The following is a 57,671-nucleotide window of genomic DNA, read 5'->3' as shown; positions in this document are numbered from 1 at the left end:
CCGCCCCGTGCTCGACGCCGAGGCGCTCGGGCGGCCCCTCGCCGCCTTCGTCGAGATCACGCCGCTCGATCCGGCCCAGCCCGACAACGCCCCCGAACTCCTGTCGCATCTGACCGCCATCGAGGCGTGCCACTCCATCGCGGGCGAGGCGGCGTACATGCTCTTCGTGCGCGTGCCCACGCCGCGCGATCTCGAGACGCTCATCCGCGACATCCGGGCGGCAGCCCAGGTCAACACCCGCACCACGGTGGTGCTGCAGACCTTCTTCGAGGCGCGCCCGATCGAGCCCGCCGCCTTCCCGGCGTGAGCGCGGCCGAGATACATCGCGAGACGGATGCCCAGCCCACCCGCGGCGCGTAGCGTGGCCGCGATGTTCACTCCGCGCCCGCTGCAGCGATACCAACTGGTCACCGACCTCGGCATCGCCCTCGTCTTCGGCCTGCTCGCCATCGCCACAGAACTCGCGGGCGGGTCGGGCGCCACCGCCGGCGTCGACCTGGCCCTCGAGACGCTCGGCGGGATGCTGGTGGCCGTGGCCCTGACCGTGGCCGTGGCGCTGCGCCGCCTGCAACCGGCCCTGGCGCTGATCTTCGCCTGGGCGGGGGCGCTGCTGCAGATGGGTTTCGGTCGACAGCCGTCGCCCAGCGACGTCGCCATCTTCGCGGTGCTCTACGCCACCGCGGCCTACGGGACGCGCCGCGTGTTCTGGGGCGGCTTCGCCTCGGCGATCGCCGGGGCGATCATCGTGCCGCTGTACCTCGTCGGTCGCGGGGTGACGGCGCCGCTCACCGCGAACGAGTGGTTCGCGGTCGCCGCGTTGCTGCTGGCATCCGGGTTCGCGCTCATGCTGGCGTGGGTGTCGGGGGCGCTGGTGCGCACGGCCATGCGCGCGACCGCCAACAGCAGGGCGCAGCGGGCGGCCGAGGCCGAGACGATCGCCGAGCAGCAGCGGGTGCGCATCGCCCGCGACATGCACGACGTCGTCGCCCACTCGCTCGCCGTCGTCATCGCGCAGGCCGACGGTGCGCGCTACGCTGCCGCGACCGACCCGCAGGCCACGACGGCGGCGCTCTCGACGATCTCGTCGACGGCACGCGCCGCCCTCGGAGACGTGCGCCTGCTGCTCACGCAGCTGCGCCACAGCCAGGCCGAGGGGCCGCAGCCCACCCTCGCCGACATCGAGACGCTGTACACCCGCATGCGCGCGGCGGGCCTCGTGGTCACCGCCGAGGTCGATCCCTCCCCGCCCGGCGAGCCGCCCGCCGCCATCCAGCTCGCGGTCTACCGCATCATGCAGGAAGCCCTCACGAACGCCCTGCGGCACGGCGTCGACCCACGTGTCCGCGTGCACCTGGCGTGGTGGCCCGACCGGGTGGAGCTGTCGATCCGCAATGCCCGTGCCACGGCATCCGTCGCCCCGGCCGCGCCGGGCGGTCACGGCCTCATCGGCATGCGCGAGCGCGCGCAGTTGGTCGGCGGCCGACTCACGGCCGAACCCGAGTACGGCGAGTTCGTCGTGCGGGCGATCCTGCCGATCGGGCGCCCGGTGTGAGCCCCGCCCCCGCCCCCGCCGGACTCGATCGGCGCAGGGGATGCCGCACCCTCGCTCGACCAGAAGAGGAACCGCCCGCATGACCGCTCCCATCCGCATCGTCCTCGTCGACGACCAGGTCCTGTTCCGTGCGGGCATCCGCATGGTGATCGACTCGCAGCCCGATCTCGAGGTGGTGGGCGAGGCCTCCGACGGGCGCGAGGGTATCGACGTGGTGCGGGCGACCCGGCCCGACCTCGTGCTCATGGACGTGCGCATGCCGGTCATGGACGGCCTGACCGCCACGGCGGAGATCCTGAGCGAACCCGCGCCCCCGCGCGTCGTCGTGCTGACCACCTTCGACCTCGACGAGGCCGCCGCGCGGGCCATCCAACGCGGAGCGAGCGGGTTCCTGCTGAAGGACTCGGAGCCCGAGTTCCTGCTCTCGGCGGTGCGCACCGTGCACGCCGGCTCCGCCGTGATCGCCGCCGAGGCGACGCGGACGCTGTTCGCGCACATCGCCGAAGGCGGCGCCGAGCCGGTGCCCGCGAGCTACGCGAGCCTCACCGACCGCGAGCGCGAGATCTTCGCGCTCGCCGCGGCGGGCCTGAGCAACGCCGAGATCGCAGAGCGCGAGTTCCTGTCGGAGGCGACGGTGAAGACGCACATCAGCCGCGTGCTCACCAAGCTCGCCCTGCGTGACCGCGTGCAGCTGGTGGTCTTCGCGTTCCGCCACGGCCTGGCCTGACCCGCGCCCCGCGTCGACTCCGCGCCTGCCTGCACCCCACGCCGGCGCGAAGCGGTCAGGGCGTCGAGGGGGATGCCTCGGGGTCGTGGGCCCAGGTCGGGGCGAGCGCGCGGATGCGTGCCGCGCGCCACTGCCACGTCGCCCACAGTCCCGGCCAGAGCGCCGGGGCGGCGGCGCCGCCGATGGTCAGTCGCTCGCGCCAGAGGGTGCGGCCCGCCTCGCCCGGGGCGGCCGAGACCGCCATCTGGTGGTCCCAGACATCGAGGCTCGCCAGCGGGCCGGTCAACGGGACCCCCCAGTCCCGGAACACCCGCACACGGCCGTTGTCGTCGCGGGTCTCACGATCGGCGACCGAGATCAGCTGCCGGCCGACGGGAAAGATGCCGGCGACGCTCATCTGCACCGGAACGTCGTCCCCCGACTCGAACGAGGTGGGCATCGTGCCGAGCGCGTCGACCTCGAGCAGGGGGCCGTACAGCTCCGCGACGGCGCGCGGGGAGTGCAGCGCCCGCCACGCGGCATCCGGGTCGCAGTCGATGACGAACTTCAGCAGAATGCGCATGTCACCGATCGTGCCCGACGTGGCCGTCTTCGCCGGTACCGCTTGACGAACACGCGGTGACGCTCCACCGTTCTAGGCTCGGAGGATGCCGAAACACCCCGCCCTCTCGCAGTCCGACTACCAGGTGCGGCTGGAGTGGGGTGGCGCGGGCCTCTCCCGCCTGGCCGACGCCCACGTCGTGGTCCTCGTGCAGACCCTCGGCCTGTCGGCGCGCGCCCTGGCGGCGGCCGAAGCCGGGGCGCCCTTCGACGCCCTCGACGATGCGGCCGCGGCCCTCGTCCGCGCCTCGGCCGCGACCGGGGCGCACGTCGTGGTGGGAGGTCTGCGCAACGCTGCCGCCGTCGCCGCGCACGTGCTCGAGGTGCAGCGCACGCGCGGCGAGCGCACGAGCATCTCGATCGTCGCGGCGGGGTACCCCGACGGCACGGATGCCGAGGGACTCCGCTTCGCCGTCGACGACCTGCTGGGCGCCGGGGCCGTCGTCGCCGCTCTGGGCGACCTCGGTATCGACCACGCCTCGCCCGACGCCGCCGTCGCCGGCGAGGGCTTCCGCGCTCTCGGCGGGGCCGTGCGCCACCTGCTCACGGCCAGCGGCACGGGGCGTCGGCTCGCCGCCGACGGGCAGCGCGAGCAGGTGTTGGCCGCGGCCGCGCGCGACGCCGCATCGGTCGTGCCGGTGCTGCGCGACGGAGCGTTCGTCGCCCCCTGACGCGCGCTCAGCGCGGCGTGGAGGCGGCCAGGCGCACCGCGGGCGAGATCTCGCGCCGCACCCACGACAGGGCGAAGCGCGGGTCGAAAGTGGGCGCGCACTTCGCGCACGAGGTGGGACGCGTGGCCTTGCGATGCCGGTAGGCGACGTGGCCGGCGGGGCAGGTGCCGACCCACGGCGCGAGCTCGGTGGCCGTCTCACCCGCGTGCGTCGTTCCGCCGACGTACCCCAGCTCGCGCGCGGTGCGTTTCCACGCCGCGCCGTGGCCGGCCCGGGCTCCCGCGAGCGCGTGCGCCACCTCGTGCAGCAGCGTCTGGTGGTTCGTGTCGTCGTCGTAACGCGCGGTGAGGTAGCGCGAGACGCTGATGCGCTTGCGGCCGTAGTCGCACAGACCCGCGCGGCGCTTGGCGTTGTCGAACGCGAACGTCCACGACGCGTCGAGGTGCAGGGCGATCAACGCCTCGGCCCAGACGCGTACGCGGTGCAGATCGGACATGACGGGAAGCCTAGGCGGGGCCTACGACACTCAGCTCGCGACGACCTCGCGCGTGCGTCGACGCTCGGCGGCGTCGATCGCCAGCAGGGTCGACTCGAGCTGCGCATCGGTGGCGCCGGCGTTCTGGCGCAGGAAGAGAGCCTGCTTGAAGTCGCGACGCGCGGCGTCGTAGTCGCCCTCGTCGTAGTGCACCTTGCCGCGGTGCTGCAGGGCGAAGGCGGCGATGCTGGCCCACCCCTGGCCCTCGGCCTCGTCGGCGCACATGGTGAGTTCCTGCTCGGCGGCGGCGAACGCCCCGCGGCACTGCAGGATCGTGGCATGCAGGATGCGGGCGCGCAGCAGGTCGCGGCGAGTGCCGGCCATGCGGGCGACGCGCACCGACTGGTCCGAGATGACGAGCGCCTCGTCGAAGCGGTCGAGCACCTTCAGCAGCCACACGCGTTCGAGCAGGGCATGGAGGCTGCGCTGCGAACCGATCTCCTCGAGTCGTTCCGCGCACTCGCGAGAGTCGGTGACCTCGCGCAACGTGTCGGGGTCGTACCCGTGGATGTAGCTCACCGTCGCTCCTCTCGGTCGGGCAGGAGTTCCAGTTTGCGTGGCAGGCGCGCTCAGAACGCCCGCGCCACGCGGTCGGGGCGCGAACACGCCGCCGTCACCGTTCGAAGATCGACGCCGAGGGCTTGGGCGACGGCGTCGCGTCGGCATCGGTGGACGCCCGCGCCCCGCGCATGAACTCCTCGATCTCGGCCCCCTGGGCCACTTTCGCCGGATGGGGACCGGCCGCCATGAGACGCGGGAGCCATTCGACGGGCAGGGGAGCGGCAGAGGCGGCGACGACGAGATTGCCGAAGCGGCGGCCCTTCAGCACCTGCACCTCGGCGAGCACGATCACCTCGGGCAGCACCGCGCGGATCGTGGCGACCTGTCGTCGGGCGAAGGCGAGGCCGGGGCCGTCCGACACGTTGACGAGCAGGACGCCGTCGGGGGCGAGCAGACGCGCGGCGTCACGGTAGAACTCCACCGTGGTCAGGTGCGCCGGGGTCTGCGCGCCCGAGTACACGTCGCTCACGAGCAGATCGACGGCGCCGGTGAGCCCGGCGGGGAGCTTGGCGAGTCCGGCGCGCGCGTCGCCGATGCGCACGCGGATCGCGGCGCCGCGGGGAAGGGGGAGGTTCTCGCGCACGAGATCCCAGAGCGCCGGCTCCAGTTCGATCACCTGCTGGCGGGAGCCGGGGCGGGTGCTCTCGACGTAGCGGGGGAGGGTGAGGGCCCCCGCGCCCAGGTGCACCGCGGTCAGCGGCTGTCCCGGCATCCGCAGGCGGTCGATGACCGCTCCCATGCGCGCGACGTATTCGAAGTGCAGGTGGGTGGGATCGTCGAGGTCGACGTGCGACTGGGGGGTCGCGTCGACGACCAGCTCCCATCCCGAGACGAAGCCCGACGGCGACACCCGCGCGGTCGATCCGTCCGACAGTCGCGCCGTGGGGGCGTCGTCGGGTTCGATGCGCATGCGTGCCATCCCTCCACGCTAGCCGGGCCCCGTCGCGCGAGATGCCGAACCCCGACGCACGCATTGGCCGCGAAGCGACGACTCTCGGCTCCTCGCGCTGCCCGAGGCGGGCAGGGTGCGCACCGCGGCGGCGGGGGGATGGGCGGAATGCGCCATCGGTGGCCTGCGAGGGCATCAGGATGCCGGATTCTCGAAACACGATCGATACACGCGGGCAATGGGCACGACGCCGCCCGCCCTGTACGGTCGGGGGAACACAGCAAGCGGAGCGCGGCACGATGACGTGACAGCGCCGTCGTTCTCCTCCCTTTCCCCCCGGAAGGTGTACCGAAAATGCTCAGTTCTCTTCGACGACGTCTGCTCGTCGGCGGCGCCACCGTCGCCATCGGCGCGCTCGCCCTGTCGGGCTGCACGAGTCAGCGCGACGACGACGGCGGCGGCGACGCCGGCGGTGACGTCGACTCCACATTCGTGTTCGGCGCCTCGGGCGATCCGTCCAGCCTCGACCCCGCCTTCGCCAGTGACGGAGAGTCGTTCCGCATCTCGCGGCAGATCTTCGAGGGCCTCGTCGGCGTGGAGTCGGGCACCGCCGACCCCGCCCCCATGCTCGCCGAGAGCTGGGAGCAGTCGGACGACGGCCTGTCGTACACCTTCACGCTCAAAGAGGGCGTGACCTTCCACGACGGCACCGAGTTCAACGCCGACGCCGTCTGCTTCAACTTCGATCGCCAGAACAACTTCACCGGCATCGCGCAGTCCGAGAGCCTGTCCTACTACTGGGGCAAGATCATGCGCGGATACGCCGACACCGGCACCTCGATCTACGGCGGCTGCGAGGTGGGAAGCCCCACCGAGGTCACCATCACGCTGACCGAACCGTTCGCCGGTTTCATCCCCGCGCTGTCGCTACCCGCGTTCGCGATGCAGAGCCCCACCGCGCTGCAGGAGTACCAGGCCGACGAGGTGGGCGGAACCTCCGAGGCGCCGACCCTCAGCGAGTACGCCCAGGGCCACCCCACCGGCACGGGTCCGTTCCAGTTCGACTCGTGGGAGCCCGGCGCCGAGGCGACCGTCAACGCCTACGAGGGCTACTGGGGTGACCAGGGCCAGGTGCAGAAGGTCATCTTCCGCGTGATCGGCGACACCACGGCTCGTCGCCAGGCGCTCGAGTCCGGCTCGATCGACGGGTACGACCTCGTGGCCCCCGCCGACCTCGGCGCGCTCGAGTCCGCGGGCTACATGCTCACCAACCGCGACCCGTTCAACATCCTGTACCTCGGCATGAACCAGGCCGACCCGGCGCTCGGCGACATCCGCGTGCGCCAGGCGATCGCCCACGCCATCGACAAGCAGCAGCTGGTCACCCAGGTGCTGCCCGAGGGCACCACGGTGGCCTCGCAGTTCATGCCCGACAGCGTCATCGGCTTCAACTCCGGCGTGACCACGTACGACTTCGACCAGGCCGCCGCCAAGGCCCTGCTCGCCGAAGCCGGCTTCACCGACGCCAACCCGCTGACGCTGACGTTCAACTACCCGGTCAACATCTCGCGCCCGTACATGCCGAACCCCGAGCAGATCTTCACGAACCTCCAGTCGCAGCTGCAGGCCGTGGGCATCGTGCTCAACCCGGTGTCGAACGAGTGGGGCGAGTACCTCGACCTGATCCAGGGCGGCAGCGAGCACGGCATCCATCTGCTCGGCTGGACCGGCGACTACAACGACCCCGACAACTTCGTGGGCACGTTCTTCGGCGGCACGTCCAACGAGTGGGGCTTCGACAACACGGAGCTGTTCTCGGCTCTCACCTCGGCCCGCGGCCTCGCGACCGAGGCCGAGCAGGACCCGGCCTACCAGGCCGTCAACGAGCAGATCGCGACGTTCCTTCCCGGCATCCCGCTGGCCAACCCCGTGCCGACGCTCGCGTTCGCACCCCGGGTGAAGTCGTACCCCGCCAGCCCCGTGCAGGACGAGGTCTACAACGAGATCGAACTCACCGAGTGATCCGGATGCCGCGGGCTCCGCGTCGTGACGACGCCGGGGCCCGCGGTTCCGCGTCCCCCCGTTCCCGACACCCTGTGAGAACCCGTGCTCCGCACCATCGGCAGGCGCCTGCTCCTGCTCATCCCCACTCTGTTCGGTCTATCCGTCCTGCTCTTCGCCTGGGTGCGCGCGCTCCCGGGCGGCCCCGCCGTCGCCCTGTTGGGTGAGCGGGCCACCCCCGCCGCCGTCGCTCGCATCAACGAGCTCTACGGCTTCAACGAACCCCTCTACGTGCAGTACTTCACGTGGCTCGGGCGTCTGATGACCGGAGACTTCGGCTCCTCGATCCAGACGGGCCGGCCCGTGCTCGAGGAGTTCGTGCGTCGCTTCCCCGCCACTCTCGAGCTGTCGATCGGCGCGCTCATCGTGGCGGTGGGGATCGGCATCCCGCTCGGCTATTGGGCCGCGCGCCGTCACGGCAAGATCTGGGATCACACCGCCGTCGTGCTGAGCCTCATCGGCATCACGATCCCGGTGTTCTTCCTGGCGTTCATCCTCAAGTACGTCTTCGCCGTGCAGCTCGGCTGGCTGCCCTCCGACGGTCGCCAGAACCCGCGCATCGACGCGACGCACTACACGAACCTGTACGTCTTCGACGGGCTCATCACCGGGGAGTTCGACGCGTCGTGGGATGCCGTGCTGCACCTGATCCTGCCGGCGGTCGCGCTCGGCACGATCCCGCTCGCGATCATCGTGCGCATCACGCGCGCCTCGGTGCTCGAGGTGCAGAACGCCGACTACGTCCGCACCGGCCGCGCCAAGGGCATCGGCCGCTCGACGCTGCGCAACCGCTTCATCCTGCGCAACGCCATGCTGCCGGTCATCACCACGGTGGGCCTGCAGGCGGGCCTGCTCATCTCGGGGGCGGTGCTCACCGAGACGGTGTTCGCCTTCCCGGGCATCGGGCAGTTCCTCGCGCGGGCCATCTTCACGCGCGACTTCCCCGTGCTGCAGGGGTTCATCATCTTCATCGCGATCGCGTACGCGCTCATCAACCTGCTGGTCGACCTGTCGTACAGCGTCATCGACCCGAGAGTGAGAGTCCAGTGAGCTCCGGCATCCTCCCTCCCGCCCCCAGCGGCGGTCCCGTCGACGACAACGCGATCGTCGACGGCCAGCTCCTCGCCGCCCAGGCGCGCGGGGGCGGCTTCTGGCAGGACGTGTTCCAGCGACTCCGGCACAGTCCCGTCGCCTGGATCGGCGCGATCATCGTGCTGGCGTTCCTGCTCGTGGCGGCCCTCGCGCCGCTGCTCGCGCCGTACCCAGCCGAGTCCCTGCCCGGACAGCGCTTCATCACGCCCACCGACATCCCGGGGCCGGGCGAGATGGCCGAGTTCCCCCTCGGTCTCGACCGCTTCGGCGGCGACGTGCTGTCGAAGCTCATCTGGGGCGCCCAGGCGTCGCTGCAGATCGGTGTCATCTCGACGGCGATGGGCCTCATCGGCGGCATGGCGCTGGGGCTGCTGGCCGGCATGTTCGGCGGGTGGGTCGACGCGGTGGTCATGCGCTTCGTCGACATCCTGCTCTCGGTGCCGAACCTGCTGCTCGCCGTCTCGATCGCCGCCATCCTCGGCCAGAGCCAGCTGGCGATCATGATCGCGATCGGTGCGTCGCAGGTGCCGGTGTTCGCGCGGCTGCTGCGCGCCTCGATGCTGCAGCAGCGCGGCGCCGACTACGTGCTGTCGGCGCAGACCCTGGGCCTCAGTCGACGGACGATCACGATGACCCACGTGCTGCCCAACAGCGTCGGGCCGGTCATCGTGCAGGGCACGCTCACGCTCGCGACCGCCGTCATCGACGCGGCCGCACTGTCGTTCCTGGGCCTCGGTGGCGGACTGCCGCAGACCGCCGAGTGGGGCCGCATGCTCACGTACGCGCAGGCCGAGCTGGCGATCGCGCCGTGGCTGGCGTTCCTGCCGGGCATCTGCATCGCCGTGACCGCGCTGGGCTTCACGCTGCTGGGCGAGTCGCTCCGCGAGGCGATGGACCCCCGCACCCGCGCGCGGTAGCGGGCGCCCGTCCCCGGCCTCGCGCGGGTCGGGGCCGGTCCGTCGTCGGCGCGGCATCCATGTCCCACTTCGTGCAGTGTCATCGACCGTTTCTCGCACGAAGTGGGACATGCCCCGGCGCGTGAGCCGCTGCGCCGCCGGCGGTGGGTGCCGTGTCCCACTTCGTGCAGGTCTGCCGACCGTTTCTCGCACCAAGTGGGACATGCCTCAGCGCGCGGGCCGCGGGGCCGTGGGCCAGCGGGTGCCGGGGGACATCGCCCGCTGCGGCGCGCGCTGCGTCAGCCCGTCAAGCCCAGCTCGTTGCCGGGGATCGACGCCAGCAGGCGGCGCGTGTACGGGTCGCGGGGGTTGGTGAAGACCTCTTCGCTGGATGCCGCCTCGACCAGGCGTCCGTCCTTCATCACGCAGACGTAATCGCTGATCAGGCGCACCACCGCGAGGTCGTGCGAGATGAAGAGGTAGCTCAGGCCGTACTCGCGCTGCAGGTCGCCCAGCAGGTCGAGGATCTGGGCCTGTACGAGCACGTCGAGCGCCGACACCGGCTCGTCGCACACGATCAGCTCGGGCGAGAGCGCGAGGGCCCGGGCGATCGCGACGCGCTGCCGTTGCCCGCCCGACAGTTCCGAGGGGTAGCGGCGCAGCATGGATGCCGGCAGGGCCACGTCGTCCATCAGCTGGCGCACCCGCTTCGCGCGTTCCGCCTTCGAGCCGCGCTTGTAGAACGACAGGGGCTCCTCGACGATGCGCTCGACGGTGAACATGGGGTTCAGGCTCGAGTACGGGTCCTGGAAGATCGGCTGCACCTTCTGGCGGAACTGCCGCAGGGCGTCGCCCTTCAGAGCCGCGACGTCCTGCCCGTCGAACGTGATCGATCCGCTCGTGGGCTCGACGACCTTCAGCAGCATGCGCGCGGTCGTCGTCTTGCCCGACCCCGACTCGCCCACGATGGCGACGGTCTGGCCGCGGGGGATCGCGAGCGACACGTCGTCGACGGCGCGGAAGTCGTCGCCCCGCCCCCTCGTCGGGTACACCTTGGTGAGGTTCGAGATCTCGACGATGTGGTCGCGTACCGGCTCGGCGGCGCGCGAGCCGCGGAAGTCCTCGGGGCGCAGTCGCACGGCCGCGACCGAGGGCGCCGCCGCCACCAGTGACTTCGTGTACTCGTGCTGGGGGTTCTCGAGGATCTGGCGTGCGGGCCCCTGCTCGACGACGCGCCCGCGGTGCATGACCACGACTCTCGATGCGCGTTCCGCGGCGAGACCCAGGTCGTGGGTGATGAGGAGCACGGCCGCGCCCAGCTCGTCGGTCTGCTTGTCGATCTGGTCGAGGATCGTCTGCTGCACGGTGACGTCGAGCGCGCTCGTCGGCTCGTCGGCGATCAGCAGGCGCGGCCGGCAGGCCAGGCCGATCGCGATGAGCGCGCGCTGGCGCATACCGCCCGAGAACTCGTGCGGGTACTGCGTCGCCCGCTTCTCGGCATCCGGCAGTCCCGCCGCCTCGAGCGCCTCGACGACCTTGCCCTTCACGCTCGAGCGGTCGGCCAGGCCGTGGGCGAGCAGCGTCTCGGCGACCTGCGTGCCGATCTTCGCGACGGGGTTGAGGTTCGACATCGGGTCCTGGGGCACCAGGCCGATCTGCCGGCCGCGCACCTGACGCATGCGGGCCTCGCCGAAGGTGGTGAGGTCCTCGCCGTCGAGCAGGATCTGGCCGCGGGCCACGCGGCCCCCGGAGGCGAGCAGACCGATGATCGCCATGGCGGTCGTCGACTTGCCGGAGCCGGATTCGCCGACGATGGCGATGGTCTCACCCGCGTGGATGTCGAGATCCACCCCATCGACGGCCCGCACGGGGCCGTCCATGGTGGCGAAGTCGACCGCGAGATCACGGACCGAGAGAAGGGGCAGGGGGGATGCCGGAGCGGGGGGACCGGCGACATCGGAGGTCATCCCACCATCCTCGCCCGCGCCGCCCGTTCTGCCCACCCCTTCCGCCCGATCGTCACACCCCCGTAACGCGCTCGGATCCGCACGACTCAGGTGGATGCGCCCGCTCACCGTCGGTGTGCGCCCGCCGCACGGATGCTGCAGGAGCTGTGCGCGCCGTGCGCCGGCAACCGTCCACGCCGCCCCGCGCCGCCGACCCCCGTACGCGCGCATCGCGGCGTTACGGTGGCTCCATGCGCGTGGACCTCAACGCCGACCTCGGCGAGACCGTCGTCGGGATGCCGACCGCCGACGACGAGGCCATGTTCGCCGTCGTCTCCAGCGCCAACGTCGCCTGCGGGGGACACGCCGGAGACGCCGTCTCCATGCGCGCCTCGGTCGAACGGGCGGCGCGGTTCGGTGTCGCGGTCGGCGCGCATCCCTCGTACGACGACCGCGCGAACTTCGGCCGTGTCCGGCGCGACCCCGCCCCGGACGACCTCCGGGCGAGCATCGCCGCCCAGCTCGACGCGCTCGCCGCGGCCGGTGCCGACCTGCGCTACGTCAAACCGCACGGGGCGCTGTACCACGCGGTGATCGACGACGCCTCGCAGGCCGGAGCCGTCGTCGCCGCGGTCGCCGATCTCTCCGCCCGGCTCGGCCGCGCCCTGCCGGTGCTGGGTCTTGCGGGTGCGATCGCCGAGGCCGCGGCAGCGGCGGGGCTGCCCTTCGTGCGCGAGGCGTTCCTCGACCGCGGGTACACCGCCCACGGGCAGCTTGTGCCCCGCGGTGAACCGGGGGCGCTCGTCGACGACCCTGCGCGCGTCGCCGAGCGGGCGTTGCGTCTGGTGCGCGAGGGCGAGGTCGTGGCCGTCGACGGCACGCGCATCGCGGTCGATGCGGCCTCGCTGTGCCTGCACGGCGACACCCCCTCGGCGGTCGCGATGGCCCGGGCGGTGCGCGGGGCCCTCGACGCCGCGGGCATCGAGGTGCGCGCGCCGTGGTGACGCTCCGGTCGATGGGGGAGCGGGCCGTGCTCGCCGAGGTCGTCGACCTGGCCGCGGTCCTGGCGCTCCACGCCGCCCTCGCCGCCGACCCGCCCGCCGGCGTCGACGAGCTCGTCCCCGCCGCACGGACCGTCCTCGTGGGCTTCGATCCCGCTCGCACGTCGGTCGACGCCGTCCGCTCCTGGATCGTGGCCGCCGCCGGCACGACCCCGGATGCCGTCGCACCCGGCCCCCTCGTCGAGGTGCCGGTGCGCTACGACGGCGCCGACCTCGACGACACCGCCGCGCTCCTCGGCATCCCCGTCGCCGATCTCGTGGCCCGCCACGCCGGGGTGGAGTGGACGGTGGCGTTCACGGGCTTCGCCCCCGGGTTCGCCTACCTCGTCAGCGCCGATTGGCCGTTCGACGTGCCGCGCCTGGTGCAGCCGCGCACCCGCGTGCCCGCGGGGGCGGTGGGTCTGGCCGCGGAGTTCAGCGGAGCGTATCCGCGCGAGACCCCCGGCGGTTGGCGCCTGATCGCCTCGACCGACGCCGTGCTCTTCGATCCGGATGCCGCCGACCCGGTGCTGCTCCCACCTCGCTCGCGCGTGCGGTTCGTGGCGCAGCGCGCCCGCGTCGCCGCCGCACCCTCCGCGCCGGGATCGGGGGCGAGCGGAGGGCGAGGGACGAGCGGAGGAGGGGATGCCGGTGACTCGCCCTCCCCTCCTCCCTCGCCCTCCCTTCGTCCCGCGCCGGAGGCGGACTCCCCGCCCGCCCTCCGCGTGCTCGCCCCCGGCGGTTTCACCACCGTGCAGGACCTGGGTCGACCCGGCCGCGCCGCCCTCGGCGTCGCGCGTTCGGGTGCGTTGGATCGCGCCGCGCTCCGCATCGCCAACCGCCTCGTCGGCAACGACGAGGGTGCCGCGGGCCTCGAGATCGCTCTCGGCGGCTTCGGCGCCCGGGCCGAGAGCGACACGTGGGTATGCGTCACGGGCGCGTTCGCCGAGGTGCGCGTCGACGGGAGGACCGCGGATGCCTACGCGCCGGTGCTCGTGCCCGCCGGAGCCGAGCTGCACATCGGGGCCGTCCGCGCCGGGCTGCGCTGCTACCTCGCCGTGCGGGGCGGCGTCGTCGCGCCGGTGGCGCTGGGCTCGCGCGCGACCGACGTGCTGGCCGGGCTCGGCCCCGCGCCCCTCCGCGCGGGTGAGGGCGTTCGCGCGGGGGACCCGGCATCCCCGATCCCGGTCGTCGACGCGTTCCCGTGGTCGGTGCCGCCGACCGTGATCGACGTGCGCATCACCGCCGGTCCCCGCGCCGACTGGTTCGCTCCCTCGGCGTGGTCGACGCTGGCCGATGCGGAGTGGACCGTGTCGACCCACTCCGATCGCGTGGGCATGCGTCTCGACGGACCCCCGCTGGAGCGCACGCGACACGACGAGCTGCCCAGTGAGGGCATGCGCCCCGGCGCGATCCAGGTGCCGCCGCACGGACGACCGGTGGTGCTGCTCGCCGACGGTCCGGTGACCGGGGGATACCCCGTGATCGCCGCGGTGACGGATGCCGCGCTCGACGCGCTGGCGCAGGCGCGGCCGGGTGATGCCGTGCGATTCCGGCGTGCCTGACCGCCGATTCGGCCGCCCCGCCGGACAGGCGTGCGCGTTTATACCGCAGGTGTGCGAGGTCGTCAAGAATCGGACTGGACACGGCGCGTCCTCCCGCGTATGCTTGGACTTTGCGCTCCTCGATTCCCCCTGCCCTCATATGGTGGTCGGCTGAGCCTGCCCGTCCCCGCTTCATCGCGGTGTGCGACGGTGGGTTTTCGGGGCAGGAACGCACTCCACCTGACGACAAGGAATCACGAGCCCCTCGCCCGGGCTTCTGGAGGTTATTCCCTTGGCTGCTGCGAACACCGCATCCACCACCACCACCCCCAAGAGCGGACGCGGCGCATCCCGCCTCTCGTTCGCCAAGATCTCCGACAAGCTGACCGTTCCCGATCTGCTCGCCCTGCAGACCGAGTCGTTCGACTGGCTCGTCGGTAACGAGGCCTGGAAGGCGCGCGTCGCCGAGGCTCAGGCCGTCGGCCGGACCGACGTCCCCGAGATCAGCGGTCTGGAAGAGATCTTCGAGGAGATCTCCCCGATCGAGGACCTGAGCGAGACCATGCAGCTCTCGTTCACGAACCCCTATCTCGAGCCCGAGAAGTACTCGATCGAAGAGTGCAAGGAGCGCGGCAAGACGTACGCCGCCCCGCTCTACGTCGAGGCCGAGTTCATGAACCACCAGACCGGTGAGATCAAGACCCAGACGGTCTTCATGGGCGACTTCCCGCTCCAGACCGACAAGGGCACGTTCATCATCAACGGCACCGAGCGTGTCGTGGTCTCGCAGCTCGTGCGTTCGCCCGGTGTCTACTTCGACAAGACCCCCGACAAGACGTCCGACAAGGACATCGTGTCGGCCCGCGTCATCCCCTCGCGAGGCGCCTGGCTCGAGTTCGAGATCGACAAGCGCGACCAGGTCGGCGTGCGCATCGACCGCAAGCGCAAGCAGTCGGTCACCGTCTTCCTCAAGGCCCTCGGCCTGACCAGCGAAGACATCCTCGCCGAGTTCGCCGGCTTCGACTCGATCGAAGAGACGCTCTCGAAGGACACCATCCTCACGAAGGAAGATGCCCTCCGCGACATCTACCGCAAGCTGCGTCCGGGCGAGCAGGTCGCCGCCGAGGCCGCCCGCGCGCTGCTCGACAACTTCTACTTCAACTCGAAGCGCTACGACCTCGCCAAGGTGGGTCGCTACAAGATCAACCAGAAGCTCGGTCTCGACAAGCCGCTGAGCGACTCGGTGCTGACCGTCGACGACATCGTCGCCACGATCAAGTACATGGTGCGTCTGCACCGCGGCGACGCGTCGTTCGACGGCGTGCGCGGTGGCCAGTCCGCCGACATCCGCCTCGACACCGACGACATCGACAACTTCGGCAACCGCCGCATCCGCGCTGTCGGCGAGCTCATCCAGAACCAGGTCCGCACCGGCCTGTCCCGCATGGAGCGCGTCGTCCGCGAGCGCATGACCACGCAGGACATCGAGGCGATCACGCCGCAGACCCTGATCAACGTGCGCCCCGTCGTCGCCGCGATCAAGGAGTTCTTCGGAACCTCGCAGCTGTCGCAGTTCATGGACCAGAACAACCCGCTCGCGGGTCTGACCCACAAGCGTCGCCTGTCGGCGCTGGGCCCGGGTGGTCTGTCGCGTGAGCGTGCCGGCGTCGAGGTCCGTGACGTCCACCCCTCGCACTACGGACGTATGTGCCCCATCGAGACGCCCGAAGGCCCGAACATCGGTCTGATCGGCTCGCTCGCCTCGTTCGCGCGCATCAACGCGTTCGGCTTCATCGAGACCCCGTACCGTCGCGTCGTCGACGGTCGCGTGACCGACCAGATCGACTACCTGACCGCCAGCGAAGAGAGCGACCACATCGTCGCTCAGGCCGGTGTCGCGCTGCAGGCCGACGGTCACTTCGTGGAGGACCGCATCCTGGCCCGCCGCGGTCAGGGTGGCGAGGTCGACCTGTTCCCGAACGACGAGATCGGCTACATGGACGTCTCGCCGCGCCAGATGGTGTCGGTGGCGACCTCGCTCATCCCGTTCCTCGAGCACGACGATGCCAACCGCGCCCTCATGGGTGCGAACATGCAGCGTCAGGCCGTGCCGCTCGTGCGCAGTGAGTCGCCCATCGTCGGAACCGGTATGGAGGGCTTCGCCGCCATCGACGCCGGTGACGTCGTCACCGCCGACAAGGCCGGTGTGGTGCTCGAGGTCTCGGCCGACGTCGTGACCGTCCAGCTCGACGAGGGTGGCACGCAGGACTACTTCCTCCGCAAGTTCGACCGCTCCAACCAGGGCACGTCGTACAACCAGCGCGTGGTCGTCTCGGCCGGCGAGCGCATCGAGGCCGGCGAGGTCATCGCCGACGGTCCCGCGACCGAGAACGGCGAGCTCGCCCTCGGTAAGAACCTCCTCGTGGCGTTCATGACCTGGGAAGGCCACAACTTCGAGGACGCGATCATCCTCAGCCAGGACCTCGTGAAGGACGACACGCTGTCGTCGATCCACATCGAGGAGTACGAGGTCGACGCGCGCGACACCAAGCTGGGTAAAGAGGAGATCACCCGTGACCTCCCCAACGTCAGCCCCGACCTGCTGAAGGACCTCGACGACCGCGGCATCATCCGCATCGGTGCCGAGGTTCGCCCCGGCGACATCCTGGTCGGCAAGGTCACGCCCAAGGGCGAGACCGAGCTCTCGGCCGAAGAGCGTCTGCTCCGCGCGATCTTCAACGAGAAGAGCCGCGAAGTCCGTGACACCTCGCTGAAGGTGCCCCACGGCGAGCAGGGCACGATCATCGCCGTCAAGGAGTTCAACGCCGAAGACGGTGACGACGAGCTCGGCTCGGGCGTCAACCGCCGCGTCGTGGTCTACATCGCCCAGAAGCGCAAGATCACCGAGGGCGACAAGCTCGCCGGCCGCCACGGCAACAAGGGTGTCATCGCCAAGATCCTCCCGATCGAGGACATGCCCTTCCTGTCCGACGGCACGCCGGTCGACATCATCCTGAACCCGCTCGGTATCCCGGGTCGAATGAACTTCGGCCAGGTGCTCGAGCTGCACCTCGGATGGATCGCCCAGCAGGGCTGGAAGGTCGAGGGCACGCCCGAGTGGGCGACGAACCTGCCCGAGGCCGCTCGCGAAGCAGCCCCCGGCACGAAGGTCGCCACCCCGGTGTTCGACGGTGCGTTCGAGGCCGAGATCGCGGGTCTGCTCGACTCGACGATCACGAACCGCGACGGTGACCGTCTGGTCGACTCCACCGGAAAGACGCTGCTGTTCGACGGCCGCTCCGGAGAGCCGTTCCCGGCGCCCATCTCGGTCGGCTACATGTACATCCTGAAGCTGCACCACCTCGTCGACGACAAGATCCACGCGCGTTCGACGGGCCCGTACTCGATGATCACCCAGCAGCCGCTCGGTGGTAAGGCGCAGTTCGGTGGTCAGCGCTTCGGTGAGATGGAAGTGTGGGCGCTCGAGGCCTACGGTGCCGCGTACGCGCTGCAGGAGCTCCTGACGATCAAGTCCGACGACATCCTCGGCCGCGTGAAGGTGTACGAGGCGATCGTCAAGGGCGAGAACATCCAGGAGCCCGGCATCCCCGAGTCGTTCAAGGTGCTCATGAAAGAGATGCAGTCGCTCTGCCTGAACGTCGAGGTCCTCTCGGCCGACGGCACGGTTGTGAACCTCCGTGACACCGACGACGACGCCTTCCGCGCTGCGGAAGAGCTCGGCATCAACATCTCCAGCCGCTTCGAGTCCTCGTCGATCGACGAGATCTGAGCTCCTAGCTCAGCGACCCAGCTCAGATTTCAGAGAATTCCGACACAGGAGAACCAGTGCTCGAATCAACCACTTTTGATCAGATCCGTATCGGTCTGGCCACCGCCGACGACATCCGTCGTTGGTCCTTCGGTGAGGTCAAGAAGCCCGAGACGATCAACTACCGCACGCTGAAGCCCGAGAAGGACGGCCTGTTCGGCGAGCAGATCTTCGGGCCCTCCCGCGACTGGGAGTGCGCCTGCGGCAAGTACAAGCGCGTGCGCTTCAAGGGCATCGTCTGCGAGCGCTGCGGCGTAGAGGTCACCAAGAGCTCCGTTCGTCGCGAGCGCATGGGCCACATCGAGCTCGCCGCGCCCGTCACGCACATCTGGTACTTCAAGGGCGTCCCCTCGCGCTTGGGCTACCTGCTCGACATGGCGCCGAAGGACCTCGAGAAGGTCATCTACTTCGCCGCCTACATGGTGATCTCGGTCGACGAAGATGCTCGTCACCGCGACCTCGCCATGCAGGAGAACAACATCCGCCTCGAGCTGAAGACGCTCGGCGACCGCCGCGATGCCCGCATCGCCGCCCGCCTGGCCAAGCTCGAAGAGGAACTCGCCGCCCTCGAGGCGGAAGGCGCCAAGGCCGACCAGAAGAAGAAGGTCAAGGACGCCGCCGAGAAAGAGATGACGGCCACCCGCAAGGGTGCCGACGAGCAGATCGCCAAGCTGGAGCGCGTGTGGGAAGACTTCCGCACGCTCGAGGTCGGTGCCCTGAAGCCCGAGGACGACGTCTTCCACGAGCTGCAGGACCGCTTCGGTCAGTACTTCGAGGCCCACATGGGCGCGGAGTCGATCAAGCGTCGCCTCGAGATCTTCGACCTGGCCGCCGAGAGCGAGAACCTGCACCTGCAGATCTCCGAGGGCAAGGGCCAGCGCAAGATCCGCGCGATCAAGCGACTCAAGGTCGTCAACTCGTTCCTGCAGACCGGCATGTCGCCGGCCTCCATGGTGCTCGACGTCGTTCCGGTGATCCCGCCGGAGCTGCGTCCCATGGTGCAGCTCGACGGTGGCCGCTTCGCGACCTCCGACCTCAACGACCTCTACCGTCGTGTGATCAACCGCAACAACCGCCTCCGTCGTCTGATCGATCTCGGTGCCCCCGAGATCATCGTCAACAACGAGAAGCGCATGCTGCAGGAGGCCGTCGACGCCCTGTTCGACAACGGCCGCCGTGGTCGCCCCGTCACCGGTACCGGCAACCGCGCCCTGAAGTCCCTGAGCGACATGCTCAAGGGAAAGCAGGGTCGCTTCCGCCAGAACCTGCTGGGCAAGCGCGTCGACTACTCGGGCCGTTCGGTCATCATCGTCGGACCCCAGCTCAAGCTCCACCAGTGCGGTCTGCCCAAGCAGATGGCTCTCGAGCTGTTCAAGCCCTTCGTGATCAAGCGCCTGATCGACCTGGGTCACTCCCAGAACATCAAGGCCGCCAAGCGTGCGGTCGAGCGCTTCCGTCCCGAGGTCTGGGACGTGCTCGAAGAGATCATCCGCGAGCGCCCCGTGCTGCTGAACCGTGCACCCACCCTGCACCGTCTCGGCATCCAGGCGTTCGAGCCCCAGCTCGTCGAGGGCAAGGCCATCCAGCTGCACCCGCTCGTGTGCGCGGCGTTCAACGCCGACTTCGACGGTGACCAGATGGCTGTGCACCTGCCCCTGTCGGTCGAGGCTCAGGCCGAGGCCCGCGTGCTGATGCTCGCGTCGAACAACATCCTGAAGCCGTCGGACGGCCGTCCGGTCACCCTGCCCTCGCAGGACATGATCATCGGTCTGCACCACCTCACCACCCTCAAGGAGGGTGCGTCGGGCGAAGGCCGTGCGTTCGGTTCGGTGGGCGAAGCGATCCTGGCCAAGGACGAGGGCACCCTCGACCTGCAGGCCAAGGCGCGCATCCGCATCCCGGGTCTGACGTTCCTCGAGGGCCAGGCGCCCGAGGGGTACGAGAAGCACGGTCTCGTCGACGCCTCGCTCGGTCAGGCGATCTTCAACGACACGCTCCCCAAGGGCTACCCGTTCGTTCGCGAGCAGGCCGACAAGGGCAAGCTGTCGCAGATCGTCAACAAGCTGGCCGAGGAGTACCCCAAGGTCGAGGTCGCGGCATCGCTCGACCGCATCAAGGACGCCGGCTTCTACTGGGCCACGCGCTCCGGTGTGACGGTGGCGCTGAGCGACATCCTCACGCCCCCCAACAAGGGCGAGATCGTCGCGGGCTACGAGAAGCAGGCCGCGAAGGTCCAGGCGCAGTACGAGAAGGGTCTCACCACCGACGCCGAGCGTCGTCAGGAGCTCATCAAGATCTGGACCGAGGCCACCGACGAGGTCCAGAAGGCGATGCGGGACAACTTCCCCGCCGACAACACCATCAACCGCATGGTCTCGTCGGGCGCCCGTGGTAACTGGCTGCAGATCCGCAACATCGCGGGTATGCGCGGCCTGGTGAACAACCCCAAGGGTGAGATCATCCCGCGTCCGATCATCTCGTCGTACCGTGAGGGTCTCTCGGTCGCCGAGTACTTCATCGCGACGCACGGTGCTCGTAAGGGCCTGGCCGACACCGCTCTGCGTACCGCCGACTCGGGTTACCTGACCCGTCGTCTGGTGGACGTCTCGCAGGACGTCATCATCCGCGAGGAAGACTGCGGCACGTCGAAGGGCCTCGAGCTCCCGATCGCCGCGGCCGACTCGAGCGGCGCGCTGGTCATGGATGCCAACGTCGAGAACTCCGTGTTCGCCCGCACGCTGGCGACCGAGGTCGTCGACGCGCAGGGCACGGTTCTGGCCGAGGCCGGCGACGACGTGGGCGACGTGCTCATCGACAAGCTGGTCGCCGGTGGCATCGAGTCCATCAAGGTCCGCTCGGTCCTGACGTGCGACTCCGCCGTCGGTGTGTGCGCGAAGTGCTACGGCCGTTCGCTCGCGACCGGCAAGATCGTCGACATCGGCGAGGCCGTCGGCATCATCGCGGCCCAGTCGATCGGTGAGCCCGGTACCCAGCTGACGATGCGTACCTTCCACACCGGTGGTTCCGCGTCGGCCGACGACATCACGCAGGGTCTGCCCCGCGTGCAGGAGCTCTTCGAGGCCCGCACCCCCAAGGGTGCGTCGCCGATCGCCGAGGCCGACGGCCGCATCACGATCGACGAGACCGACAAGGCCAAGAAGGTCATCCTCACGCCCGACAACGGCGACGAGCCGGTGGTCTACCCCGTCCTGAAGCGCGCGACGCTCCTGGTCGAAGACGGCCAGCACGTCTCGGTGGGTGAGCCCCTCCAGGTCGGAACGCTCGACCCCAAGGAGGTCATGCGCGTGCAGGGTGCCCGCGAGGTGCAGAAGTACCTCGTGAACGGCGTCCAGGGCGTGTACCGCTCGCAGGGTGTGCCGATCCACGACAAGCACATCGAGGTCATCGTCCGTCAGATGCTCCGCAAGGTCACCGTCGTCGACCACGCCGACACCGACCTGCTCCCGGGTGAGCTCGTCGACTTCAAGCGGTACCAGAACATCAACCGCGCGGCGGTCGGCGAGGGCAAGCGCCCCGCGTCGGGTCGTCCCGAGCTGATGGGTATCACGAAGGCGTCGCTCGCGACGGAGTCGTGGCTGTCGGCCGCGTCGTTCCAGGAGACCACCCGCGTCCTGACGCAGGCGGCCATGGAGGGCAAGAGCGACCCGCTCGTCGGCCTCAAGGAGAACGTCATCATCGGAAAGCTCATCCCCGCCGGAACCGGACTTGCGAAGTACCGCAACGTCACGGTCGAGGCGACGGAAGAGGCCAAGAGCGAGCGGTACCCCAACCGCATCTTCGCCTCGGACGGCGCGTACAGCGACGCCGACCTGAGCTACGTCGATTTCGACAGCTTCTCGTCGGACGACTTCACACCCGGTACGTACAACTGAATCGACGGATGCCGCACCTCGGTGCGGCATCCTGATTCCCCCGAAGGCCCCCGGTTCACGCCGGGGGCCTTCGTCGTGTCAGCGGGGATGGCGTGCGCGACCGGATCATGTCCGTGCACGGCGGCCGTCGCGACCGCGCCCCGTTCCCTCGATGCGAAAGCGCACGCGGGTCGGGCGCGCTCCCACGGCGTGTCGAGGACTGCTTCGGCGGGGGGAGTGCGCCTACCGTGGTCGAGGAGGAACGAATGGCTCGAATTGGGGGGCGGAGCCTCTGGCTCGCATGGCCGGCCGGACTGCTGTCGGCGGCGGCGGTCGCCGCGCTCTTCGTGCTCGCGGCCCCCGGGGTCCCCGCGCTGGTCACGTTCGTCGGTGACACCCTCCGCGCCGCCACCTCGTCCTCGCCCGCCGCCGCTCCCGAGCCGGTCGGGCCCGCCGAAGACTGTCGGCATCTGTACTCGCAGCCCCTCTGGTCGTCGCTGGTCTGGTCGCCCGAAGCCCTGCTGTCCCAGCGGCGCACGCCGGCGCTGTCGACGCCCGAGGCCGTGGCGGCGGCGTCTCCCGCCGTCGTGGTGACGTGCCACTGGCGGGGCGAGAGCGGACGCTTCGTCGAGACGACCGTGTCGACCGTGACGCCCGAGGCGGCGACGGCCGTGCCCGCCGTCTTGACGGCACAGGGCTTCGACTGCGAGACCGTCGAGGCCGCGACGCACTGCGAGCGGCAGGTGGGGGATCTCGTCGAGGTGCACGACCTGCGCGCGGACCGCTGGGTCTCATCGACCCTCTCGGGGTGGATGCCGACCGACTACGCCGCGATCGTGGCATCCCACGCCTTCGGCGAGTAGTACTTCTCCGCGCGCGAAGGGGGCGCTCAGGCGGACGGTGAGGGGGATGCCGTGGGCGACGGGGTCGCCGCGGGGAAGATCGAGGCGATGACGCTCGCCGTGTAGCCCGTGGGGGCAAGGTTCGAGTACTGGGTGTCGATGAGCACGCCGTCGCGCCAGAAGAGGGTGCGGCCGTCGTTGACGGGGTAGGTGTCGTTGATCCAGGTCTTCTCGCAGCGCGTGCCGTCGTCGGGCGTGTAGCAACTGAAGCCCTGCGTGGCCACGAGGTCGTTCAACATGTCGAGGGCGGGTCCGCGGTCCATCGCCGAGATGCGGGTGACGAGTCCCGTGGTGTCGGCGGCGGGGTCGCGCCAGATGCACACGAGGGTGCCGTCGTCGAGCGTGCCCGAGGGGCCGGCCGCCGGATCGTTCAGCGGCGTGGATCCGAGCTGGGCCAGCACGTCGGCCGACAGCAGGGCGCGGCAGTCGGTGGGAAGGGTCACGGGTTTCGCGGACGGGGTGATCGTGGGGATCGGTGTCGGGCTCGCGCTCGTCGCCGCGGCGCTGGGGCTCGCGGGCGCGGCGTCGCCGCCGGTCTCGGGGGCGCACGCGCTGAGTGCCAGCGCGGCGACGCCGATCACCGCGACGGTGGCGACCTGGAGGAACGGGCGACGGGGCATGGGAACACCCTAAGCGCCGCCGCAGACACGGTCGAGACGCGGATCGCACGGCACGCCTGCGCGCTCGGGCGCGGTGCCCGGGATAGCCTTGCGCCGCAAGCACCGCGTGAGGAGACACCGATGAGCGACCACCAGTCGTACGGCAACCCCGTCGACGAGCCCAAGGATGAGCCGCGCGACGTCGTCGGGCAGGCCCACGAAGGCCTCGCCGATGCCGAAGCCGCCCGTCGTGACGCGGTCGACCCGGCGGTCGCCGAGGCCGCCTGGGACGAGCGCGAGGCGCACGAGCGCGACGCCACCTCCCTCAGCCAGCACGCCCCGGTCGAGCACCAGGACGCCGGCGACTCGTCGGCGCGGGGCGAACACCCCGCCCCGGTGGTGCACGACGCGTCTCCGGTCGAGCCGGTGACCGCGTCGGCATCCGCCGGTTCGTCCTCCAGCGACCTCGACGACGAAGACGCCCGCTGGGCCGCCTACGCCGCGTCGGCCGAGCCGGAGCCCACCACGACCTCGCGCACGTCCGACACGACGCCCACCACCGAGGCGCCCCGGTACGACGATGACCGCACGACGGCGTATCCCGCCGCCGCGGGGGTCACCGCCGCCGGCGCCGCCACTGCGGCGACCACCCCCGTCGCGTCCTCCGTCGCCGACGAGCCCACCCGCGTCGCCGGGGGCCCTCAGCCCATCTTCGTGCAGGCACCCGAGGCGCCTCGCCCGCGCGGCAACCGCGGCGCGGCCGGCGCGATCGGCCTGCTCGCCGCCCTCGTCTTCGCCGTGCTGTACCTGGCGGCCACGCTCGGTCTGCGTCTGCTGACCGGTGACGTGCAGGTCGCCGACCTCGGCCAGGCCGCGCTGTCGACGCTGGCCACCTGGGGCCTCTGGGTGCCGACCGTCGCGTTCTACTTCGGTTTCTGGTTCCTCGGCGCGCTCATCAACCGCGGACGCTGGGGGCACTGGGTCGTCTGGGGCCTCGTCGTGGGCGTCATCGCCTGGCTCGGACACCTGCTCGGCGTGCTGCTGGCCGCCCCGTTCTGGATGGTCACCGCGCGCGAGTCGGCCGAACTTCTCCGCGACAACGCGCTGGCACCGTTGGCCATCGTCGCCTTCGTGCTCGGCCGTGAGCTGACGATCTGGTTCGGCGCGTGGGTCGCCGCGCGCGGTCGCCGCGTCACCGAGATCAACGCCGAGGCGCAGCGCGAGTACGAGCGCACGCTCGAAGCGGGTCCTCAGCTCGCGGGCTGACGGATGCCATGACGAACGAACCGCGACCGGCCGGGGTGACCCCGCCGGTCGCGGTCGTTTTCGCGTCGGTGACGTTCATCGCGTTGTCGATCGGCGGGCTCGGAGTCATGAGCCTCGTGCTCGACGCCGACGTCATCCCCGTGCGCGGGCTCGGCGCGATCCCCGGCGTGATCGGGCAGCTGCTGGCGCTGCTGGCCTTCGCCGGCGTGCTGTGGTGGGGCCTGCGCGCCGACCCGCCGGGGTACCTGACGGCCGTGCCCTGTGCGGTCGGCGCCTACGTCGGCGAGGTGCTCGGGATCGTCGTCGGCGCGATCGTCGGGGGTGCCGACCCCGCCCGCGGGCTCGCCGCCGCCGGCAGCGTCGCCCTCGGCTTCCCGGGTGCGGTCGTCGCGGGTGCGGGCCTGCTGGCGGGCCTGTTCGGGGTGCTGCTCGTCCGCTCGCGGTCGAACGGCCCGCGGTGGCGCTGGGAAGACGACGACGAGACGCCCTGACACGTCGACGACCGGGGCGGGCCTCTCGTGCCGCCCGGGGATGCCGACGCGCCCGGTCGCGGCATCCTGACTTCTCCGGGCGTGTCGCACTAGCGTAGGGGCCGTGGAGCGGTCGCTCGAAAGCCAGGTCGGTCAGGCGGTGGATGCCTGGCTGCGTTGGCTGCCCCGGTGGGAGCCCGCCCATCACCGCGGCCGGGTCGCCCCGTGCCGTCGCTGTTTCGGTTCGCCCGTGCTCTCGGCGGCCGGACTCGGGTCCGACGTGCCCCACGGGGTGCAGCACGGCCTGTCGACGCGGGTGAAGGCCATCGTCGATCACGCGGTCGCCGACTACACCGCCCGAAACCTCCCCATGCTGCAGAACGAGCTCGATCAGCAGGCCGATCGCAACCGGCGGCGGTCGTATCGGCCGGCCGAGGGGCTCGAGCCGGAGTTCGAGGGGATGCCGCTCGATCCCGACCCGGAGCCGGGTTCACCGTTCCTGTTCACGCTGACGGGCCTGGCCGCCGAAGAGGAGGCATCGCTTCCGGTCCTGCCCCCGCTGTCGGATGCCGCGAAGGCGGCGCTGCGGCAAGAGGTGGGCCTCGCCGACGACTACGCCAACATGATCGGTCGCGAGGTGTGCACGGTGCTGCTGCACCATCGGCTGCGCATCCAGGCGGCGGTCGCCGAATACGTGGAACCGCAGATCGCCGCGATGCTCGACGACCTGACGCGTTCGCTCGACGCCCCGTTCGATCCGCGCGAACCGGGCCCCTCGGCATCCTGAATCTCACGGCCCGGGAAACGCTCCCCGAGGCGATCGCGGCGCTCGCGGCGTGCTGTGGGGGAGGGGTGGTGGGGACAAGCTGCGGGGCACACAAAGGCGCTTTTGTTAGCATGCTCCAGTTGTCCGCCCGCTGAGTCGCGGGCGCGTCGTCCGGGAGGGGGCTCGATGCCGCAGCGGCTTCCGTCGTCGCCGCCCATCCTGCCCGGGCTGGCCTACATCCGCCCGCTCGGCTCGGGCGGCTTCGCCGACGTCTTCCTCTACGGGCAGGACATGCCCCGCCGCGACGTCGCGGTCAAGGTCCTGCCCAGCGATGCGCGCGACGCCGACCTGCTGCGCATGTTCAACGCCGAAGCCGACGTGCTCGCGCACCTGTCGGCGCACCCGTCGATCGTGACCGTCTACCAGGCGGGCATCTCCGCCGACGGGCGGCCCTACATCGTCATGGAGTTCTGCCCGGGGTCGCTGGCGCAGCGCTACCGCGTCGAGCGCATGCCCGTGGCCGAGGTGCTCTCGATCGGGGTGCGCATGGCGGGAGCCCTCGAGTCGGCCCACCACGCCGGGCTCATCCACCGCGACGTCAAGCCCAGCAACATCCTCGTCACCACCTTCGGTGCCCCGGTGCTCGCCGACTTCGGCATCTCGTCGTCGCTCGCGCCGCACGGTGCCGACGAGATGCTGGCCATGTCGGTGCCGTGGAGCGCTCCCGAGGTGGTCGCGGAGCAGACCGCCGGAACCGTCGCGAGCGAGGTGTGGAGCCTCGGGGCCACCGTGTACTCGCTGCTGGCGGGGCACAGCCCCTTCGAGCGCCGCGAGCGCGGGCAGAACTCGCGCGAGCAGCTGCGCCGCCGCATCGCCCGGGCGACGTACACCGATATCTCGCGCACCGACGTCCCGCCCTCGCTGCAGGCGGTGCTGGCGACGGCGATGTCGCGCAACCCCGGTGATCGCCAACCCAGTGCCCGCGCGTTCGGCGAGGCCCTGCAGCGGGTGCAGTCCGAGCTCGGATCGCCGGCCACTCCGCTCGAGGTGCCGGCGGCCGAGTGGACGCCCGGTGCGCGCACGGTCGACTTCGCCGACGCCACCCAGCGCGGGCCGGTGCGCTCCCGCCTCGAACGCGAGGGATCCCGCAAGGTCCGCGGCGCGTCGGGCATGGCGGGCCTCGCGCGCGACGAGGACACCGACATCGCCTCTCCCTCCTCGCCGACGTACCGGGTGCTGCCCTGGGTGCTGGCCGGCGCCACGCTCGTGACCGCGGGCGCCGTCGCCGTGGCCGCGCTCTACGCCACGGGGGTGCTGTGATGAAGCGCCGGACCCTCGTCGGTCTGGGCTCGAGCCTCGCGGCCGTCGCCCTCGTGGTGACCGCCAGCATCGTCTGGCCCGGTCTCGACGCCCAGCAGACGCCCGAGGTCGACACGTCGGTGTGGGCGCTGCAGACGGGCGAGGGGCAGCGGTACGCCCGCGTGAACACGACGGTGGGCGAGCTCGACACCGTCCGCACCGCGGGCAACCCCAGCCAGGTGGCCCAGAGCGGCGACGGGGCGTACCTCTTCACCGACAGCTACAGCAAGCTCACCCGCATCGATGAGGCCCAGCCGATCGATCTTCAGCGGGAGCAGCTCGAGTCCGCGCCCGACACCCCGGCCGGCACGACGTCGGTGGTGACGGCGGGCGACTACGCCGTGTATCGCACCGACACCGGCACGCTGTTCGCCGGTCTGTTGAGTCGGGCCGGTCAGAGCACGACCGAACTCGACCCCTTCGGAACGGCCGGCGACGAGGGCGCCCAGTCCTACACCGCGGATGCCATCGCGCTCGACGCGAGGGGAATGCTCTTCGCCTACTCCTCGGCGGACGGCTCGGTCATCCGATACGACCTCGAGGCCGACGAGGTCCGAGCCCGCGACGCGCTCGACGTCGACGTGGCGGCGCCCGTGCTGTCGGCGGCGGGAGATGCCTGGGTGCTCGTCGACCCCGACGCCGGACGCGTCTGGGTCCGAGGGGCGGACCCCGTCGACATCGACACGGGCGAGCAGACGGTCGTCGGTGAGGCCGACGCCGATGCGCGGTCGGTGTACATCGCCGACGAACAGTCGCTGTGGAGCGTTCCCGCCGACGGATCGGAACCCCGTCGCGAGGTGGGCGGCGGGGGCGCCGTGCTCGGCCAGCCCGCGCGACCGCTCACCCACCAGGGCGTCGGGTACGCGGCATGGCTGCTGCCCGGAGACGCGCGCGGCACGCTGTGGCGCTCCGACCAGGGCGAGACCGACCTCGACTACGGCGGGGCGACCATGCCCGACCAACGGCGGCCGGTCTTCGTCGCGACCGACCACGCCGTGATCCTCAACGAGACGCGTTCGGGGTGGGTGTGGACGGTGCCCGACGGCGCCCTCGTGGCCTCCAGCCAGAACTGGTCGCTCGACGACCGCACCGATCAGGCGGCCGTCCAGAGCGAGGAACAGCTTAGCGTCGTGCTCGACCCGAAGCCTCCCGTCGCCGAACCCGACTCCTTCGGCGTGCGCGCCGGGCGTCTCGTCACGCTTCCGGTGCTGCTGAACGACCACGACCCCAACGAAGACGTGCTGAGCATCGTGGCCGAGAGCGTCACCGGTCTCGACCCCGGCTTCGGCTCCCTCACCGTCACCGATGCCGGGCAGCGCCTGGCCGTACGGGTGACGCCCGGCGCGACCGGGACGGCGACGTTCTCGTACGCCGTGACCGACGGCACCACAGCCGACGGGCTCACGTCGCCCTCCACCACCGTGACCCTCACCGTCTCGCCCGCCGACACGAACTCCGCCCCCGTCTGGTGCGGCGTCGAGACGTGTCTGCAGCAGTGGCCGACCCCCGAGGTCGCGCGCGGGGGCACCATCACCGTCCCGGTGCTGCCCGGGTGGGTCGACCCCGACGGAGACCCGCTGCTGCTGCTGTCGGTCGACAACCCGGGCGGCGTCGGCACGGTCGCCGCGACCCCCGCCGGCGACGTCGTCTACCAGCACGCCGACGACGGCTCCGGCGGCGAGCAGAACGTCCAGCTCGACGTCACCGTGGCCGACACCGCGGGAGCGACCACGACGAAGCCGCTCATCATCCGGGTGGCGCCCGACCCCACCCTGGCCGTGCAGTCGTTCACCCGGCTCGACACCGCGGGCTCGTCGCTGACCGTCGACGTCGGACCCCACGTGACGGGAACGGCCGGTGACGTCACCCTGACCTCGGTGCGTGTGCTCGACGAGGCCACCGCCACCGCCACCGTCGTGGGCGGCAGCACCACGTTCGATTTCTCGGCGTCGCAGCCGGGGGTGTACCGCGTCGACTTCACCGTCAACGGCGGAGGACGCGACGCCAACGGCACCGCGCGCATCACGCTGCTCCCGGGCGACGCCCCCGCGCAGCTGTCGACCTCGCCGGTCGTGGCGTTCGTGCGACCGCAAGAAGACGCCACGCTCGACGTGTTCTCGGCCGTGTCCAACCCCACCGGCCGAGTCCTGCTGCTCAGCGACGTGCAGCCGGCCGCCGAAGACGGCGCGTCGTTGACGGTGGACACCGTCGGGCAGAACGATCTGCGCGTCTCGGGCAGCACGGCCGACGGCAGCGCGGGTCTGCTCGGAACGGTGGGGTACACCGTCAGCGACGGCACCGACGACGAGGGATCCCGGGTGACCGGCGAGGCCACCGTGTACCTCCTTCCGCCCGCCCCCGAGATCGCGCCCATCGCGGTCGACGACACCGTGACGGTGCGCGCGGGCGCGCAGATCGACATCCCCGTGCTCGACAACGACATCTCGCCCGCCGGGGGACGACCCACCCTCGACCCGTCGAGCGTGCAGGCTCAGCCGGCCAGCGACGCGCTGGCCTTCGCGTCGGCCGGGGTGCTGCGCTACCTCGCTCCCACCGCGCCGGGGTCGTACGAGGTGACCTACCGCGTCTTCACGACCGGCACCCCGGCGCTCTGGGACGAAGCGACGGTGCGCATCACGGTGCTTGGCGGCGAGGCCAACCGCGCCCCGCTGCCCGACACGCTCGAGGGCCGCGTCCTCAGCGGCGGGACGACCACGGTGGAGTTCCACGGCTTCGGCGTCGACCCCGATGGCGACGCCGTCACCCTCGATCGCATCGTGAGCCAGCCCGACCGGGGTACGGCATCCGTGACGCCGGATGGTTCGTCGATCGTCTACTCGTCGGTGCCGGGCGACCGGGGGCAGATCACGTTCCGCTACCGGGTCTCCGACACCGCCGGCGCGACCGGTGAGGGCACGGTGCGCATAGGCGTTCTCGACGCCGAGGCCAACCCGAGTCCCATCACCTTCACCGACTACGTGCAGGTGCAGGCGGGGGCCGACAGCGAGATCCGCGTCAGTCCCCTGGCCAACGACATCGACCCCACGCAGGGCCGTCTCACGCTCACCGGGGTGCGCCCAGATCTGCCGCAGACCCTGGTCGACGGCAGCGACAACCCGGAGTACGCGCGCCTGAACGGTTTCGTGCGGACACTGACCGACACGGGCGTGGTCCTGCGCGCCGGTGAGTCGCCCGGCACGATGTCGTTCCTCTACGACGTCGAGTCGGACTCGGGCAACACCGGGCGCGGGCTCATCGTGGTGAAGGTCGTGCGCGAGAGCGTGCCCGATTACCCCGTCGTCGCCGACACCGTGCTGACCGTCGAGAACCGCGACGACTTCACCTCGGGCGTCGACGTGCTCGCGGGCAAGGCGACCTGGTCGGCGGGCGACGTCGGGTCGCTCGACGTGGCGCTGTGGGGACAGCCCGCCGACCTCCGCGTCGACGGGCGGCAGATCTCGGGTGAGCTGCCCGCCACCCGCCGCGTCATCCCGTTCGCCGTCTCGGGCCGCTCGGGTGACACCGACGTCACCACGTACGCGTTCCTGCGCGTGCCGGGCGACGACGACCTGAGCCTGTCGCTGCGCCCGGGCACGGCCCAGCGCGTCGACGAGCTCGCCTCGGTCGAGTTCGACATGGCCTCGCTGGTGGCCCTCCCTCGTCGCGCGACCCTCGAAGTCGGCCCCGACGTCACGACCACCGGCGTCCGCGCCGAGGGCCGCTGCAGCGTGACCGGATCCGTGGTGCGCTACGACGCGGGTACCGGTTCCCCCTGGACCGATGCGTGCCAGGTGCCCGTGCGGGTCGCCGGCACGCAGGACTGGACCGTGCTCTCGGTGCCGATCGGTGTGATCGCCCGCGATCCCCAGCCCGAGTTGCGGCCGGGCGCGCTCAGCGTCGGACCGGGCGAGACGGCGACCTTCGACCTGCGCAACATGACGTCGTGGCAGCTGGGACGTGAGGACTGGGGCGCGATCCGCTACGCGCTGGAGTACTCGGGCTCGGCCTTCCAGGTCGCGCTCGACGGGTCGACGGTCACCGTGACCGGCACCGACCGCGCCGTGCCGGGCACCGACAACGCCGCCATCATCTCGGTCACCAGCCACAACGCCGTCGCCCCGGCCCGACTCGTGCTGCGCGTGGGCGCGGCCCCCTCGACCCTGCCGCAGGGCGGCACGACGTCGTCGCAGTGCTCGCAGGCCTCGGGGTCGAGCTGCAGCATAGGCGTCATCGGCATCACGGGTGAGGTCAACCCGCTGCCGCGCACGCCGCTCGAGGTCGTGGGCGTGCGCCCGACGGCCTCGTGCACCGGGGTGACCTTCTCGGTGGCGTCGTCGTCCAGCATCGTCGCGTCGTGGTCGGCCGATGCTCCCGGTGCGACCTGCAGCGCCAGCGTCACCCTGCGCGACGCCCAGGGGCGCACCACCGCCGCCACCCGCGACGCGCGGGTCGTGCTCGATCTGCTGGGCTATCCCCGTGGCCCCGCGAGCGTGCGGCAGACCGCGTACTCCGACGGCTCGGTGACCCTGCGCATCGACCCGGGCGAGGCCCGTCGCGCCTACCCGTCACTGGCCGGTTACACGGTGCGGTGGCGCGGCGAGGTCGTCGCGCAGTGCGGCCCCGACGGCGCCTGCCCGACCATCGCCGCCCCCAATGGGGAGCAGCGCGAATACGTCGTCAACGCCGTGAACAGCGTGGGGGAGTCCACTGCGTCGGTGCGCACGACCGCCTGGGCCTACGACACCCCCAACCGCCCGGCGGGGGCGAGCTTCGAGCCCGTGCAGACCGGGGGCGACGGCAAGGTCGCCGACGTGACCATCACCGGCATCGAATCGGCCGAGACCGGCACGCTCGAGATCAAGAGCGCCTCGGGCGAGACGAAGAAGGTCGACGTCGGCCGCAATCAAGACAGCGTCACGCTGCGGGGCTTCACCGTCGGCAGCAACACCGGTACCGAGGTGTCGGTCACGCCCATCTCGCGCTTCACGGTGCCCCCCGGGCTCGGCGGATCGCAGACCGGGCAGGCTCTGGTGTTCACGGCCCACGGGGTGGGAAAGCCCACGCAGCTGGAGCTGAAACCCACGTCGACGCAGACCGGAGGCGGAAAGGTCACGATCAGCGCCGAGGGCTCCGCGTCGACGAACGGCGACGACTCGACCCTGCGCTACGGCTTCGCCCTCGACGGCGCCTGCCGGGTCGACGGCGAGAAGAAGCGCGCCGAGTTCCCCGGCAAGGACGACGGCCAGACGTACACGGTGCGTCTGTGCGTCGACTCGGTCTACGACGGGCGCGTGTACGGGTCGGAGACCATCGAGAAGTCGGTCGACGCCACGCAAGACCCCACCGCCCCGCGCGGGTACACCTTCCGGGTCGGGGCGAGCCCCGATGTGGACGGCGACGAGGCGTACTGGCGGATCAGCGGCATCCAGGAGGGTGACGTTCCCCCGCGCAACAACGAGACCGTCTACGAGAACTGGGGTCCCGGAACCAGCGTGTACGACCGCGACCCGAACATCGGCGTCTACTTCCAGCACAAGGTCTGGCCGACGCGGTCGAATCGCGGCTCGGTGAGCGCGGCCTCCGGGAGCGCGCCCTACCAGGTGCAGGCCCGCGCCTCCATCGACTCCTGCGTCGCCGGGAGCCAGCTGAAAGCGGCGTGGGACACCAGCAACGACATCGGCAACGGAACCCCGTCGTACGCCGGGGCGACCTACCGCGACAAGAACGGCAACAAACTCGGCACCGGGGACGATCCCCGCACCGTCCCCCGCGGTGCCGTCAGCGTCACGGGCGTGACCGTCAAGATCGACTGGTCGTCGCGCGACTGGGGGCTCGAATCCGCCACTCTCAAGGTCGACGGCACGTGCGATCCCGGCAAGGCCGCCGAGCCCTCCCAGCCTCCCAAAGACACCCCGCCCGACTGACGCCCCGTCCGCCGACGTCCGGCACCCGACACCCCGCCCCCCGCCACAGGAAGACACCACCGACATGACGATCACCCAGGAGCAGGCCACCTGGTTCTCCCAGACCTTCTCGCAGATCGCCGACAACGTCGAGCGCGCCGTCCTCGGCAAGCGGCACGTGGTCGAACTGGTGCTCACCGCCATGCTCAGCGACGGACACGTGCTGCTCGAAGACGTCCCCGGCACGGGCAAGACCTCGCTCGCGCGCGCCGTCGCGCAGTCGGTGCAGGGCACGAACACCCGCATCCAGTTCACCCCCGACCTGCTCCCGGGCGACATCACCGGCATCACGGTCTACGACCAGAAGACGGGCTCGTTCGAGTTCCACACCGGCCCGATCTTCGCCAACATCGTCCTCGCCGACGAGATCAACCGCGCGAGCCCGAAGACGCAGTCGGCGCTGCTCGAGGTCATGGAAGAGGGCAGCGTCACCATCGACGGCGTCTCGCGCGAGGTCGGCGTGCCGTTCCTCGTGCTGGCGACGCAGAACCCCGTCGAGCAGGCCGGCACCTATCGCCTGCCCGAGGCGCAGCTCGACCGCTTCCTCCTGCGCACCTCGCTCGGCTACCCCGACCACGCCGCGACCCTCCGCATCCTCGACGGCGGCGCCGTCGCCACGGCCGACCTCCGCCCGATCATCACGCCGCAGGCCCTCGTCGGCATGGCCGACCTTGCGGCATCCGTCTACGTCGACGCGCTCGTGCTCGACTACATCGTGCGACTCGTGGATGCCACCCGCACGGCCGACGAGGTGCGGCTCGGCGTCAGTATCCGCGGTGCGCTGGCCCTCACCCGCGCGACGCGCGCCCGTGCGGCGTCGCAGGGCCGCACGTACGCGACCCCCGACGACGTGAAGGCGCTCGCCGTGCCCGTGCTCTCGCACCGGCTGATCCTTCACCCCGAGGCGGAGTTCGACGGCGTGACGCAGGAGGCCGTCGTGGGTCAGGTGCTGCTCGACACCCTGCCGCCCACCCAGCGCGAAAGCGCGTGACGATGGCGGTGGCCGTGGCATCCTCACCTCCGGGGGTCGGGTCATGCCCGATGTGAACCTCACCGAGTCGCGTCTGACGCGCACGTCGGCCGGCACGATGGCGACCGGCTCGCGCACGTCGATCACCTCGACGTCGACCCGCCGGCAGCGCCGGATCGTGCGCGCGGTCGTGCAGGTCGCCGAGGCCTGGCGCGTGGCGACCGAGGCGGTGGCCGCGGCTGCGCGGTGGGCGGGCAGAACTGTGCGCCCGGCCGGTGCCGTGGTCGTGGTGGCCGCTTCGCTCGGGCTGGTGTTCGGACTGATCTTCGGCTGGGTCGAGTGGATGGTCGCGGGCAGCGCCGCCCTGCTGCTGCTGGTGATGGCCGTGCCGTTCCTGTTCGGCGCGCGCGCGTACGCCGTCGACCTGGCCCTCACCCACGAACGCGTGGTCGCCGGCCACGGGGTGACCGGCGAGATCGTCGTGCGCAACGAGAGCGCGCGCCCCACGCTCCCCGGTCGTCTCGACATCCCGGTCGGTCGCGGGCTCGTCGAGTTCGGGGTGCCGCTGCTCCGCCCGGGTCAGGACACCACCGAGCCGCTCGAGATCCCGCCGCTTCCGCGCGGTGTCGTGCGCGTCGGCCCCGTCACCACCGTGCGCAGCGACCCGATCGGTCTGCTCCGACGTGAGCACGCCTTCGACGACGTGCACGAGGTGTTCGTGCACCCCCGCACGGTGGGGCTCCCCTCCACCAGCGCCGGCCTCATGCGCGACCTCGAGGGCAACGCCACCCGCCGCCTCGTCGACGCCGACATGTCGTTCCACGCGATCCGCGAGTACGTTCCGGGGGACTCCCGGCGTCAGGTGCACTGGAAGTCGACGGCGAAGACGGGCCGGCTGATGGTGCGCCAATACGAGGAGTCCCGTCGCTCGCGCATGGCGGTGGTGCTCGCCGCCGCGACCCAGGAGTACGCGGATGCCGACGAGTACGAGCTCGCGGTGTCGGCCGCCGCCTCGCTGGGTATCCGGGCGGTCCGCGACGCGCGCGACATCGACATCGTCACCGGGTCCGAGATCCCGCGCGTGGTGAAGGGGCGCCTGCGCGCGATCCGCCACGTGCCGGTGATCTCGCCGCGTGCTCTGCTCGACGGGTTCAGCGCACTCGACCGGCACGAGAACACGATGCCGGTCGAAGACGTCTGCCGCTTGGCATCCGAAGCCAACGAGCGCCTCTCGATCGCGTTCGTCGTCGTCGGGTCGGCCGTCCCGCTCGGGCGTCTGCGGCAGGCCGCGTTGGCGTTCCCGGTCGACACGGCGGTCGCCGCCGTCATCTGCGACGAACGCGCTCACCCGCGCATGCAGAGCATCGCGGGTCTGACGGTGCTGACCATCGGCACCCTCGACGATCTGTCCGGACTGCTCGCGCGGGGAGCCACGTCATGAGCGCGCGGCGCCGAGACACCTCGGCCCGTCGTCGACGCGAGGCGTCGTCGGTTCCGCGACGGGTCGCGGGGGCGTTGTTCACCGCCGCGTGCATCGTGCTGGCGGCGGTCGCGGCGTGGCCGATCTACGCGTCGGCGTCGTTCCTCGTGCTGGTTGTGGGGGCGTCGATCGTCGCGGCCGCCGTGGTCGCCCTCGTCGCGTGGCGGCGCGGGGGCGGGTGGGCGCTCGCGGGCGGTCTGGCGGGGGCGTTCGTGCTCCTCGCGGTCCCGCTCGCCGTGCCGTCGCGCCTCACCTCGCCGCTCGACGTGCTGCGCGGCCTCGGAGAGGCCCTCGCCGGGCTCGTCGTCGCGTGGAAGGACCTGGTCACGGTTGACCTGCCGGTCGGCTCGTACCGCAACCTGCTCGTCCCCGCCCTCGTCGTCTTCCTGGTCGGCACGGGGGCGACCCTTGCGCTGGCGTGGCGCGGCGACCGTCGCGCGACCGGTGCCGTCGTGAGCGGTCTGGCCATGGTCGGCTTCGGTCTGTTCTTCGGCCGCACCGCGACCAGCGCGCCCCTCGTCGTCGGTCCGCTGACGTTGGCGTCACCGGTCGAGACGGCGGTCGGACTGTGCGCCCTGCTGGTGGCGGTGTTGTGGCTGGCCTGGCGCGCGCACGATGAGCGCCTCCGCGCGCTGCAGCGGGCGAGCGACGTGTCGGCGGCTCCCGTCGCGCGCGGCAGGTCGGCCACCGACCGTCGCCGCGCGGCTCTCGGGGTGGCGATGCTCGGGGTCGCAGTGGTGGCGACGACCGCGGTCGTGCCGTGGGTGGCGCGGGATGCCGACCGGCAGGTGCTGCGGTCCGCCGCCGGCCCCGACGCGCAGATCGCCGAGGCGGTGAGCCCGTTGGCCCAGTACCGCGCGATGTTCGCCGACGCCCGCGCCGACGACGTGCTGTTCCGCGTCAGCGGCGAGGGGTCCCTGCCCGAGCGCATCCGTGTCGCAACTCTCGACACGTACGACGGCGAGATCTTCCGCGCCTCCGGCGACACGGGCGGGGGCTTCCTGCGCCTGCCGTCGGTGCGCGACGCGGGGGAGGGACGCCCCGTCGACGCCGACGTCGAGATCGTCGACGGCGACGGGATCTGGATGCCGACCGCCGGGAGCCTCGCCTCGGTGACGTTCGAGGGGGATCGGCGCACCCTGCTCGCCGACCGGTTCTACTACAGCGCCGCCGCCGAAGCCGGCGTCCAGACCGCCGACGGAGGCCTGATCCAGGGCGACCGCTACCGACTGTCGGCCGTCGAACCGGAGGCCGTCGACCTCGCGAGCCTGACCCCGCCGGGCGTGGCCGACGGGGTGTCGGGCGGAGACAACCTGCGGCGCTGGGTGCAGGAGCACGCCGCCGGCTCCGACGGGGCCGCCCTGCAGTCGCTGGTGCAGATGCTCCGCGCGCGCGGATACCTGAGTCACAGTCTCGCGCCGCAGGGCTCGGCGACCCCGGCCTGGGCGGCCGAGCTTCCCGGGTACCAGGTGCAGCCGAGCGCCTCCGGGCACTCGCTGGCCCGCATCGACGCGATGTTCGAGCGACTGCTGGAGCGGGAAGAAGATCCACGGGCCGAGACCTCGGGCAACTTCGTCGCCGCCGTCGGCGACGACGAGCAGTTCGCCGTCGCGACCGCCCTCATCGCGCACGAGCTGGGATTCCCCGCGCGGGTCGTGGTGGGCACCCGCCTCGTCTCGGCCGACGCCGAGCTGTCCACGTGCGCGGCCGGCGAGTGCCGCGCCCGTGATCTGAGCGCGTGGACCGAGGTGCAGGGCGTCGACGGGCGGTGGGCCGCCATCGACGTCACACCGCAGTGGAAGCAGTCGCCGAGTCTCGAGGTGACGCAGCAGCAGGACCCCGAGAACGTCACCGAGGTGCGTCCCGACACCGTCGAAGAAGTGGTGCCCCCGGCGCCCGTGCAGGAAGACAACGCGCTCGACGACGACGTCCCCACCGACGACGGCCTCGATCTCGCCTGGCTCTGGCCCGTGCTGCGGGTGGCGGGGATCACCGCGCTGGCGCTGCTGGTGCTCTTCGGCCCGTTCCTCGCCGTCGTCATCGCGAAGGTGCTGCGCCGGCGCGGGCGCCGCCGAGACCCCGACCCGCGCGCCGCCATCGCGGGCGGGTGGGACGAGTACGTCGACGCGGGCATCGACGCCGGCCGGATCGTACCCCTCGCGCCGACCCGCAGCGAACTGGCTCGAGCCTTCGCCACCCCGTCCGCGACCCGTCTGGCCGAAGACGCCGATCGGGCGGTGTTCGCCCCCACCGCGGTGAGCGCCGACGAGGTCGCGGCCTTCTGGCGCATCGTCGACGCGGATCGCCGCGTGCTGCTGCGTCAGCGGGGTTTCTGGCGGCGCGTCCGCGCGGCCGTATCGTTGAGATCGTTTCTGCGGTTCCTCGCCCCACGCCGTCCGCGGCGGGGGTCGCCGCATCGCGACGAGAGGGGGAAGCGTCCCACCGCCCCGGCGGGACGCGACACGACATGACCGATTCCACCGGCTGGATCCTCGGCGCGGCTTCGCTCGCGCTCGCCGTCATCCTCTACCTCTGGCTCGCGCTCGCGCTCGCCGCGGTCTTCCGCAAAATCGGGGAGCCCACGTGGAAGGCCTGGATCCCCGTCCTGAACGTCGCGACGGTGCTGAAGCTGGGCGGCTTCTCGCCGTGGCTCGTGCTGCTCAACATCGTCCCGATCTTCGGCGGGATCGCTTTCATCGTCGTCTTCATCGTCGCGGTGCATCGGATCTCGGTCGGCTTCGGTGCCGGCGCGGGCATGACCGTCGTGGGTGCGCTGTTCCCCGTGATCTGGGCGAGCATCCTCGGCTTCGGCTCGGCGCGCTGGGAGGGCGACGACGCGGCCGCCCCCCGCTCGGCCGTCGACGAGGATTCCGCCCCGGCGCGTCGAGGCCGTGACTTCGACGGGCCGTACGTGCCGCTGATCGGCGGCTGGACGCCCGACCCCGCGGACTCCGCCCGTGATCAGGATGCCGAGGGCCCGGCCGAGTCCGTGCCCGCCGCTGTGCCGGGCACGGCGCCGGTCGCGGTGCCGTTCGCGGCGCCCTCCGGGTCGCTCTCCGACGCCGCCCCGTCGCCGAGCGACTGGGCCCCGCCCGTCGACCTCCGCCCCGCGAACTTCGACGGTCCGCGCCGCGCGAGCGGGTTCCCGCCCGCCGCCGACGCCCCGTCGACCGCGACCTCAGCGGCCGACGCGCAGCCCGCATCGCCCGCCGTCGAGCCCGCCCCCGCCGCTCCTGCGCGTGTCGCCCCGACCCCGCCGGTACCGACGTCGGTCTTCGACGTGCTCGACGCGTTGCGCGACGAGGCTCCCGCCACCGGGGAGACCTCTGTTCCGCGCGAGCCCGCGGCCGGCCCCCCGGCACGCGGTGAGGTGCGACCGGACTCGCGCGAGACCGACGACGACGTCTCTCGCGTCCGCGACGACGGCTTCTCCCCGGTCAGCGACCGCCCGCTTCCCGGCGCACCGGCGCGCGGCGACGCGGCCCCGGCGTGGACCCCTCCCGCGACGTTCCCCGATGCCGCGTCGGCGGCCGGCGTCGACGAAGACTCGGACGGTTCAGAGGCAGCGCCGTGGGCGAACCCGCCGCGGCGCACGCCACGACCGGATGCCGACGGCGCGACGCCCGCGGCGGGCACTCCGCTCACGCGTCCGGCGCCCGAACCCGTCCCGGCGCCGCGCGCAGCGGTCAGCGCCGTTCCCGACGAGTTCCCCGAGCTGTCCGAGGCCGTGTCGGCGGTCTCGGAGGCCCCGGATGCCGGGTCGCCGCGATCGGCGCGCACCTCGGTCTCGGCGTTGTACACCCAGCCGGAGGTGCCGTCCGATCAGGCCGACGACGACTTCGACGAGCTCGATCGCACCGTCGTGACGCGGCGCAAGCGCATTCCGTGGGCACTGATCCCGCCGGGTGGTACCCCCGTCGACCTCACCTCGTCCGTCGTCATCCTGGGGCGTCGCCCGGCCCTCGACCCGTCGCGCCCGGACGCGCAGCTCGTACCGATCTCGGATGACACCCGCACGGTGTCCAAGACGCACGCGCGCCTCGAGCTGCGCGGCGACACCTGGTTCGTGACGGATCTCGACTCGACCAACGGGGTGCTCTTCGCCACCCTCATGGGGACCGAGGTCGAGGCCCCTCCGGGGGAGGAGATCGAGGCCGGCGAACGCTTCTTCCTCGGCGACGCGGAGGTGCGTCTGTCGCGGAGGGACGTGTGAGCGGCCCCTACGACCGCCCCGACGATCCCGACGAGGTCACCCTCTGGTCCGGTCGGCTGCGGCCCTGGCCGGCGGCCCCGGTCCCCGAGGGCGACCTCGACGACGAGACGGTGCGCTCGGGTGGGACCGACCTCGACGACGACACCGTGGTCTCGGGTCGCCTCGACCACGACGACACGGTGCGTTCGACGCGACCCGAGGTCGACGACGACACGCTCCGGTCGGCTCCTGCCCTCCCCGACGACGACACGGTCGTGTCGCGAAGCGCGCGCGTCGACCCGGGCGCGGCCGCGTCGGATGTCGACCCCGTGGATGCCGATGACCCGGCGGACGCGTGGACCACCACCGCTCCGCGCCGCCCGCTCGCGTCGATCCCCGACGTCGATGAGGCGACACGGCGTCGCCCGGCGCCGGTGCCCGATGTCGACGAGGTGACTCGTCGCCGTCCTGCGTCGGTCCCCGATGTCGACGAGGTGACACGGCGTCGCCCGACGCCTGCTCCCGATGTCGATGAAGTCACGCGCCGTCGCCCGCTCCCGGCCGCGACCCCCACCACGCCCCCCGACGTCGACGAGGCGACCCGCCGCCGACACGCCGCGCCCGACCTCGACGACACCACCGCGCCGGGCGTTCGAGCACGTTCCGCCACTCCCGACGCCGCGTCCCCCACGACGCCACCCGCTCCCGACCTCGACGACCAGACCGCCTCGGGCGCTCGTCGCCGTGCGGCACGCGGCGGTGGAGTGCACGGCGGTGCGGCACCCGACCGCGAGGCGCCCGCTCGCACCTCGCCCGACCGAACCGCACCCGACCGAGTCGCGCCCGACCGAGAGGTGCCCGGCACCGTCCGCGCCGCGCACATCCCGATCGCGGGGGAGCAGCAGGCCTACGCCCCGCGCACGCGCGAACCGGTGCGGGTGGAACGCCGCCCATCGGCATCCGCGGTCCGTTCCGAGGCCGACGTCCCCGCCAGCCGTCGCCGCACGGGTCGTAGCGGTGCGCTCCGCGCACTGATCCTCGCGGGCGTGATCGTCGTGCTGCTGGGTGTCGCGGTCGCCGCCGCGGTGCTGCTGCTCGGTTGAGCGCTCGGCACCCGGCACACTCCCAGCCCGAGGGGCCGCACACGTTTGCCCCGCTCCCGGGGAGCGCGTATCATTGGCCGGGTGTGCGTTCACGCGCGCCGTGCGTCATGCCTCCGGGCAGGTCGTTCGGATCAACGCTCGCACCATCTCAGGGATTGGCCTGCGAACAGGTCACCCCCACGGCATATCCACCACGACCGCGTCCGATCATTCTGGCGCGTGGCGGATTCCACGTGAGCCCGACACGTCACGAATCGCAAGATCCACGACGTTTCGGGGGAGACACGACGCTGTCACCGTGCAGCACCCTGCGCAGAACCGCAAGGAACCGCGCAGCACAATCAAGGAGAGAACGTGCCAACCATTCAGCAGTTGGTTCGCAAGGGCCGCTCGCCGAAGGTCACAAAGACCAAGGCTCCCGCGCTGAAGTCGAACCCCCAGCAGGCCGGCGTGTGCACCCGCGTGTACACGACGACCCCCAAGAAGCCGAACTCGGCCATGCGCAAGGTCGCCCGCGTGAAGCTGCGCAACGGCACCGAGGTCACCGCCTACATCCCCGGCGAGGGCCACAACCTGCAGGAGCACTCGCTCGTGCTCGTCCGCGGCGGTCGCGTCAAGGACCTCCCCGGTGTCCGTTACAAGATCGTCCGCGGTGCACTCGACACCCAGGCCGTCAAAAACCGTAAGCAGGCTCGCAGCCGCTACGGTGCGAAGAAGGGCTGAGTCAGATGCCTCGTAAAGGTCCCGTCACCAAGCGTCCGGTCGTCAACGACCCGGTCTACGGTGCTCCGATCGTCAGCCAGCTGGTCAACAAGATCCTCGTCGACGGTAAGAAGTCGATCGCAGAGTCGATCGTCTACACCGCCCTCAAGGGTGTCGAGGCGAAGAACAGCCAGGACGCCGTCGCCACGCTGAAGAAGGCGCTCGACAACGTCCGTCCCACCCTCGAGGTCAAGAGCCGCCGCGTCGGTGGCTCGACCTACCAGGTGCCCGTCGAAGTCAAGCCGCACCGCGCGAACACCCTCGCGCTGCGCTGGCTCGTGAGCTACGCGAAGGGTCGTCGTGAGAAGACGATGACCGAGCGTCTGCAGAACGAGATCCTCGACGCCTCGAACGGCCTCGGTGCCGCGGTCAAGCGCCGCGAAGACACCCACAAGATGGCCGAGTCGAACCGCGCCTTCGCGCACTACCGCTGGTAACAGCTCCTTCTTCGACGGGCTCGGGCGGCCGACCCGGCCCGCGAGCCCGTCGAAGAACCCACGACATCCGCCACCACACGTAAGGACACCCCGTGGCACAAGACGTGCTCACCGACCTCACCAAGGTCCGCAACATCGGCATCATGGCGCACATCGATGCCGGCAAGACGACGACGACCGAGCGCATCCTGTACTACACGGGAACCAACCACAAGATCGGCGAGACGCACGACGGCGCTTCGACGACCGACTGGATGGAGCAGGAGCAGGAGCGTGGCATCACGATCACCTCCGCTGCTGTGACGTGCTTCTGGGACAAGAACCAGATCAACATCATCGACACCCCCGGGCACGTCGACTTCACCGTCGAGGTGGAGCGTTCGCTCCGCGTGCTCGATGGCGCCGTCGCCGTCTTCGACGGCAAAGAGGGCGTCGAGCCCCAGTCGGAGACCGTGTGGCGTCAGGCCGACAAGTACAACGTCCCCCGTATCTGCTTCGTCAACAAGATGGACAAGCTCGGCGCGGACTTCTACTTCACCGTCGACACCATCATCAACAAGCTCAAGGCGAAGCCGCTGGTCATCCAGCTGCCCATCGGCGTCGAGAACGACTTCATCGGTGTCGTCGACCTCGTCGAGATGCGCGCACTCGTCTGGGCGGGCGACGCCAAGGGTGATGTCACCATGGGCGCCAAGTACGACATCCAGGAGATCCCGGCCGACATGGCCGACGTCGTCGCGAAGTACCGCGAAGAGCTCCTCGAGACCGTCGCCGAGACCGACGAAGAGCTCCTCGAGAAGCACTTCGGTGGCGAAGAGCTCACCGTCGCCGAGATCAAGGCCGCGATCCGCAAGCTGACGGTCAACTCCGAGATCTACCCGGTGCTCTGCGGCTCGGCGTTCAAGAACCGCGGTGTGCAGCCCATGCTGGACGCCGTCATCGACTACCTGCCGTCGCCCCTCGACGTGCCGGCCATCGAGGCGCACGACCCGAAGAACGAAGAGACGATCATCGAGCGGCACGCCGATCGTGAAGAGCCCTTCACCGCGCTGGCGTTCAAGATCGTCACGCACCCCTTCTTCGGTCGTCTGACCTACATCCGCGTGTACTCCGGTCACCTCGACTCGGGCGCGCAGATCGTCAACTCGACGAAGTCCAAGAAGGAGCGCATCGGGAAGATCTTCCAGATGTACGCCAACAAGGAGAACCCGGTTCCCTCGGTCACCGCCGGTCACATCTACGCGGTCATCGGCCTCAAGGACACCACGACCGGCGACACCCTCTGCGACGCGCAGAACCAGGTCGTCCTCGAGTCGATGACGTTCCCCGAGCCCGTCATCGAGGTCGCGATCGAGCCGAAGACCAAGGCCGACCAGGAGAAGCTGGGTCTCGCGATCCAGAAGCTCGCCGAAGAAGACCCCACGTTCCGTGTCGAGCAGAACAACGACACCGGCCAGACGGTCATCAAGGGCATGGGCGAGCTGCACCTCGACATCCTCGTGGACCGCATGAAGCGCGAGTTCAAGGTCGAGGCCAACGTCGGCAAGCCGCAGGTCGCGTACCGCGAGACGATCAAGAAGACCGTCGAGCGTCACGACTACACGCACAAGAAGCAGACCGGTGGTTCGGGTCAGTTCGCCAAGATCCAGTTCGCGCTCGAGCCCCTCGAGGTCACGGCCGAGAAGATCTACGAGTTCGAGAACAAGGTCAGCGGTGGTCGTATCCCCCGCGAGTACATCGGACCCACCGACCAGGGCTTCCAGGACGCCATGAACGTCGGCGTGCTCGCCGGCTACCCCATGGTGGGCGTCAAGGCGATCCTGCTCGATGGCGCGTCGCACGACGTCGACTCCTCGGAGATGGCGTTCAAGATCGCCGGCTCCATGGGCTTCAAGGAAGCGATCCGCAAGGCCAACCCCGTCATCCTCGAGCCGCTCATGTCGGTCGAGGTGCGTACTCCCGAGGAGTACATGGGCGACGTCATCGGTGACCTCAACTCGCGTCGCGGACAGATCCAGTCGATGGAAGATGCCCAGGGCGTCAAGGTCGTGCGGGCGCTCGTTCCGCTGTCCGAGATGTTCGGCTACATCGGCGACCTGCGCTCGAAGACCTCGGGCCGTGCCGTGTACTCGATGGAGTTCGACAGCTACGCCGAGGTTCCTCGCGCCGTCGCTGACGAGATCGTCCAGAAGAACAAGGGCGAGTAACACCTCCCTCGCGGATGCCGGGAGCCCCTGCTTCGACACGGGTTCCCGGCATCCACTCAAACTGAATACCGACTCTCTAGTAATCTGAGAACAACCCCCGCGAAGAACCGGTCGCAATCCAGTGCCCGAGACCTCGCAACCAACGTCCTGAGGAGGACCCAGTGGCTAAGGCCAAGTTCGAGCGGACCAAGCCGCACGTGAACATCGGAACGATCGGTCACGTCGACCACGGCAAGACCACGCTCACCGCTGCCATCTCGAAGGTGCTCGCCGACAAGTTCCCGTCGGCCACCAACGTTCAGCGTGACTTCGCGTCGATCGACTCGGCGCCGGAAGAGCGTCAGCGTGGTATCACGATCAACATCTCGCACGTCGAGTACGAGACCCCCAAGCGCCACTACGCGCACGTCGACGCGCCCGGCCACGCCGACTACATCAAGAACATGATCACCGGTGCCGCGCAGATGGACGGCGCGATCCTCGTGGTCGCCGCCACCGACGGCCCGATGGCTCAGACGCGTGAGCACGTGCTGCTCGCCAAGCAGGTCGGCGTTCCCTACCTGCTCGTCGCGCTGAACAAGTCGGACATGGTCGACGACGAGGAGATCCTGGAGCTCGTCGAGCTCGAGGTTCGCGAGCTCCTCTCGTCGCAGGACTTCGACGGCGACAACGCCCCCGTCGTCCGCGTCTCGGGCCTCAAGGCTCTCGAGGGTGACGAGCAGTGGGTCAACGCCATCGTCGAGCTCATGGAAGCCGTCGACGAGTCGATCCCCGACCCGGTGCGTGACAAGGACAAGCCGTTCCTCATGCCCATCGAGGACGTCTTCACCATCACGGGTCGTGGCACGGTCGTCACGGGTCGCGCCGAGCGCGGTACCCTCGCGATCAACTCCGAGATCGAGATCGTCGGCATCCGCCCGACGCAGAAGACCACGGTCACGGGTATCGAGATGTTCCACAAGCAGCTCGACGAGGCCTGGGCCGGCGAGAACTGTGGTCTGCTCCTCCGCGGCACCAAGCGTGACGACGTCGAGCGTGGCCAGGTCATCGTGAAGCCCGGTTCGGTCACCCCGCACACCAACTTCGAGGGCACGGCGTACATCCTGTCCAAGGAAGAGGGCGGCCGCCACAACCCGTTCTTCACGAACTACCGCCCGCAGTTCTACTTCCGTACCACCGACGTGACCGGCGTCATCACGCTGCCCGAGGGCACCGAGATGGTCATGCCCGGTGACACCACCGAAATGTCGGTCGAGCTCATCCAGCCGATCGCCATGGAAGAGGGCCTCGGCTACGCGATCCGTGAGGGTGGCCGCACCGTCGGCGCCGGTACGGTGACCAAGATCGTCAAGTAAGTCTCTTTCGACTTCACTCGGCAAAGGCCGGGCCTTCGGGCCCGGCCTTTGTCGTTCCTGCGCGAGGCATCGTCGCAGCTGTCACGGACTCCGGATGCCGTGCACCCACCCGTTCTGCGTGATGGCGGGCACTGCGACGCGAGGCCGTGCTCTCCGCGAATCGGGCCGCGCGGGTGAAACCCGTAAGCTAAACGGGTGAGTGACACCCCCTTCGAGCCGAGCCGACGCTCCCGTCGCGAGGCGCGGGCGGAGGTCGACACCGCCCCCTCCGAGCCCTCGCTGAGCGTCGGCCACGATGACCGTGGCGCGTCCGGCCGTCCCGCCGACCGCCCGCGTGCCTCGAACGATCGTCCGGCTGGACGCCCGGCATCCGGGTTCTTCGGTACCTGGAAGCCCCTGGTGGCCGCCGCCGCGGCGCTCGTCGTCGCCATCGTCGTCGGGCTGTTGGCCGGCGTCGCCTTCAACGGAGCCGCGGGTCGCAGCGTCGGCAGTGTCCTGGCATCCGCCGTCGTCGGGGGGACCGGCCTCGGGCTGATGGCCCGCACGCGGCCCGCCGGATTCTTCTCGCTGCGGGGCCTCGACGTTCTCTGGGCACTCGTGCTCGGCGCGATTCTGCCCTTCGTCACCGGCATCGCGGCGGGGTCCCTCGGGTGGCCGGCGTTCGCGGCGCTGTCGCCGCGGTGGCTGCTGCTGGGTGTCGTGGCGCCGTTCGTCGTCACCGCCATGCTGGCCTTCTTCGCCATCGGCTTCGTCTTCCCGGCGGCTCTGAGCTATGCGTCGACGCGCTTCACCCCGGCCATCGCTCGCGTGGTGGCCGGCGTCGTGTCCGCCCTCGCATTCGCGGTCATCCCGCTCGTCTTCTCGGGCACCGTGTCGGGCATGCCGACCGCGCTGTTCGTGGGCCTCGGCATCGCGGCATCCGTCTTCGTGGGGCTCTCGCTGCGCTTCTGGGGGCCGCTGCTGCTGAGCCTCGTCTTCCCGATGGTCTGGGTCGCGCTCTCGGTCGCCGGCTACCTGCTGGCCTGAGGGCTCAGCGTCCGCGGAGCACCGGTACGGCGGTGACCGACAGCGCACCCAGCACGGCGAGCTGCACCGCGGCGACACCCGCGGCCGCGCCCGCGACGCCGAGCGTCGATGCGCCGATGAGCACCGCGGGCACGATCAGCACCGCGCCGACGCACACCGCGGCGAGGTAGGCGCCGTCGCGCCCCGCGGGCAGCACGACGCACATGCCGAGGGCCGTGGCGATCGTCATCGCCGCCAACGCGATCCCGCCGAAGAGGGCGGTGAGTGACGAGATCTCGAATCCCGGGCCCAGCACGATGGGCGTGGCCCACGGGACGACGAGGGCGAAGCCTGCGCCGAGCGCGATCGCGAGCAGGGCGTGCAGGCCGACGGCGCGGCGCATGCGGCGGAGCCCTGCCTCGCCGGTGGCCGACGAGACCCACCCCTGGAACGAGCCGGTGATCATGTAGACCCCGATGTAGCCGTACTTCAGCACGCGGTCGAACGGGGCGAAACCGATGGCCGCGGGCGCGCCGGCGATACCGAGCGTCGAGAGGGGCGCCGTCTCAGAGAACGTCAGCAGCCCGGCGGCCAGCGCCGTGCGCCAGCCCCCACGGTAGGCCGCTCGCGCGTCGGCGATCGCCGCACGCGTCGAGAAGCGTTCACGCAGTCCGATGAGCCACGTGGCGACGAGGAACGCCGCGAGCGTGCCGACGAGCAGCACCGCCGGGTAGAGCAGAGGGATGCCGGTGGCCAGCGCCGCGATCGCTCCGGCGAGGTTGAGCACGATCCGGGGGACCGCGTCGAACACGAGCGCCAGGAGCGGCCGACCGACCCCGACGGCGTACCAGCTGAGCGACAGGCCCTGCAGCGAGAACGCCAGCGCCGAGACGATCGCGAGCGCGTGATCGTCGGCGTGGCTGGCCAGGGCGGCGGCGACGGCGACGAGGGGCAGAACGACGAGGCTGTTCGCCCCGCGCACGACGATGCTCGCGCGGAAGACCCGCGAGGGGTGCGCGGACCGCGCCGCCTCGACCGGGCCGCGCACGGCCCACCCGAAGGTGATGAGGGTGGCTGCGAGCGTCCCCAGGGCCTGCCCGATGGCGATCTCGGCGAAGCCGGTGGGGCCGGCGGCGCGCGTGATGAGCGGGAGGGCGATGAGGGGCGAGATCGCCGACATCGCCGACACGGCCGTCAGCAGGGCGACGCTGCGGGCCCGGTGGGGCCGCGGCGCCTCAGACGCGGCCGAAGACACGGCCGGGTTCGCGCGCGTCTCCGCGCCCACTGTCACGTGAGTCGTTGCGCTCGTCGTCACCGAGGGGGCGCAGGATCACCGCGATGAGGATCCAGGTGATCGCGAACCAGAACATGCTCGTGAGCGTCGCCGACAGCAGATACGAGGCCAAGAGACCCGCGGCCACGGGTTTGCGTTCGCGGGGGACGCAGACGAACACGGTCACGAAGAGGGCGACCAACAGGCCCAGGCCCACGACCCCGCCGTCGTAGAGCACCTGCACGGGCAACATGATGATGTGCCCGCTGATGCCCGGGGTGCCCGGCTGCTCGTGTCGCAGCCCGAAGGTGTTCGTGCCGTTGCCGAACCACAGGTTGACGCCGTGCATCTCCTGCGCCGCGAGGCGGGCGACCTCGAGGCGGAAGCCGATCGTGCCGCCCTGGAAGTCGACGTCGCCGATCTTGTTCTGCTGTTCGGGGTTCGTGGGGTCGGGTTCGCGCGTGGGCGCGGGAGAGGGGGTCACCTCGTCGACCGGCGTCGCGGAGACGGATGCCGTGGGGCTCGCCGACGGGGGCAGAGTGCGGTCGGCGGGCTCGGTGCCGCCGAGGGCCGCGATGATGCCGTACGTGACGACCAGCGTCACGACCAGCACCCCGGCCGGGAGCACGCGGGTGAGGCGCTCGCGCCAGGCGGAGCGGAGCGAGAACACCGTGAACAGGACGAAGACGCCCAGACCCAGCACCAGGCTGAACACCGCGGTGCGCGTCTGCGAGGCGACGAGGCCGAGCGGCACGGCGATCGCGATGGCCGCGGTCTCCCACCGGCCGATCCCGCGTCGGGTGATCGTCAGCAGGGTCCAGAAGATCAGGATCGAGGCGTAGATGTTCGCCTCGATGGCCGTGAGGCGCGAGACGTAGACCTCGTACAACCAGTCGAAGTCGGTGCCGAGGGCGATCTGCCCGCGGGTGACGTTGGCGACGACGTAGGCGGCGAAGCCGACGAGAGCCCACGGTGCCACCGAGATGCGCCCGAGACGTGCCGCGAGGTCCGCGCCTTCGGCGAGAGCCATCATCGAGACGAGCAGCAGCAGGTCGATGACGAGCCAGATGAGGATCGACGCGCTCCACGTCAGGCTCGGCGAGAACACGAGCGTGGTCACGACGTTCCACGCCACGAACGCGGCGTACACGAGCGGCACGGGGTGACGGAGTGCGCGGAGGAACGCTCCGCGCAGCATCGGGTGCACCAGCATCCACGCCGCGAGCGCCAGCGGAACGACCTGCTCCACGCGTACGCGGAACCCGACGATCTCGGCGTCGTAGCGTCCGAGGAACGAGCTCACGACGACCGCGCCGATGAGGATGAGCGTGATGAGTCGCGTCCGAGCGCTGAGGCTCGGGCGGGCGTAGGCGAGGGCGGGGGAGAAGGTCATGAGCGGGGGACCAGATCCCAGAGTTCCGCACGAATACGGCGGTCGAACGTGTCGCGAGCGAAGAGTCGTTCGAACCGCTCGCGGGCTGCCGCTGCGGCGACTCGGATACTCGTCTCGTCGAGAGCGTCGAGGGCGTCCGCCCAGGCCTGGGCATCGCCCGGTGTCACCAGCAAGGGGCTCTCTCCCACGATCTCGCGGAGACCGCCGGCGTCGCTCACCAGCAACGCGCGCCCTGCCCCGAGCGCCTCGATCGCGATGGTCGGCAGGGGGTCGGGCAGCACACTCGGGACGACCACGACGTGTGCGGCGTCGAGGTGCGAGCGCACATCGGCCGTCCGCCCGACAACGGTGATCTGCGAACGCCGCGGAGACTCCCTCACGAGCTCGGGCACGTCGACAGCCTCCCCGATGGGCGGGGCGTCACCGAGGATCTCGAGCGTCATATCTGTGCGCTTCATGCGGCTGAATGCGTCGAGGAACACACGGTGTCCCTTCCACGCGTTCCATCGGCTTGCGATGACCACGCGGATGCCACCCGTGAACGGCGGGAGATCGGTCGGCGGTGCCGTGTCGAAGCCGTTGTGCACGACGGTCGTTCGTCCACGAAGGTGGGAGGGCAGCGCCCGCGCGACAGCGGAGCTGACGGCGATGATGTGGTGCGCGTAGCGCAGGAACGGGATGACGGAGCGGGAACGGGCGTCGATGTGCTCGTGCAGGTGCAGCACCACCCGCGCACCGGCGAGGCGTGCCGGCGGCGCCACCAGCGCAGAGGCCGCAGTGTTGACGTAGACCAGTGAGGGGCGCGCGGCGAGCAGGCGGAGCCCGGTGCTCACCGCCCGTCCGGCCAGGCCGAGCAGGCGAGTCGGGCGGAGGTATGCGCGACGCATGATCGGGAGCGGGAGATGTCGCACCTGGATGCCATGTTCCTCGAGCGTCCGCGAGAGCTCGCGCTCGGGATAGTCGATGTCGGTCGGCAGCCAGACCTCGAGATCCAGATCGTCGGGGACGGTGCGCAGCACCTCGAGGAGAACCCGATCGGCGCCGTACATCTCGTCGGACGGGTGAACCACGATTGCGCGACCGCGACTCACTGGCTGCTCCGGCTCTTCAGCTCCCGGGCGGGGATGCCACCGAAAACGGCCCCGGGCGGAACGTCGCGGGTCACGACGGCCCCGGCGGCCACGACAGCGCCGTCGCCGATCGTCACGCCCGACGTGATGGTCACGCCGCTGGCGATCCAGCAGCCGGAACCGATGGTGATCGGAGCCCATTCCACGCCTTGCGACTTCACATCGAGCGACGGGTCGCTCATCACGTGGTCTTCGGCGAAGACCCGGACGCCGGGACCGAGCATCGTCTTCTCGCCGATGATCACCCCTCCGGAGCACCCGATGTAGCAACCGGGGGAAAGACTGCTCCCATCGCCCATGACGAGCCCCACGCCGATGGCGCGTGAGTAGTAGCTGCTGGGACGGATCAGCGTGCCCGTGCCGATCGAGACGCGGTCACCGAGCCGGATTCCGTCGCGGCTGAGCCCTTGAATCTCGGCGAAGTCCTCGACGATGAGATCCGAGCCGACGTGCACGAGGTGGGGGTTGCGCACACGAACCCCGCGGCCGATCAGGGGGAGGCCGCGTGCCGTCCCGAGGCGTGGACGCAGAAGCGCGCCGCGCGCCGCCATCGGGCCGACCTTGCCGGCGAGCTGGGTGCTGACGATCCTCCAGCGGTCGCTGTCGGCGCTACTCAGCCGCTCGCGCTGTTCGCCGACGATCTTGTGAAGAAATCCCATTATTCAGCGAGTCCTATTGCGAGACGGTCGATGACGGAGGGCGTCCGGATGTCGAGAAACACGTCGCGTTCCCACGTAACGCCGGACTCGGTACCTCTTGCCCGCTTCCGAACCCCCCTGTGCAGTATTGCTGCAACTGCAACGGGAGTCTGGGATCTTACCGAGAGGCGGCTCGTTCCGGGGGTCACCCAATGCGTGAAGTTCCGCACGCGTCCCCCGTCATTTCCCGGGCTGGCTCGACGTCTCCGGGCAAAGGCCGATCGTCGTTCCCGGTAAGGCTGCAACCCAACTCAGGTAGCATACCGATCGCGCGACAGGTGCCCGTCGCGCCCGACGCCGGATGACCGACTCGCGGCGTGATCGGATGAAAATGTCACGTCTTGCCACTCGCCGTCTTCGACCCCGTACGGTCGCTTGGCTTTGTCTCGGTGCGCTCAGCGCGGTTCTTGTCGCTCTCGCCGCGGCGGTGTCATTCGGTGGTTTCGTGGCGCAGAAAGAGCTGCGTGCGGCCGTACCCATCGTTTCGAAGATGCAGGATCAGTTCGGTTCTGACGACCGGGCGGGGCTCGCCACGTCGATGAACGAGTTGCAGGGGCACGCTGCGGCCGCGCGAGGTGCCGCTGACACCCCGCTGTGGTGGGTTGCCGAGCAGGCCCCTTTCATCGGGCCCTCACTGCACGCCATTCGCGAGTCGACGGTCGCCGTGGACGAGCTCGCCCAAGGCGTGCTGCCCGCTCTGATCGACGTCGATCCGGCACTCCTCCGGCCGGCGGGTGGCGCATTCGACGTCGCCGCCCTGTCCGCGCTTGCCGGCCCCGTTTCGCAGGCCGCCGACTCAGGCGAGCTCGCGGCCGATGCCCTTTCGGGCATTGATCTCGCGAACACCCCTGGGATGCTCCGCGGCCCGCTCTCGCAGCTCACCGGCGCCGTGGGAGCGTTGCAGCCGGCGCTCTCTCGTGCGAATGACCTGATGCCGCATCTGCCGTCGATCATGGGCGAGGACGGTGCGAAGAACTATCTGCTGCTCGTGCAGAACAATGCCGAGGCTCGCGGAACGGGAGGAATTCCGGCCTCCATCGTTCAACTTCGATTCGACGGCGGGAAGATGGACATCGTCCAGCAGGCGACGAGTCGGAGTTTCACGAACAAGCGCGAGACCCCCATTGTCCCGCTCGACGACGAGGTCGTGAAACTCTTCGACGACAAGGTCGGACGCTGGTCGCAGGACATGACCTCAACACCAGACTTCGCCCTGTCGGCCAAACTTGCCGAGGCCTATTGGGCCGAGTCCTTCGGGACCCCGGTGGACGGGGTTATGTCTATCGACCCTGTCGCCCTGTCGTACGTTCTCGGCGCGACAGGACCGGTCAAGCTTCAAACTGGCGACGAGCTCACGAAAGCGAATGCTGTTCAGACTCTGCTGAGCGACGTCTACGCCAGGTATCCGAAGAATGCCGACCAGGACGAGTTCTTCGCCGCCGCTGCGGTTGAGATCTTCGATGCTGTCTCGTCGGGCGATTTCAAGCCGGTCGCCTTCGCTCAGGCGATTGTGCAGGCGGTCGACGAGAACCGCGTGTACTTCTACCCGTTCGACGCTGCGACGAGGGACGCCTTCTCCGGCTCACGTCTGCTCGGGCCCCTGCCCACCGACGGGCCGGGCACGGGTACGACGCTTGGAGTCTTCGTGAACGATCTGACTCAATCGAAGTTGAACTTCTACACGTCGATGGCGGCCGAGGTTCAGGTGGATCGCTGTTCCTCTACGCCCAGCTTCACCACTGTGATCACTTTCGCGAACACGCTCGACCAAGCGACGGCGGACGGGCTGGTTCCCTACGTCGACACGGCGAGCAGATACGACAAGGGAACCACAGGCACAGACGTGCAGTTCTACGGACCAAATGGAGCGCGGTTCGTGAACGCTGCTCTCGACGGGGTGGATGTCTCGATCACAACAGGCGAGCACTTGGGCCGGCCTGTGGGACGCATGTGGATCGTGAATCCCATGGGTTCTCAGCACACCCTCGCGGTGAAGTTCGAAGGAAGTCCCGGAGACGCAAGTACCTCCGACGTGGCACTTGTCCACACTCCGATGGTGAACCCCGTGAGCACCCGTATCGTGGAGGTCCCCTGCGGCTGAGCGCGTCACGTGGGTCGGGGGCGGCCGTCCCGGTCGTTGCGCTTCGTCTGCCTCAGAGTGCGGCGAATAGGTACGCGTATCCCGCGAGCAGGCCGAGGTTCATCAGGCCACCGATCGGCGCGAGTACACCGGGCGAACCACGGCGGAGGATGACGGCGACCACGGCGAGCACCAGCCCCAGCACGGCACCGGCCGCGCTCAGCGCGAGTGTGCTGGTCAGCGGGATCGTTTCGACGAAGGCCGCCCACAGGCGTGCCACCACCGCCAGCTGCACGCCGATCGAGGCGAGGGCGGCGAGCAGCGATAGGGTTCCGAGCACTCGGGGGGCGGTCTTCACGCGCCGAGCCTACCGGAGGGCTCTTCCGCGACCGGAATCGTGCGGGCGGGCGGGAAGACCACGAAGTGGTAGAGGACGAAGCGCACGACGGTGACCCCGGCGATCGAGACGAGGTTGACGAGGTTGAGCCCGATCGGACCGGCATCCCCGTAGATCGCCTCCAACGCCTGCGCTCCAGCCCACACCGCTGCTGCGCCGAGACCCGTGCAGACGGCGTTCACGAGGAGGAAGCGCACCATCTGGCGCCCGGCCCCGGTGCGGGAACGGGAACGGAAAGCCCACTCCCGGTTGCCCACGTAGGCGTTGACGAGGGCGATGAGGGAAGCGATGACCTTCGCGGCCACCGGACCGACACCCGCGAGCAGCAGCAGATTGAACGCCGCGATCTCGATCCCGGTGCTGATGGCGCCCACGATCAGGAACCGCACGGACAGAGCGCCCGCGCGCCGAAGATTCTTGGTGCGCCCCACGAGTGTCATACGCTACATGTTCGGGGGAGTAGCCGGGTGAATTCATCCCGGAGGAATGCGGGGATGCCAGGGTGCAGGCGCAAGATCACGTCGCGGTCGTGATACCGGCGTTCAACGAGGCCGAGGCGCTTCCGTCCTTCCTCGCAGAGATCCGCGCCTCGTTCGCGGCCGTCGGCCGTTCTGTCACGCTGATCGTCGTGGACGACGCATCGACCGATGACACGAGCGAGGCTGGATCTGCCTTCGCCGACGTCGTTCGTTCTCCCATCAACCGCGGCCACGGGCCGACCGCCCTCGCCGCCTACGGCGAGGGCCTGCGCAGCGGCGCCGGGGTGATCGTGCACGTCGACGGCGACGGTCAGTTCTATGGCGACGACATCGCGCGAGTCGCGACGGCTCTCGACCGCTCGCGGCATGACGTCGTCCACGGAGTGCGGCGAGGACGCACCGACCCCTGGTTCCGCCGCTGCCTGAGTGCCCTCGTGCGTTTCGCCGTCCTCATCCTCTGCGGTCGTTCCGTCCCCGACGTCAACACCCCGCTGCGGGCTTACCACCCCGACATCCTCGCGCGGCTGGTCGACGGCGTTCCCGCTGACGCTCTCGTCCCGCACGTGCACTTCTCCATCGCGGAAGCGCGGGACCGGCTCCGCGTGGGCTATGTCGCCGTTGCCAGCATCCCCCGCCGAGGCGCGGTCGCGCAGGGGACCATGTGGGGAGCCGGACGTGCGCGTGCGATACTTCCTCCTCGCCGGCTCGTGCGTTTCGCCGGACGGGCCCTCGCCGAGCTCTGGCGCATCGATATCGTCGGCTCCCGTCGAATCTCTCAGCCTTCCACGTCGGTCCGCGGTTGACATGCGGTTGCTGATCGCCGCTACGGGCCTGGGGTTGTGTCTCGCCGTGGTCCTCATGGCGACCTTGTCGCCCACCCCCATCGACCAAGGTTACGAGTCGGCCATTGAGCGAGTGCTCTCGGTTCTGCATCGCAACGGCGTGCCGGGGTGGTTCGGGTACCGCTGGTTCGAGTTCTCGGCGAATGTGCTGATCTTCGTGCCAGTGGGGTTCTTTCTTGCTCTCGTGTTCCCCACCCGATTCCTCTGGTTGTCGGTTCCGGTCATCCCGGCACTGTCGGGCTCGCTCGAGCTGGCGCAGTATTTCGTTCTGCCCGCACGCTTCGCGACCGTCAACGACGTCATCGCGAACTCGCTGGGGGGCTGGTTCGGGGTCGCCGGTGCCGCGATCGTCGTCGTCGCTGTCCACGTCCGTGACCGTCGGATCATCCGAGCGTGGCGGGAACAGAATGTGATCGGCGCACGAGGACCGGTCGCGTGACCCGGTTCATCTCGCGCCCAGGCCTCCTCGCCGCGGCATCCGCTCTGCTCGTCAGCATCGTCGCGTACATGCCGATGGTCCTCAGCGGGCACATCACGCGCGACTCCGGGGTCTTCCTCTATACGGGAATGGTCGTCTCGCGCGGGGGAATGCCCTATGCCGACTCCTGGGATCACAAGGGCCCGTTGCTCGCGGCCATCGAAGCCGTGGCCTGGCGACTGGGTGGAGGGATCGTCGGCGCTCCGATTCTCGAGGGAGTGCTGCTCTTCCTGGGACTGGCGTTCGCGGGCATCCTGTGGTCGCGAATGATCGGATTCGCGGCAGCTCCGGTCGTGCTCATCACCGGTCTCACCTACCTCGGTGTGTTCGAGGGCGGCAACTTCACCGAGACGTGGCTGTTCCCCTTCCAGCTCGTCGCGTACACGGCGGCCGCTTACGTCGCACTCCGGTCTGGACGGGATGCTTCGTCGCGTGCCACCGCCTTGGTCGGCCTCCTGCTCGGTTCAGCCCTTGCCGTCGGCCTCTTCACCCGCATGAACAACGTCGTGGGGCTGGTACTCGTTGTCGTGGCCGGTGCTTTGCTCTTGCGGCGTCGTCTCGTCTTCGTGGCGATCATCGTCGCCGTCATCTCGCTCGTCGGTGCCTGCCTCACTCTTTGGTTATGGACGGGCGACGCCCTTCGCGCCGGTGTCGACCAGTACGTGCGTTACAACTTTTTCTACTCCGGGGGCGCGGGTGGCGGCGACCGGCTGACGGCGTTCGGAACGCTGGCGCAGATGCTCGTTTCGGGAGCCGTCGTGACAACGGCGCTCGTGGTCGTCGGTGCGTGGTTTGTCCGTCGACGGGGAACGGATGCCGAGTCCCGACCGGGCGTCTTCGTCGTCGCCCTGTTCGTGGCAGTCGGCGGAGCGGACGCGCTGTCGCAGATGCTGTCTGGTCGGCCTTACCCGCACTACCTCGTCGTCGCTATCGCCGGCTTCGCGGTAGTCGTCGTGGTGGCCGGTTCGCATCTCGCTCCCCTCGCCATCATGCGATCCACGCTTGTTCGGCACCGCCTGCCGTGTGTCTGGCGGACGGTGATCGCCGCAGGAGTCGTTCTGCTGGTCTTGGCGAGTTCCTCGGCCGCGACGTTGCAGGGCGCGCGCGTGGTCACCGGTGCGGGAGTGTTCGTCGCCGGTTCCTACCAGGCGCAGCTCGTCGAGCGGGTGAAGGCCGAGACGAGTCCGGACGATCGGGTACTGGTCCACGGCGCCGAGACCTGGATTCTGGCTGCCACAGAACGACTGTCGCCCACCGCCATCACCTATTCGCTCCCGGTGGAGCAGGGGTACGGTGGGCTCCCCGCGCAATACCTGTCCGACGTGATGTCGTTCCCGCCGGCCCTCATCGTTGAGTCGCCGAGCTCGTGCGGGATCTCCATCGAGTGCGTGCAGGACGAGGCCAATTTCACGGGACTGGCTCCGTTCGTCGCTTCGTCATACACGCTGGAAGGCGATATCGCCGGGTTCCGTTTCTGGCGCCGCAACGCAGATTGACCCGAGCCACGGGGCCCGGGCCAATCTGCGTTGCGGCGCTCAGCGCGAGGTTGCTGCGTGCGCTGCGGCGGTGAGGTAGGACGCCACGCGTGCCGCTGCCGGCGCGAGTTCCGCATAAGAGCGTGCGTACGTCTCGTCTGACCGTCGGTAAGGGTCGACGATGTCGAACTCGTCGGGGCTCGCCGGCGGCTGCACTGTTCCGCGCAGGGCCGCTGCCAGAGCCACGCCGGCCCGCATTCCATCCTCGGCGGTCGTAGCCCCCGCATCCGCGACCGCCTGCGCGAGGCGCGGCTCGAGGGCGTCTGCGATCCGCGCCAGCTCACGCAATGTGAAGGCTCGACGCATTGCGGCGGGCACCGACTCGACGATGATGCGTCGGTGTTCACGCGACATGGCCACGACGAGGTCTGTCCCGCGGATCATGCCGGCGTCGATCTGACGCGCGCGGTGAGACGACGCATCCACGCCCCCGGCTGCCGCAAGTCGCTGTGCCTGCTCGGGGACGCCGCTCCCGACCAGCGCACCGGTGCCCGCACTTTCGACGCGGACGGCGGCGATAGGTGACAGGGCGTGTGCGAGAAGCAGCTCAGCGACCGGGGATCGGCAGATATTGCCGGTGCACACCGACAGGATCGAGAAGGTCACTTCTCGTCCGCCTGATTCCGGCGCGACCTGCGTTCGCCCTTCACCGACGCGGCGGTCTCATCGGGTGCGCTGTACGAGTACGCACCGTATCCGTAGCTGTCCGGACCCT

Annotated in this window: 45 protein-coding genes (2 of these 45 running past the window's edge); 31 read left to right on the top strand and 14 right to left on the bottom strand. The window is 70.3% G+C overall.

Annotated elements, in window-relative coordinates; genetic code table 11:
• From IFU40_RS16140 to IFU40_RS16130, 3 genes are all read left to right on the top strand, one after another.
• Nucleotides 1-307, top strand: the 3' portion of a protein-coding gene (locus IFU40_RS16140) for an Lrp/AsnC family transcriptional regulator (protein ID WP_181016003.1). Its footprint begins 182 nt before the window's first position; only the last 307 of its 489 coding nucleotides appear in the window; its start codon lies beyond the left edge, outside the window; the stop codon is at nucleotides 305-307.
• A 63-nt stretch (nucleotides 308-370) separates the two neighbouring features.
• Nucleotides 371-1,552, top strand: a complete 1,182-nt coding sequence (locus IFU40_RS16135; RefSeq protein ID WP_070409878.1) for a sensor histidine kinase — start codon at nucleotides 371-373, stop codon at nucleotides 1,550-1,552.
• Nucleotides 1,553-1,631: 79 nt separating this feature from the next.
• The gene (locus IFU40_RS16130; RefSeq protein ID WP_055935912.1) at nucleotides 1,632-2,279 is read left to right on the top strand and encodes a response regulator; all 648 of its coding nucleotides are present in this window, start codon (nucleotides 1,632-1,634) and stop codon (nucleotides 2,277-2,279) included.
• Between the two features lie 55 nt (nucleotides 2,280-2,334).
• Here the strand turns inward: IFU40_RS16130 and IFU40_RS16125 are convergent, their stop codons facing one another.
• A complete protein-coding gene (locus IFU40_RS16125; protein ID WP_191926968.1) occupies nucleotides 2,335-2,841 on the bottom strand; it encodes a hypothetical protein in 507 nt (168 codons plus the stop codon).
• An 85-nt stretch (nucleotides 2,842-2,926) separates the two neighbouring features.
• Between IFU40_RS16125 and IFU40_RS16120 the strand changes: the two genes are divergently transcribed.
• Nucleotides 2,927-3,550: a 2-phosphosulfolactate phosphatase gene (locus IFU40_RS16120; protein ID WP_191926967.1), complete on the top strand. Its 624-nt coding sequence runs from the start codon at nucleotides 2,927-2,929 to the stop codon at nucleotides 3,548-3,550.
• 7 nt (nucleotides 3,551-3,557) lie between these two features.
• Here IFU40_RS16120 and IFU40_RS16115 read toward each other — a convergent pair whose 3' ends face one another.
• From IFU40_RS16115 to IFU40_RS16105, 3 genes are all read right to left on the bottom strand, one after another.
• A complete protein-coding gene (locus tag IFU40_RS16115; RefSeq protein WP_055833532.1) occupies nucleotides 3,558-4,046 on the bottom strand; it encodes a SprT-like domain-containing protein in 489 nt (162 codons plus the stop codon).
• Nucleotides 4,047-4,076: 30 nt separating this feature from the next.
• On the bottom strand, nucleotides 4,077-4,604 hold the full coding sequence (locus IFU40_RS16110) for a tetratricopeptide repeat protein (RefSeq protein ID WP_055833535.1): 528 nt from the start codon (nucleotides 4,602-4,604) through the stop codon (nucleotides 4,077-4,079).
• Nucleotides 4,605-4,698: 94 nt separating this feature from the next.
• Nucleotides 4,699-5,565 (bottom strand): spermidine synthase, encoded by an 867-nt coding sequence (locus tag IFU40_RS16105; protein WP_055833538.1) that lies wholly within the window; start codon nucleotides 5,563-5,565, stop codon nucleotides 4,699-4,701.
• Nucleotides 5,566-5,889: 324 nt separating this feature from the next.
• Between IFU40_RS16105 and IFU40_RS16100 the strand changes: the two genes are divergently transcribed.
• From IFU40_RS16100 to IFU40_RS16090, 3 genes are all read left to right on the top strand, one after another.
• On the top strand, nucleotides 5,890-7,557 hold the full coding sequence (locus IFU40_RS16100) for an ABC transporter substrate-binding protein (RefSeq protein WP_191926966.1): 1,668 nt from the start codon (nucleotides 5,890-5,892) through the stop codon (nucleotides 7,555-7,557).
• 84 nt (nucleotides 7,558-7,641) lie between these two features.
• Nucleotides 7,642-8,646, top strand: a complete 1,005-nt coding sequence (locus IFU40_RS16095; RefSeq protein WP_055833544.1) for an ABC transporter permease — start codon at nucleotides 7,642-7,644, stop codon at nucleotides 8,644-8,646.
• Nucleotides 8,647-8,699: 53 nt separating this feature from the next.
• A complete protein-coding gene (locus IFU40_RS16090; protein ID WP_235560547.1) occupies nucleotides 8,700-9,605 on the top strand; it encodes an ABC transporter permease in 906 nt (301 codons plus the stop codon).
• 278 nt (nucleotides 9,606-9,883) lie between these two features.
• Here the strand turns inward: IFU40_RS16090 and IFU40_RS16085 are convergent, their stop codons facing one another.
• Complete coding sequence (locus tag IFU40_RS16085; RefSeq protein ID WP_191926965.1) at nucleotides 9,884-11,551, bottom strand: ABC transporter ATP-binding protein; 1,668 nt, start codon at nucleotides 11,549-11,551, stop codon at nucleotides 9,884-9,886.
• A gap of 230 nt (nucleotides 11,552-11,781) precedes the next feature.
• On the opposite strand from IFU40_RS16085, the gene pxpA reads away from it, so the two are divergent.
• The 5 genes from pxpA (at nucleotide 11,782) to IFU40_RS16060 (ending at nucleotide 22,678) form a co-directional block, all read left to right on the top strand.
• Complete coding sequence (pxpA, locus tag IFU40_RS16080; RefSeq protein ID WP_191926964.1) at nucleotides 11,782-12,534, top strand: 5-oxoprolinase subunit PxpA; 753 nt, start codon at nucleotides 11,782-11,784, stop codon at nucleotides 12,532-12,534.
• Nucleotides 12,528-14,135 (top strand): 5-oxoprolinase/urea amidolyase family protein, encoded by a 1,608-nt coding sequence (locus IFU40_RS16075; protein WP_191926963.1) that lies wholly within the window; start codon nucleotides 12,528-12,530, stop codon nucleotides 14,133-14,135. Before pxpA ends, IFU40_RS16075 begins: the two co-directional genes overlap by 7 nt.
• Before the next feature lie 271 nt (nucleotides 14,136-14,406).
• The gene (gene rpoB / locus IFU40_RS16070; protein ID WP_055833556.1) at nucleotides 14,407-17,904 is read left to right on the top strand and encodes a DNA-directed RNA polymerase subunit beta; all 3,498 of its coding nucleotides are present in this window, start codon (nucleotides 14,407-14,409) and stop codon (nucleotides 17,902-17,904) included.
• 56 nt (nucleotides 17,905-17,960) lie between these two features.
• Nucleotides 17,961-21,836, top strand: a complete 3,876-nt coding sequence (rpoC, locus tag IFU40_RS16065) for a DNA-directed RNA polymerase subunit beta' (RefSeq protein WP_055833560.1) — start codon at nucleotides 17,961-17,963, stop codon at nucleotides 21,834-21,836.
• A 245-nt stretch (nucleotides 21,837-22,081) separates the two neighbouring features.
• Nucleotides 22,082-22,678 (top strand): hypothetical protein, encoded by a 597-nt coding sequence (locus IFU40_RS16060; protein ID WP_191926962.1) that lies wholly within the window; start codon nucleotides 22,082-22,084, stop codon nucleotides 22,676-22,678.
• 26 nt (nucleotides 22,679-22,704) lie between these two features.
• Here IFU40_RS16060 and IFU40_RS16055 read toward each other — a convergent pair whose 3' ends face one another.
• Nucleotides 22,705-23,337 (bottom strand): hypothetical protein, encoded by a 633-nt coding sequence (locus tag IFU40_RS16055; RefSeq protein ID WP_191926961.1) that lies wholly within the window; start codon nucleotides 23,335-23,337, stop codon nucleotides 22,705-22,707.
• Nucleotides 23,338-23,457: 120 nt separating this feature from the next.
• Between IFU40_RS16055 and IFU40_RS16940 the strand changes: the two genes are divergently transcribed.
• The 15 genes from IFU40_RS16940 to IFU40_RS15980 all read left to right on the top strand — a co-directional run bounded on the left by IFU40_RS16940 (nucleotide 23,458) and on the right by IFU40_RS15980 (nucleotide 46,672).
• The gene (locus tag IFU40_RS16940) at nucleotides 23,458-24,582 is read left to right on the top strand and encodes an ABC transporter (RefSeq protein WP_249404290.1); all 1,125 of its coding nucleotides are present in this window, start codon (nucleotides 23,458-23,460) and stop codon (nucleotides 24,580-24,582) included.
• Nucleotides 24,583-24,590: 8 nt separating this feature from the next.
• Nucleotides 24,591-25,073 carry a hypothetical protein gene (locus IFU40_RS16045; protein ID WP_070408616.1) on the top strand — a complete coding sequence of 161 codons (483 nt, stop codon included), beginning with the start codon at nucleotides 24,591-24,593 and terminating at the stop codon, nucleotides 25,071-25,073.
• A 103-nt stretch (nucleotides 25,074-25,176) separates the two neighbouring features.
• Nucleotides 25,177-25,839 (top strand): hypothetical protein, encoded by a 663-nt coding sequence (locus IFU40_RS16040; RefSeq protein WP_055833574.1) that lies wholly within the window; start codon nucleotides 25,177-25,179, stop codon nucleotides 25,837-25,839.
• 165 nt (nucleotides 25,840-26,004) lie between these two features.
• Nucleotides 26,005-27,138: a serine/threonine-protein kinase gene (locus IFU40_RS16035; RefSeq protein ID WP_055833577.1), complete on the top strand. Its 1,134-nt coding sequence runs from the start codon at nucleotides 26,005-26,007 to the stop codon at nucleotides 27,136-27,138.
• A complete protein-coding gene (locus IFU40_RS16030; protein WP_191926960.1) occupies nucleotides 27,138-33,101 on the top strand; it encodes an Ig-like domain-containing protein in 5,964 nt (1,987 codons plus the stop codon). The genes IFU40_RS16035 and IFU40_RS16030 overlap by 1 nt, the downstream gene beginning before the upstream one ends.
• A gap of 64 nt (nucleotides 33,102-33,165) precedes the next feature.
• A complete protein-coding gene (locus IFU40_RS16025) occupies nucleotides 33,166-34,131 on the top strand; it encodes an AAA family ATPase (RefSeq protein WP_055935947.1) in 966 nt (321 codons plus the stop codon).
• Nucleotides 34,132-34,174: 43 nt separating this feature from the next.
• Nucleotides 34,175-35,551, top strand: a complete 1,377-nt coding sequence (locus IFU40_RS16020; protein ID WP_191926959.1) for a DUF58 domain-containing protein — start codon at nucleotides 34,175-34,177, stop codon at nucleotides 35,549-35,551.
• Nucleotides 35,548-38,061: a transglutaminase domain-containing protein gene (locus tag IFU40_RS16015; protein ID WP_191926958.1), complete on the top strand. Its 2,514-nt coding sequence runs from the start codon at nucleotides 35,548-35,550 to the stop codon at nucleotides 38,059-38,061. The genes IFU40_RS16020 and IFU40_RS16015 overlap by 4 nt, the downstream gene beginning before the upstream one ends.
• Nucleotides 38,058-39,803: a DUF5684 domain-containing protein gene (locus tag IFU40_RS16010; protein WP_191926957.1), complete on the top strand. Its 1,746-nt coding sequence runs from the start codon at nucleotides 38,058-38,060 to the stop codon at nucleotides 39,801-39,803. The genes IFU40_RS16015 and IFU40_RS16010 overlap by 4 nt, the downstream gene beginning before the upstream one ends.
• Nucleotides 39,800-40,885 (top strand): hypothetical protein, encoded by a 1,086-nt coding sequence (locus IFU40_RS16005; RefSeq protein ID WP_191926956.1) that lies wholly within the window; start codon nucleotides 39,800-39,802, stop codon nucleotides 40,883-40,885. The genes IFU40_RS16010 and IFU40_RS16005 overlap by 4 nt, the downstream gene beginning before the upstream one ends.
• 354 nt (nucleotides 40,886-41,239) lie before the next feature.
• Nucleotides 41,240-41,608: a 30S ribosomal protein S12 gene (rpsL, locus tag IFU40_RS16000; RefSeq protein ID WP_017201609.1), complete on the top strand. Its 369-nt coding sequence runs from the start codon at nucleotides 41,240-41,242 to the stop codon at nucleotides 41,606-41,608.
• Nucleotides 41,609-41,613: 5 nt separating this feature from the next.
• Nucleotides 41,614-42,084: a 30S ribosomal protein S7 gene (gene rpsG / locus IFU40_RS15995; protein ID WP_055833595.1), complete on the top strand. Its 471-nt coding sequence runs from the start codon at nucleotides 41,614-41,616 to the stop codon at nucleotides 42,082-42,084.
• 92 nt (nucleotides 42,085-42,176) lie between these two features.
• Nucleotides 42,177-44,291, top strand: coding sequence for an elongation factor G (fusA, locus tag IFU40_RS15990; protein WP_055833598.1), 2,115 nt, complete (start codon nucleotides 42,177-42,179; stop codon nucleotides 44,289-44,291).
• A 161-nt stretch (nucleotides 44,292-44,452) separates the two neighbouring features.
• Nucleotides 44,453-45,646 (top strand): elongation factor Tu, encoded by a 1,194-nt coding sequence (gene tuf / locus IFU40_RS15985; RefSeq protein WP_055833601.1) that lies wholly within the window; start codon nucleotides 44,453-44,455, stop codon nucleotides 45,644-45,646.
• Between the two features lie 195 nt (nucleotides 45,647-45,841).
• Nucleotides 45,842-46,672 carry a hypothetical protein gene (locus IFU40_RS15980; protein WP_191926955.1) on the top strand — a complete coding sequence of 277 codons (831 nt, stop codon included), beginning with the start codon at nucleotides 45,842-45,844 and terminating at the stop codon, nucleotides 46,670-46,672.
• A 4-nt stretch (nucleotides 46,673-46,676) separates the two neighbouring features.
• On the opposite strand, the gene IFU40_RS15975 is transcribed toward IFU40_RS15980, so the two are convergent.
• The 4 genes from IFU40_RS15975 to IFU40_RS16935 are packed head-to-tail and all read right to left on the bottom strand — an operon-like array spanning nucleotide 46,677 to nucleotide 51,106.
• A complete protein-coding gene (locus IFU40_RS15975) occupies nucleotides 46,677-47,906 on the bottom strand; it encodes a hypothetical protein (protein ID WP_191926954.1) in 1,230 nt (409 codons plus the stop codon).
• On the bottom strand, nucleotides 47,887-49,317 hold the full coding sequence (locus tag IFU40_RS15970) for a hypothetical protein (protein WP_191926953.1): 1,431 nt from the start codon (nucleotides 49,315-49,317) through the stop codon (nucleotides 47,887-47,889). Before IFU40_RS15970 ends, IFU40_RS15975 begins: the two co-directional genes overlap by 20 nt.
• Nucleotides 49,314-50,387 (bottom strand): glycosyltransferase, encoded by a 1,074-nt coding sequence (locus IFU40_RS15965; protein WP_191926952.1) that lies wholly within the window; start codon nucleotides 50,385-50,387, stop codon nucleotides 49,314-49,316. Before IFU40_RS15965 ends, IFU40_RS15970 begins: the two co-directional genes overlap by 4 nt.
• Before the next feature lie 17 nt (nucleotides 50,388-50,404).
• Nucleotides 50,405-51,106, bottom strand: coding sequence for an acyltransferase (locus IFU40_RS16935; protein WP_191926951.1), 702 nt, complete (start codon nucleotides 51,104-51,106; stop codon nucleotides 50,405-50,407).
• Between the two features lie 484 nt (nucleotides 51,107-51,590).
• Between IFU40_RS16935 and IFU40_RS15955 the strand changes: the two genes are divergently transcribed.
• Entirely contained in the window at nucleotides 51,591-53,246 is a 1,656-nt protein-coding gene (locus tag IFU40_RS15955) for a DUF4012 domain-containing protein (protein ID WP_191926950.1), read from the top strand.
• Between the two features lie 52 nt (nucleotides 53,247-53,298).
• On the opposite strand, the gene IFU40_RS15950 is transcribed toward IFU40_RS15955, so the two are convergent.
• Both IFU40_RS15950 and IFU40_RS15945 read right to left on the bottom strand, forming a co-directional pair.
• The gene (locus tag IFU40_RS15950; RefSeq protein WP_055935979.1) at nucleotides 53,299-53,583 is read right to left on the bottom strand and encodes a hypothetical protein; all 285 of its coding nucleotides are present in this window, start codon (nucleotides 53,581-53,583) and stop codon (nucleotides 53,299-53,301) included.
• Nucleotides 53,580-54,062, bottom strand: coding sequence for a GtrA family protein (locus IFU40_RS15945; RefSeq protein ID WP_055935984.1), 483 nt, complete (start codon nucleotides 54,060-54,062; stop codon nucleotides 53,580-53,582). The genes IFU40_RS15950 and IFU40_RS15945 overlap by 4 nt, the downstream gene beginning before the upstream one ends.
• A gap of 62 nt (nucleotides 54,063-54,124) precedes the next feature.
• On the opposite strand from IFU40_RS15945, the gene IFU40_RS15940 reads away from it, so the two are divergent.
• From IFU40_RS15940 to IFU40_RS15930, 3 genes are read left to right on the top strand one after another with little or no spacing between them, the layout of a single operon-like run.
• Entirely contained in the window at nucleotides 54,125-54,904 is a 780-nt protein-coding gene (locus IFU40_RS15940; protein WP_191926949.1) for a glycosyltransferase, read from the top strand.
• A 1-nt stretch (nucleotide 54,905) separates the two neighbouring features.
• Nucleotides 54,906-55,382: a VanZ family protein gene (locus tag IFU40_RS15935; RefSeq protein WP_191926948.1), complete on the top strand. Its 477-nt coding sequence runs from the start codon at nucleotides 54,906-54,908 to the stop codon at nucleotides 55,380-55,382.
• Nucleotides 55,379-56,917 carry a hypothetical protein gene (locus tag IFU40_RS15930; RefSeq protein ID WP_191926947.1) on the top strand — a complete coding sequence of 513 codons (1,539 nt, stop codon included), beginning with the start codon at nucleotides 55,379-55,381 and terminating at the stop codon, nucleotides 56,915-56,917. The genes IFU40_RS15935 and IFU40_RS15930 overlap by 4 nt, the downstream gene beginning before the upstream one ends.
• A 39-nt stretch (nucleotides 56,918-56,956) precedes the next feature.
• Here the strand turns inward: IFU40_RS15930 and IFU40_RS15925 are convergent, their stop codons facing one another.
• Both IFU40_RS15925 and IFU40_RS15920 read right to left on the bottom strand, forming a co-directional pair.
• Nucleotides 56,957-57,562: an arsenate reductase/protein-tyrosine-phosphatase family protein gene (locus tag IFU40_RS15925; RefSeq protein ID WP_055935995.1), complete on the bottom strand. Its 606-nt coding sequence runs from the start codon at nucleotides 57,560-57,562 to the stop codon at nucleotides 56,957-56,959.
• Nucleotides 57,559-57,671: the final stretch of a polysaccharide biosynthesis tyrosine autokinase gene (locus tag IFU40_RS15920; RefSeq protein WP_191926946.1), read on the bottom strand. 1,312 nt of this gene lie beyond the right edge of the window; only the last 113 of its 1,425 coding nucleotides appear in the window; the start codon falls outside the window, past its right edge; the stop codon is at nucleotides 57,559-57,561. The genes IFU40_RS15925 and IFU40_RS15920 overlap by 4 nt, the downstream gene beginning before the upstream one ends.

The sequence above is a fragment of the Microbacterium sp. CFBP 13617 genome (assembly GCF_014839445.1).
GTDB lineage: Bacteria > Actinomycetota > Actinomycetes > Actinomycetales > Microbacteriaceae > Microbacterium.
Note: the sequence above shows the minus strand (reverse complement) of the source record. Positions and strands in the feature narration are given on the sequence as shown.

Bases quoted from the DNA above. Each gene is read 5' to 3' on its own strand.
- IFU40_RS15945 (WP_055935984.1), bottom strand. From the start codon at position 54,062: ATGACACTCGTGGGGCGCACCAAGAATCTTCGGCGCGCGGGCGCTCTG.
- pxpA (WP_191926964.1), top strand. From the start codon at position 11,782: ATGCGCGTGGACCTCAACGCCGACCTCGGCGAGACCGTCGTCGGGATG.
- IFU40_RS16045 (WP_070408616.1), top strand. From the start codon at position 24,591: ATGACGAACGAACCGCGACCGGCCGGGGTGACCCCGCCGGTCGCGGTC.
- IFU40_RS16120 (WP_191926967.1), top strand. From the start codon at position 2,927: ATGCCGAAACACCCCGCCCTCTCGCAGTCCGACTACCAGGTGCGGCTG.
- IFU40_RS15935 (WP_191926948.1), top strand. From the start codon at position 54,906: ATGCGGTTGCTGATCGCCGCTACGGGCCTGGGGTTGTGTCTCGCCGTG.
- rpsG (WP_055833595.1), top strand. From the start codon at position 41,614: ATGCCTCGTAAAGGTCCCGTCACCAAGCGTCCGGTCGTCAACGACCCG.
- IFU40_RS16020 (WP_191926959.1), top strand. From the start codon at position 34,175: ATGCCCGATGTGAACCTCACCGAGTCGCGTCTGACGCGCACGTCGGCC.
- IFU40_RS16935 (WP_191926951.1), bottom strand. From the start codon at position 51,106: ATGGGATTTCTTCACAAGATCGTCGGCGAACAGCGCGAGCGGCTGAGT.
- IFU40_RS16025 (WP_055935947.1), top strand. From the start codon at position 33,166: ATGACGATCACCCAGGAGCAGGCCACCTGGTTCTCCCAGACCTTCTCG.
- IFU40_RS16015 (WP_191926958.1), top strand. From the start codon at position 35,548: ATGAGCGCGCGGCGCCGAGACACCTCGGCCCGTCGTCGACGCGAGGCG.
- IFU40_RS16105 (WP_055833538.1), bottom strand. From the start codon at position 5,565: ATGGCACGCATGCGCATCGAACCCGACGACGCCCCCACGGCGCGACTG.
- IFU40_RS15970 (WP_191926953.1), bottom strand. From the start codon at position 49,317: ATGACCTTCTCCCCCGCCCTCGCCTACGCCCGCCCGAGCCTCAGCGCT.
- IFU40_RS16030 (WP_191926960.1), top strand. From the start codon at position 27,138: ATGAAGCGCCGGACCCTCGTCGGTCTGGGCTCGAGCCTCGCGGCCGTC.
- IFU40_RS16060 (WP_191926962.1), top strand. From the start codon at position 22,082: ATGGCTCGAATTGGGGGGCGGAGCCTCTGGCTCGCATGGCCGGCCGGA.
- IFU40_RS16010 (WP_191926957.1), top strand. From the start codon at position 38,058: ATGACCGATTCCACCGGCTGGATCCTCGGCGCGGCTTCGCTCGCGCTC.
- IFU40_RS16085 (WP_191926965.1), bottom strand. From the start codon at position 11,551: ATGACCTCCGATGTCGCCGGTCCCCCCGCTCCGGCATCCCCCCTGCCC.
- IFU40_RS16115 (WP_055833532.1), bottom strand. From the start codon at position 4,046: ATGTCCGATCTGCACCGCGTACGCGTCTGGGCCGAGGCGTTGATCGCC.
- IFU40_RS16035 (WP_055833577.1), top strand. From the start codon at position 26,005: ATGCCGCAGCGGCTTCCGTCGTCGCCGCCCATCCTGCCCGGGCTGGCC.
- IFU40_RS16100 (WP_191926966.1), top strand. From the start codon at position 5,890: ATGCTCAGTTCTCTTCGACGACGTCTGCTCGTCGGCGGCGCCACCGTC.
- IFU40_RS16055 (WP_191926961.1), bottom strand. From the start codon at position 23,337: ATGCCCCGTCGCCCGTTCCTCCAGGTCGCCACCGTCGCGGTGATCGGC.
- IFU40_RS16130 (WP_055935912.1), top strand. From the start codon at position 1,632: ATGACCGCTCCCATCCGCATCGTCCTCGTCGACGACCAGGTCCTGTTC.
- IFU40_RS16135 (WP_070409878.1), top strand. From the start codon at position 371: ATGTTCACTCCGCGCCCGCTGCAGCGATACCAACTGGTCACCGACCTC.
- IFU40_RS16940 (WP_249404290.1), top strand. From the start codon at position 23,458: ATGAGCGACCACCAGTCGTACGGCAACCCCGTCGACGAGCCCAAGGAT.
- IFU40_RS16125 (WP_191926968.1), bottom strand. From the start codon at position 2,841: ATGCGCATTCTGCTGAAGTTCGTCATCGACTGCGACCCGGATGCCGCG.